General features: G+C 48.4%; 71 protein-coding genes and 1 pseudogene (2 of these 72 only partly in view). 67 read left to right on the top strand and 5 right to left on the bottom strand.

Annotation, left to right across the window (positions count from 1 at the left end):
- From OCV99_RS03880 to OCV99_RS03590, 60 genes and pseudogenes are all read left to right on the top strand, one after another.
- A protein-coding gene (locus tag OCV99_RS03880; protein ID WP_158368368.1) for a DUF6273 domain-containing protein crosses the window boundary here: on the top strand, positions 1-481 show its 3' portion. The gene continues 218 nt to the left of window position 1, outside the view; the window shows 481 of its 699 coding nt (coding positions 219-699); the start codon falls outside the window, past its left edge; its stop codon occupies positions 479-481.
- Positions 482-502: 21 nt separating this feature from the next.
- Positions 503-871, top strand: a complete 369-nt coding sequence (locus tag OCV99_RS03875) for a hypothetical protein (protein ID WP_158368366.1) — start codon at positions 503-505, stop codon at positions 869-871.
- Entirely contained in the window at positions 871-1,152 is a 282-nt protein-coding gene (locus OCV99_RS03870; RefSeq protein ID WP_158368364.1) for a hypothetical protein, read from the top strand. Before OCV99_RS03875 ends, OCV99_RS03870 begins: the two co-directional genes overlap by 1 nt.
- A complete protein-coding gene (locus OCV99_RS03865) occupies positions 1,149-2,300 on the top strand; it encodes a DNA cytosine methyltransferase (RefSeq protein ID WP_158368582.1) in 1,152 nt (383 codons plus the stop codon). The genes OCV99_RS03870 and OCV99_RS03865 overlap by 4 nt, the downstream gene beginning before the upstream one ends.
- On the top strand, positions 2,300-2,665 hold the full coding sequence (locus tag OCV99_RS03860) for a hypothetical protein (RefSeq protein WP_262574774.1): 366 nt from the start codon (positions 2,300-2,302) through the stop codon (positions 2,663-2,665). Before OCV99_RS03865 ends, OCV99_RS03860 begins: the two co-directional genes overlap by 1 nt.
- Positions 2,550-3,017, top strand: coding sequence for a DNA cytosine methyltransferase (locus tag OCV99_RS03855; protein WP_262574832.1), 468 nt, complete (start codon positions 2,550-2,552; stop codon positions 3,015-3,017). Before OCV99_RS03860 ends, OCV99_RS03855 begins: the two co-directional genes overlap by 116 nt.
- Positions 3,004-3,150, top strand: a complete 147-nt coding sequence (locus OCV99_RS03850) for a hypothetical protein (RefSeq protein WP_262574773.1) — start codon at positions 3,004-3,006, stop codon at positions 3,148-3,150. Before OCV99_RS03855 ends, OCV99_RS03850 begins: the two co-directional genes overlap by 14 nt.
- Positions 3,122-4,483, top strand: coding sequence for a DEAD/DEAH box helicase (locus OCV99_RS03845; RefSeq protein WP_158368358.1), 1,362 nt, complete (start codon positions 3,122-3,124; stop codon positions 4,481-4,483). The genes OCV99_RS03850 and OCV99_RS03845 overlap by 29 nt, the downstream gene beginning before the upstream one ends.
- Positions 4,483-5,628, top strand: a complete 1,146-nt coding sequence (locus OCV99_RS03840; RefSeq protein WP_158368356.1) for a hypothetical protein — start codon at positions 4,483-4,485, stop codon at positions 5,626-5,628. The genes OCV99_RS03845 and OCV99_RS03840 overlap by 1 nt, the downstream gene beginning before the upstream one ends.
- Before the next feature lie 5 nt (positions 5,629-5,633).
- Positions 5,634-5,855, top strand: a complete 222-nt coding sequence (locus OCV99_RS03835) for a hypothetical protein (RefSeq protein WP_158368354.1) — start codon at positions 5,634-5,636, stop codon at positions 5,853-5,855.
- A complete protein-coding gene (locus OCV99_RS03830; RefSeq protein WP_262574771.1) occupies positions 5,852-6,415 on the top strand; it encodes an MT-A70 family methyltransferase in 564 nt (187 codons plus the stop codon). The genes OCV99_RS03835 and OCV99_RS03830 overlap by 4 nt, the downstream gene beginning before the upstream one ends.
- A 19-nt stretch (positions 6,416-6,434) precedes the next feature.
- On the top strand, positions 6,435-6,905 hold the full coding sequence (locus OCV99_RS03825; protein ID WP_262574769.1) for a gp33 family protein: 471 nt from the start codon (positions 6,435-6,437) through the stop codon (positions 6,903-6,905).
- 4 nt (positions 6,906-6,909) lie between these two features.
- Positions 6,910-7,377, top strand: coding sequence for a hypothetical protein (locus OCV99_RS03820; RefSeq protein WP_158368350.1), 468 nt, complete (start codon positions 6,910-6,912; stop codon positions 7,375-7,377).
- A 3-nt stretch (positions 7,378-7,380) separates the two neighbouring features.
- Entirely contained in the window at positions 7,381-8,160 is a 780-nt protein-coding gene (locus OCV99_RS03815; protein ID WP_158368348.1) for a hypothetical protein, read from the top strand.
- A 51-nt stretch (positions 8,161-8,211) separates the two neighbouring features.
- The gene (locus OCV99_RS03810; RefSeq protein ID WP_158368347.1) at positions 8,212-8,847 is read left to right on the top strand and encodes a DUF7768 domain-containing protein; all 636 of its coding nucleotides are present in this window, start codon (positions 8,212-8,214) and stop codon (positions 8,845-8,847) included.
- Between the two features lies 1 nt (position 8,848).
- Positions 8,849-11,587 (top strand): DUF927 domain-containing protein, encoded by a 2,739-nt coding sequence (locus OCV99_RS03805; protein WP_158368345.1) that lies wholly within the window; start codon positions 8,849-8,851, stop codon positions 11,585-11,587.
- A 438-nt stretch (positions 11,588-12,025) separates the two neighbouring features.
- A complete protein-coding gene (locus OCV99_RS03800) occupies positions 12,026-12,658 on the top strand; it encodes a hypothetical protein (protein WP_158368343.1) in 633 nt (210 codons plus the stop codon).
- Positions 12,627-13,328 carry an HD domain-containing protein gene (locus OCV99_RS03795; protein WP_158368341.1) on the top strand — a complete coding sequence of 234 codons (702 nt, stop codon included), beginning with the start codon at positions 12,627-12,629 and terminating at the stop codon, positions 13,326-13,328. The genes OCV99_RS03800 and OCV99_RS03795 overlap by 32 nt, the downstream gene beginning before the upstream one ends.
- Positions 13,325-13,519, top strand: coding sequence for a hypothetical protein (locus tag OCV99_RS03790; protein ID WP_158368339.1), 195 nt, complete (start codon positions 13,325-13,327; stop codon positions 13,517-13,519). The genes OCV99_RS03795 and OCV99_RS03790 overlap by 4 nt, the downstream gene beginning before the upstream one ends.
- Positions 13,488-13,697 (top strand): hypothetical protein, encoded by a 210-nt coding sequence (locus tag OCV99_RS03785; RefSeq protein ID WP_158368337.1) that lies wholly within the window; start codon positions 13,488-13,490, stop codon positions 13,695-13,697. The genes OCV99_RS03790 and OCV99_RS03785 overlap by 32 nt, the downstream gene beginning before the upstream one ends.
- 13 nt (positions 13,698-13,710) lie before the next feature.
- Positions 13,711-14,199 (top strand): VRR-NUC domain-containing protein, encoded by a 489-nt coding sequence (locus OCV99_RS03780; protein ID WP_262574765.1) that lies wholly within the window; start codon positions 13,711-13,713, stop codon positions 14,197-14,199.
- Positions 14,196-14,633: an ASCH domain-containing protein gene (locus OCV99_RS03775; RefSeq protein ID WP_158368335.1), complete on the top strand. Its 438-nt coding sequence runs from the start codon at positions 14,196-14,198 to the stop codon at positions 14,631-14,633. Before OCV99_RS03780 ends, OCV99_RS03775 begins: the two co-directional genes overlap by 4 nt.
- Positions 14,630-15,049, top strand: coding sequence for a hypothetical protein (locus OCV99_RS03770; RefSeq protein ID WP_262574763.1), 420 nt, complete (start codon positions 14,630-14,632; stop codon positions 15,047-15,049). The genes OCV99_RS03775 and OCV99_RS03770 overlap by 4 nt, the downstream gene beginning before the upstream one ends.
- Positions 15,033-15,281: a hypothetical protein gene (locus OCV99_RS03765; protein WP_158368331.1), complete on the top strand. Its 249-nt coding sequence runs from the start codon at positions 15,033-15,035 to the stop codon at positions 15,279-15,281. The genes OCV99_RS03770 and OCV99_RS03765 overlap by 17 nt, the downstream gene beginning before the upstream one ends.
- A gap of 16 nt (positions 15,282-15,297) precedes the next feature.
- On the top strand, positions 15,298-15,801 hold the full coding sequence (locus OCV99_RS03760; RefSeq protein ID WP_158368329.1) for a hypothetical protein: 504 nt from the start codon (positions 15,298-15,300) through the stop codon (positions 15,799-15,801).
- A gap of 98 nt (positions 15,802-15,899) precedes the next feature.
- Complete coding sequence (locus OCV99_RS03755; protein WP_158368327.1) at positions 15,900-16,643, top strand: hypothetical protein; 744 nt, start codon at positions 15,900-15,902, stop codon at positions 16,641-16,643.
- A 724-nt stretch (positions 16,644-17,367) separates the two neighbouring features.
- Positions 17,368-18,732: a site-specific DNA-methyltransferase gene (locus tag OCV99_RS03750; protein ID WP_158368325.1), complete on the top strand. Its 1,365-nt coding sequence runs from the start codon at positions 17,368-17,370 to the stop codon at positions 18,730-18,732.
- Between the two features lies 1 nt (position 18,733).
- Positions 18,734-19,294, top strand: coding sequence for a hypothetical protein (locus OCV99_RS03745; RefSeq protein ID WP_158368323.1), 561 nt, complete (start codon positions 18,734-18,736; stop codon positions 19,292-19,294).
- Entirely contained in the window at positions 19,272-21,107 is a 1,836-nt protein-coding gene (locus tag OCV99_RS03740; protein ID WP_158368321.1) for a phage terminase large subunit family protein, read from the top strand. Before OCV99_RS03745 ends, OCV99_RS03740 begins: the two co-directional genes overlap by 23 nt.
- Before the next feature lie 12 nt (positions 21,108-21,119).
- Complete coding sequence (locus OCV99_RS03735) at positions 21,120-21,350, top strand: peptidylprolyl isomerase (RefSeq protein WP_158368319.1); 231 nt, start codon at positions 21,120-21,122, stop codon at positions 21,348-21,350.
- A 4-nt stretch (positions 21,351-21,354) separates the two neighbouring features.
- Complete coding sequence (locus OCV99_RS03730) at positions 21,355-22,944, top strand: phage portal protein (protein ID WP_158368317.1); 1,590 nt, start codon at positions 21,355-21,357, stop codon at positions 22,942-22,944.
- Positions 22,922-23,515 (top strand): HK97 family phage prohead protease, encoded by a 594-nt coding sequence (locus OCV99_RS03725; protein ID WP_262574759.1) that lies wholly within the window; start codon positions 22,922-22,924, stop codon positions 23,513-23,515. Before OCV99_RS03730 ends, OCV99_RS03725 begins: the two co-directional genes overlap by 23 nt.
- Positions 23,512-25,083, top strand: a complete 1,572-nt coding sequence (locus OCV99_RS03720) for a phage major capsid protein (protein WP_158368315.1) — start codon at positions 23,512-23,514, stop codon at positions 25,081-25,083. The genes OCV99_RS03725 and OCV99_RS03720 overlap by 4 nt, the downstream gene beginning before the upstream one ends.
- Before the next feature lie 19 nt (positions 25,084-25,102).
- The gene (locus OCV99_RS03715) at positions 25,103-25,426 is read left to right on the top strand and encodes a DUF2190 family protein (protein WP_158368313.1); all 324 of its coding nucleotides are present in this window, start codon (positions 25,103-25,105) and stop codon (positions 25,424-25,426) included.
- Between the two features lie 12 nt (positions 25,427-25,438).
- Complete coding sequence (locus tag OCV99_RS03710; RefSeq protein ID WP_158368312.1) at positions 25,439-25,714, top strand: hypothetical protein; 276 nt, start codon at positions 25,439-25,441, stop codon at positions 25,712-25,714.
- A complete protein-coding gene (locus tag OCV99_RS03705; RefSeq protein ID WP_158368310.1) occupies positions 25,707-26,039 on the top strand; it encodes a hypothetical protein in 333 nt (110 codons plus the stop codon). The genes OCV99_RS03710 and OCV99_RS03705 overlap by 8 nt, the downstream gene beginning before the upstream one ends.
- Positions 26,036-26,605 carry a hypothetical protein gene (locus tag OCV99_RS03700; protein ID WP_158368308.1) on the top strand — a complete coding sequence of 190 codons (570 nt, stop codon included), beginning with the start codon at positions 26,036-26,038 and terminating at the stop codon, positions 26,603-26,605. The genes OCV99_RS03705 and OCV99_RS03700 overlap by 4 nt, the downstream gene beginning before the upstream one ends.
- Positions 26,606-26,617: 12 nt before the next feature.
- The gene (locus OCV99_RS03695) at positions 26,618-27,097 is read left to right on the top strand and encodes a hypothetical protein (protein ID WP_158368306.1); all 480 of its coding nucleotides are present in this window, start codon (positions 26,618-26,620) and stop codon (positions 27,095-27,097) included.
- Positions 27,087-27,383: a hypothetical protein gene (locus tag OCV99_RS03690; protein ID WP_158368304.1), complete on the top strand. Its 297-nt coding sequence runs from the start codon at positions 27,087-27,089 to the stop codon at positions 27,381-27,383. Before OCV99_RS03695 ends, OCV99_RS03690 begins: the two co-directional genes overlap by 11 nt.
- 2 nt (positions 27,384-27,385) lie before the next feature.
- Positions 27,386-28,828 (top strand): phage tail sheath family protein, encoded by a 1,443-nt coding sequence (locus OCV99_RS03685; protein WP_158368302.1) that lies wholly within the window; start codon positions 27,386-27,388, stop codon positions 28,826-28,828.
- A 2-nt stretch (positions 28,829-28,830) separates the two neighbouring features.
- Positions 28,831-29,355, top strand: a complete 525-nt coding sequence (locus OCV99_RS03680; protein ID WP_158368300.1) for a phage major tail tube protein — start codon at positions 28,831-28,833, stop codon at positions 29,353-29,355.
- 13 nt (positions 29,356-29,368) lie between these two features.
- A complete protein-coding gene (locus OCV99_RS03675; protein WP_158368298.1) occupies positions 29,369-29,707 on the top strand; it encodes a phage tail assembly protein in 339 nt (112 codons plus the stop codon).
- Between the two features lie 156 nt (positions 29,708-29,863).
- A complete protein-coding gene (locus OCV99_RS03670; RefSeq protein ID WP_158368296.1) occupies positions 29,864-33,637 on the top strand; it encodes a phage tail tape measure protein in 3,774 nt (1,257 codons plus the stop codon).
- Between the two features lie 11 nt (positions 33,638-33,648).
- Positions 33,649-33,909: a tail protein X gene (locus OCV99_RS03665; protein WP_158368294.1), complete on the top strand. Its 261-nt coding sequence runs from the start codon at positions 33,649-33,651 to the stop codon at positions 33,907-33,909.
- On the top strand, positions 33,902-35,185 hold the full coding sequence (locus OCV99_RS03660) for a phage late control D family protein (protein WP_158368292.1): 1,284 nt from the start codon (positions 33,902-33,904) through the stop codon (positions 35,183-35,185). Before OCV99_RS03665 ends, OCV99_RS03660 begins: the two co-directional genes overlap by 8 nt.
- 12 nt (positions 35,186-35,197) lie before the next feature.
- The gene (locus OCV99_RS03655) at positions 35,198-35,617 is read left to right on the top strand and encodes a hypothetical protein (protein ID WP_158368290.1); all 420 of its coding nucleotides are present in this window, start codon (positions 35,198-35,200) and stop codon (positions 35,615-35,617) included.
- A gap of 12 nt (positions 35,618-35,629) precedes the next feature.
- Positions 35,630-36,025, top strand: coding sequence for a phage tail protein (locus OCV99_RS03650; RefSeq protein WP_158368288.1), 396 nt, complete (start codon positions 35,630-35,632; stop codon positions 36,023-36,025).
- An 11-nt stretch (positions 36,026-36,036) separates the two neighbouring features.
- The gene (locus OCV99_RS03645) at positions 36,037-36,348 is read left to right on the top strand and encodes a hypothetical protein (protein ID WP_158368286.1); all 312 of its coding nucleotides are present in this window, start codon (positions 36,037-36,039) and stop codon (positions 36,346-36,348) included.
- Positions 36,345-37,487: a baseplate assembly protein gene (locus tag OCV99_RS03640; protein ID WP_158368284.1), complete on the top strand. Its 1,143-nt coding sequence runs from the start codon at positions 36,345-36,347 to the stop codon at positions 37,485-37,487. The genes OCV99_RS03645 and OCV99_RS03640 overlap by 4 nt, the downstream gene beginning before the upstream one ends.
- Positions 37,480-38,466, top strand: a complete 987-nt coding sequence (locus OCV99_RS03635) for a phage tail protein I (RefSeq protein ID WP_158368282.1) — start codon at positions 37,480-37,482, stop codon at positions 38,464-38,466. The genes OCV99_RS03640 and OCV99_RS03635 overlap by 8 nt, the downstream gene beginning before the upstream one ends.
- Before the next feature lie 17 nt (positions 38,467-38,483).
- Positions 38,484-39,089, top strand: a complete 606-nt coding sequence (locus OCV99_RS03630) for a phage tail-collar fiber domain-containing protein (protein WP_158368279.1) — start codon at positions 38,484-38,486, stop codon at positions 39,087-39,089.
- Positions 39,089-40,051: a DUF6273 domain-containing protein gene (locus OCV99_RS03625; RefSeq protein ID WP_158368276.1), complete on the top strand. Its 963-nt coding sequence runs from the start codon at positions 39,089-39,091 to the stop codon at positions 40,049-40,051. The genes OCV99_RS03630 and OCV99_RS03625 overlap by 1 nt, the downstream gene beginning before the upstream one ends.
- A 66-nt stretch (positions 40,052-40,117) precedes the next feature.
- A complete protein-coding gene (locus tag OCV99_RS03620) occupies positions 40,118-40,531 on the top strand; it encodes a four helix bundle protein (protein WP_158368273.1) in 414 nt (137 codons plus the stop codon).
- 42 nt (positions 40,532-40,573) lie between these two features.
- Positions 40,574-40,684, top strand: a pseudogene (locus OCV99_RS18465) (hypothetical protein); the annotation flags it as partial.
- Between the two features lie 127 nt (positions 40,685-40,811).
- On the top strand, positions 40,812-41,888 hold the full coding sequence (locus OCV99_RS03615) for a reverse transcriptase domain-containing protein (RefSeq protein ID WP_158368270.1): 1,077 nt from the start codon (positions 40,812-40,814) through the stop codon (positions 41,886-41,888).
- A gap of 12 nt (positions 41,889-41,900) precedes the next feature.
- Entirely contained in the window at positions 41,901-42,086 is a 186-nt protein-coding gene (locus tag OCV99_RS03610) for a hypothetical protein (protein WP_158368267.1), read from the top strand.
- Positions 42,087-42,110: 24 nt separating this feature from the next.
- A complete protein-coding gene (locus OCV99_RS03605; RefSeq protein ID WP_158368264.1) occupies positions 42,111-42,398 on the top strand; it encodes a hypothetical protein in 288 nt (95 codons plus the stop codon).
- Between the two features lie 183 nt (positions 42,399-42,581).
- The gene (locus OCV99_RS03600) at positions 42,582-42,887 is read left to right on the top strand and encodes a hypothetical protein (protein ID WP_262574747.1); all 306 of its coding nucleotides are present in this window, start codon (positions 42,582-42,584) and stop codon (positions 42,885-42,887) included.
- Complete coding sequence (locus tag OCV99_RS03595) at positions 42,874-43,131, top strand: phage holin (RefSeq protein ID WP_158368258.1); 258 nt, start codon at positions 42,874-42,876, stop codon at positions 43,129-43,131. Before OCV99_RS03600 ends, OCV99_RS03595 begins: the two co-directional genes overlap by 14 nt.
- A 60-nt stretch (positions 43,132-43,191) precedes the next feature.
- Positions 43,192-44,622 carry a glucosaminidase domain-containing protein gene (locus OCV99_RS03590; protein WP_158368255.1) on the top strand — a complete coding sequence of 477 codons (1,431 nt, stop codon included), beginning with the start codon at positions 43,192-43,194 and terminating at the stop codon, positions 44,620-44,622.
- A 232-nt stretch (positions 44,623-44,854) separates the two neighbouring features.
- On the opposite strand, the gene OCV99_RS03585 is transcribed toward OCV99_RS03590, so the two are convergent.
- The 3 genes from OCV99_RS03585 to OCV99_RS03575 form a co-directional block, all read right to left on the bottom strand.
- Positions 44,855-45,064 carry a helix-turn-helix domain-containing protein gene (locus tag OCV99_RS03585; protein WP_158368252.1) on the bottom strand — a complete coding sequence of 70 codons (210 nt, stop codon included), beginning with the start codon at positions 45,062-45,064 and terminating at the stop codon, positions 44,855-44,857.
- On the bottom strand, positions 45,061-45,249 hold the full coding sequence (locus tag OCV99_RS03580) for a hypothetical protein (protein ID WP_158368249.1): 189 nt from the start codon (positions 45,247-45,249) through the stop codon (positions 45,061-45,063). The genes OCV99_RS03585 and OCV99_RS03580 overlap by 4 nt, the downstream gene beginning before the upstream one ends.
- A 377-nt stretch (positions 45,250-45,626) precedes the next feature.
- Positions 45,627-45,926 (bottom strand): hypothetical protein, encoded by a 300-nt coding sequence (locus tag OCV99_RS03575; RefSeq protein WP_158368246.1) that lies wholly within the window; start codon positions 45,924-45,926, stop codon positions 45,627-45,629.
- A gap of 118 nt (positions 45,927-46,044) precedes the next feature.
- Here OCV99_RS03575 and OCV99_RS03570 point away from each other — a divergent pair, with 118 nt between their 5' ends.
- The 3 genes from OCV99_RS03570 to OCV99_RS03560 all read left to right on the top strand — a co-directional run bounded on the left by OCV99_RS03570 (position 46,045) and on the right by OCV99_RS03560 (position 50,667).
- Positions 46,045-47,091, top strand: coding sequence for an IS30 family transposase (locus OCV99_RS03570; protein ID WP_158368243.1), 1,047 nt, complete (start codon positions 46,045-46,047; stop codon positions 47,089-47,091).
- A 267-nt stretch (positions 47,092-47,358) separates the two neighbouring features.
- Positions 47,359-48,822 carry a glutamate--tRNA ligase gene (gene gltX / locus OCV99_RS03565; protein ID WP_158368240.1) on the top strand — a complete coding sequence of 488 codons (1,464 nt, stop codon included), beginning with the start codon at positions 47,359-47,361 and terminating at the stop codon, positions 48,820-48,822.
- A gap of 3 nt (positions 48,823-48,825) precedes the next feature.
- Positions 48,826-50,667, top strand: a complete 1,842-nt coding sequence (locus OCV99_RS03560; RefSeq protein WP_158368237.1) for an ATP-dependent helicase — start codon at positions 48,826-48,828, stop codon at positions 50,665-50,667.
- Here OCV99_RS03560 and OCV99_RS03555 read toward each other — a convergent pair.
- The gene (locus OCV99_RS03555) at positions 50,650-50,964 is read right to left on the bottom strand and encodes a DUF1292 domain-containing protein (protein WP_158368234.1); all 315 of its coding nucleotides are present in this window, start codon (positions 50,962-50,964) and stop codon (positions 50,650-50,652) included. The two genes, OCV99_RS03560 and OCV99_RS03555, sit on opposite strands and share 18 nt — an antisense overlap.
- A gap of 147 nt (positions 50,965-51,111) precedes the next feature.
- On the opposite strand from OCV99_RS03555, the gene OCV99_RS03550 reads away from it, so the two are divergent.
- Genes OCV99_RS03550 through OCV99_RS03540 form a run of 3 tightly spaced genes read left to right on the top strand, consistent with a single transcriptional unit; the run spans position 51,112 to position 54,450 of the window.
- A complete protein-coding gene (locus tag OCV99_RS03550; RefSeq protein ID WP_158368231.1) occupies positions 51,112-52,119 on the top strand; it encodes a sugar ABC transporter substrate-binding protein in 1,008 nt (335 codons plus the stop codon).
- 42 nt (positions 52,120-52,161) lie between these two features.
- Positions 52,162-53,886 carry an alpha-amylase family glycosyl hydrolase gene (locus tag OCV99_RS03545; protein WP_158368228.1) on the top strand — a complete coding sequence of 575 codons (1,725 nt, stop codon included), beginning with the start codon at positions 52,162-52,164 and terminating at the stop codon, positions 53,884-53,886.
- Between the two features lie 21 nt (positions 53,887-53,907).
- Positions 53,908-54,450 (top strand): DUF5662 family protein, encoded by a 543-nt coding sequence (locus tag OCV99_RS03540; protein WP_158368225.1) that lies wholly within the window; start codon positions 53,908-53,910, stop codon positions 54,448-54,450.
- 35 nt (positions 54,451-54,485) lie between these two features.
- Here OCV99_RS03540 and OCV99_RS03535 read toward each other — a convergent pair whose 3' ends face one another.
- Positions 54,486-54,965 (bottom strand): S-ribosylhomocysteine lyase, encoded by a 480-nt coding sequence (locus tag OCV99_RS03535; protein WP_158368222.1) that lies wholly within the window; start codon positions 54,963-54,965, stop codon positions 54,486-54,488.
- A gap of 212 nt (positions 54,966-55,177) precedes the next feature.
- Here OCV99_RS03535 and OCV99_RS03530 point away from each other — a divergent pair, with 212 nt between their 5' ends.
- A protein-coding gene (locus OCV99_RS03530) for a histidine phosphatase family protein (RefSeq protein WP_158368219.1) crosses the window boundary here: on the top strand, positions 55,178-55,490 show its 5' end (the start). Its footprint extends 326 nt past the window's final position; 313 of the gene's 639 nt are visible here — the first part of the coding sequence; the start codon lies at positions 55,178-55,180; the stop codon falls past the right edge of the window.

Genomic DNA, 55,490 nt, shown 5'->3' with positions numbered 1-55,490 from the left:
GCTTCTTGACAGGCAACTGGCACTGATGGAGGTAGACCTCACTTCGGATGATGGGATGAAGGACTACGGAAAGACCACGGATTACATAGCACTGCTGACCGCAGATCAGTACCGAAAGTATCGGGAATTTATCCCGGACGCAGACGACTGGTGGTGGCTCGCTACACCGTGGACTTGCAACTCCGCCTACTCCTACTATGTCCGCCATGTCCACACAGGCGGTACGCTCCACAACAGCATTGCGTGCCATGGCAGCCTTGGAGTCCGCCCCGCTTTAATCTTTAAGGAATCCGTCATCGCAGATGACGATAATCCTGCGGAACGAAGTGAAGCAGACATCAAGGACTGGAAGGAAGTCGAAGAAACAGCGGCAAGGGCACTGGCAGAACTGGATGAAATGATGGAAGCCATTGGGGAGTACAAGGACACGATGACAGATCTGCTGAACCACATCCGTGATAAGAGCAAAAACAAGAAGTAGAACCGAAAGGAAGTGCCAACCATGAAGATGGCAATGAAGGACGGACAAATTCTCATAAGGGAAGCAGACAACGTCCAATTCACGATCATAAAGAGTTGGGGGAAGATGAAGTGGAACAGAGCCTCCCAGACACTCAGCGGGCCGGCAGATATCGAACTTTTGAACAAACTGGCAGGGCTGGTAAACCTGCCGCCGAGGATTGAAGCCGAGCGAAAAAAACTGAATGAGGTCATGGAGGCAGTAGACAGGGAGAGGATGAACCCGACCCCTGTCCCGCTCATTCCGCCACCAATTAAGGTGTCGCCCTTCACGCACCAAGTAAGAGGGTACAACATGGCACTAATGACATTTGGACTGGCAGAACCGCCAAAACAGGAGGTGGGGCACTGATGGGCGCAGGGAAATGGGAACTGGAAATAGATGCGGTGCTCCTTAAATTTGGAGTGACAAGGGAAAGCCTGCAGGAGAATGCAGCAGAGGAACTGGCAAGCAGCCTGCAGGATTATCACGACCTCGCACAGCAGTACAGCGACATGATGACACGTTTCTGCTATGAGGACAAGCCAGTCAGACGCAGCGGAGTGTGGTGCTGCCCGAAATGCGGAAAGCGGGTGCAGTATAACCACACGCACTGCCACTGGTGCGGAAAGAAGATGGGGTGGCGGCAATGAAGCAGGAACTGACAATGGGGTCGCTGTTTTCCGGCAGCGGCGGCTTTGAACTGGCGTCAGCAATCTTCGGGATAGAGCCAAGGTGGGCAAGCGAGATCGAGCCGCTCCCAATGCTGATCACGAAGAAACACTTCCCGGATATGCCGCACCTTGGGGATATTCACTATATGGACGGTGGCAAAGCAGAAGCGGTAACCGTGATAGCAGGCGGCTCTCCGTGCCAAGACATGAGCGTAGCAGGATTGAGAGCCGGACTGGATGGCAGTCGGAGCAACCTGTTCCATGAGCAGATTAGAATCGTAAAGGAGATGAGGAAGCATGACATCAAGAAAGGAAGAACCGGGAAATACATCAGACCAAGGTTCATGGTATGGGAGAACGTCCCCGGAGCATTCTCAAGTAACAAGGGAAAAGACTTCCAAGCAGTCCTGCAAGCAATCGTCAGCGTTACGGACGACACAGCCGCAGTACCTCTCCCTCCGAAAGAAAAATGGCAGGCAGCCGGATGCATCATGGGCGACACTTACTCCATCGCTTGGCGAACGATTGATGCCCAATACTGGGGAGTCCCCCAGAGAAGAAAGAGAATCTACCTTGTCGCAGATTTTGGAGGCGGCACCGCACCCAAAATATTATTTGAGCGAGAGGGCTTGTCTGGGGATTTTAAAGAGAGCCGAGAAGCGTGGCAAAGAACTGCCGGAAATATTAAAGAGGGCACTTATAAGGCAGGCACAGAGGATGTCCAGTGCTATGACATCAGCGACAGACGGAGAGTAGCGGATCAGAGCGATGTATCGCCAACACTGACAACGAAGATGGGTACTGGAGGGAACAACGTGCCAATCGTATTAGAAAACCATCCGCAGGACAGCCGGGTCACAATTTCAGAGGACGGAATCGTTCCTACCTTAACTGGGAAAATGGGCACTGGGGGGGGTAATGTACCGATGATAATGGATGAAGCAAGGGCGGTAGATTTAAGGAATCAGCGGCTAGGAGATGCGAAAGCGGAAACACTGCATGGCTGCGGCCACGGAAGTTCCGTGGCAACGATCATAGCACCCCGAAATAGCGTGGGGGGGGTACACCGCCACCAATCACGATGCAGATACGAAGTGGATGCGAGGGAGGAGGCAAAGGAGCACTGATGCAAATTGATAAGAGTGCGACATTGAGCACGCATAACACACAGACCTTATTCGAACCAATTCCCATCGCAGACAAAGCAACCCGGTATAAAGGCGGCGGCAGCACCCGGAATAATGACGGATCAGCCAACGGACTAGGAGTCGGAGAGCCGGGAGCACCTGCCAACACACTGACCGCAACGGACAGGCACGCAGTCGCATACGGAATCGACAGGGCAGCGTTCAACCAAGGACAGAATGCCCAGTACAATATCAGCATACAGGAAGAAGTCGCCCAGACACTGGTCGCAAAAGGTCCGGGGGGGGGTATCGCACAAGGTAGAAACCGGGAGAACCGGGGCAGCGATGACGGAGAGTATGGGTAGCACTGGGGATGAGTGGGAATATATCATCCGCAGGCTGACACCGCTTGAATGCTGCCGCCTGCAAGGCTTCCCGGATGACTGGGCAGAGGACATAGCCATCATAAACCCGAAAGCATCTACAGTCAGAGAATGGATGATTGCATGGGCAGAATGGTGGCGGCTTATCGGGAAAGACGAGGGAATCCAACTCCCGAAAGACGCAAAGCAGGTGGAACGGTGGCTTGCAGACCCCACGAGTGACTCAGGACTTTATAAGATGTGGGGGAATGGCATCGCACTTCCATGCGCCATGTTCGTGATGGAAGGCATTGCAGAGGTGCTGAAGGAGGAAAATTCAAATGAACCAGAATAACAGAGGTTTCACGACCTGCGAAAACCCACACGCAGCCAAGGATAAAAAGGCAGAGTGGGATCGCATGATGCGTGACCTTGAAACAAGAGAACAGGAGGGGCAGGATGCCAAACACAGAAAACGCAATACATAAAGGCTTCGGTCTGCTCTTTGAAATGGGATGCGGAAAGACGCTGACCGCAATCATGATCGCAGGCACAGCGTATCAGATGGGCAAGGTGGAGAAGGTACTCGTGGTAGCACCGACCTCTGTCTGCTCCGTATGGCCCAAAGACTTTGCAGAATTTGCAGATTTTAAAGCAAACATCAAGGTACTGATGGGGGATAAGAACCGCAGGCTGAAACTGTTAAACGACCTTGACAACTTCCCATTCAAGGCACTGAAGGTGGCAGTGATCAACTACGAATCCACATGGAGGGAGGGCATATTTGAAGCACTCTATGACTGGGATGCGGATATGATCATTTGCGATGAGAGCCAGAGGATAAAGACCCATGACGCAGAGCAGTCCAAAGCAATGCACAAACTGGGCGACCGGGCAAGGTACAAGCTGATACTCTCCGGGACCCCGGTGCAGAACAACGCCATAGATTTATACAGTCAGTACCGCTTTTTAGACCCGACCATCTTCGGAACAAATTTCTATCAGTTCCGAAACAGGTATGCGATCATGGGCGGTTTCAACAGACACCAGATCGTAGGGTATAAGGACTTGGATCAGCTGATCCAGAAAGAACACTCCATCGCTTACCGGGTAACCAAGGACGAAGCACTCGACCTGCCGGAGCAGACGTTCCTGCAGCGGTACATTACCATGACAGGCAAGGAAAAGAACATCTACGACCGCATCAAGCGTGAGAGTTTCGCAGAACTGGAGAATGGCGGCCAAATCACTGCGCCGACTGTGCTGACAAAACTCCTGCGGCTGCAGCAGTACACCGGGGGATTTTTGGTAGCGGATGGGCAGGAAAAGCCGGAACTGGTAAGCCGGGGCAAGCTGAACGCACTGGAGGAAATCGTGGACGATTACGTGATTGACGCAGGAAAAAAACTGGTAATCTTCGCACGGTTCAGACCAGAGATTGACCTCATCGGGAAGATGCTCGAAAAGAAGAAACTCCGCTACGGTTCGATTTACGGAGATGTGAAACTGGAAGATCGGGGCGACATCGTCAAGGACTTCCAGACGAACCCGGAAACGATGGTATTCCTCGCACAGATCGATACCGCAGGACTGGGAATCACACTGACCGCAGCCGATACCTGCGTTTATTACTCGGTCAATTTTAACTACGCAGCATACAGCCAGAGCCTTGCACGAATCCACAGAATCGGGCAGAAGAATACCTGCACATATATCCACCTCATCACCGAGGGAACGATTGACGAAGTAGTGCTGAAAGCACTGGCGAAGAAAGAGGATCTGGCAAAGACCATAGTCGATGAATGGAGGAATTATTTCTAATGGATGAGATGAAAAACAATGCAACTTGTTATGAATTGACATTAACCCCAAATTATGTATCAGACTGGACTTTTAATGATGCAATCCGGGAACTGATCCAAAATGGAACAGACCAAGAGATATTGGATAAAGAGAACAAATTCAAAGTTGAATACAACGCAAAAGAAAAAGCACTCAGGCTTATCAATCGCAAATCTGTTTTGAAAATAAATACATTGCTTTTGGGAAGAAGCAACAAAGCGAACAATGAGGATACGGTCGGTCAGTTTGGAGAGGGATATAAAATAGCAGCACTTGTATTAAACAGGCTTGGGAAGACTTTCACAATATACAATAACGAGAAGAGAGAAGTTTGGAAATCGAGGTTTAAAAATTCTGAAAAGTGGCTTGAAAAAATACTTGCATTTTATGTCAGTAAACAGGATACGGACGAAGCAGGGCTGTGCATTGAGGTTGGGAATGTAACAAAAGAAGAATTCAATGATTTATACAAAGTCTGGATCGACTTAAGCGGATACGACTACGAGAAAGTGGAAACGAACTATGGAGAAATCATAATAGATGAGGACTACGCAGGAGAGGTGTATGTTAATGGGTTATTTGTGGACTGTAACAGCGATCTGCGGTATGGATACAATTTCAAACCAAAGTACATACGTTTAGAGCGTGACCGGAAAACCTGCGACAGTTGGAATGTCGGAGAAATCACTTCCCTCATGATTGCTGAAGCGATGGTAAAAGGCGGCATACCAATAGAAACGGTTAGGAAAATGGTAGAGGAAAGAGTGGATGACGTATACCATTTTGAATTCAACACATACCAGAACGATGTGAAAAAAGTGCAGGAAATGTTGATTGAATCATTTGATAAACAGAACCCACAGCCTTATTCCATCCCGGTGGATTCGCAGGAAGATATTAAAAAGGTTAAAGCATATGGCGGAAATCCAGTAGTAGTGCCAACTGGAGTAGCAAAACTTTTGAAAAACGAAAAAGATAAGCGAATCAAGGAACTCATGGAGATTCCACCCACCCACATCATAACACTGAAAGATAAGTTTAATAGATGGTACGACATATACTCAGCAAAACTGCCGGATGAAGCAAAAGCGGAGATAAGAAACCTTATTGATGAAATGGAGTGATGTACATGGATGAAATGGACAGAATCGTAATCTGCAAAGGGTGTGGAGAGCCAGAATACTGGGGAGAAATGAGATGGTTGTCTGGCAGGTGTACCTGCAGAAATTGCTATCGAGCAAACTGGGAGCGTAAAAACGGAAAACCGTATGTACGGGATGATTTGGACGGTCAGCGTCCAACAATGGAAGAATACGAAAAACAGGAAGATAGCGAGGGGATGCCATTATGAAGATTGATATTTTCACGACAGAAGAAAAATACGACATCCTCTATACAGACCCGCCATGGCAACAGGGTAGGGGTGGCAGGAAAGCAGCCAGACCAAACTCCACCGGGATGACCGTGCCATACGACACCATGGACGTCCCCGGAATCATGGAACTGCATAATTTCGTCACAGGGAATCTGATGAACGAAAAGCACAACGTGTTCATGTGGACGATAGACAAGTACCTGCCGCAGACAGAGGAAATCATGAGCCTGCTTGGATACAGACTCCACGCAAGGCTGATATGGGATAAGGGCAACGGGCCGGCACCCGCTTACACGGTGCGGTTTGCACATGAGTACCTGCTGTGGTTTTTCAAAAAAGGAAACATCATCCTCCCGGACAGGGATAAGCGCGGGGCGTTTTCCACCATCCTCCGGGAGAACAGCAGGAGATGCCATAGCAGGAAGCCGGAATGCGCTTATCAGATGTTAGAAGCATTTTTCCCGCAGGCAAAGAAACTGGAACTCTTCGCACGGACGGAGCGTGACGGTTGGGATCAGTGGGGAAATGAATTATAAAACCAAAGGAGGAGCAACAATGGAAGCGGTAATGACACTGGACGACAAAGTCAGAGCCTACAAGGAACTGCTCGACAGAAAAGACGAACTGGAAAAGCAGACCAAGGCAAACAACGAGCAGCTGAAAAACATGGAGCAGGAGATCGCACAGCAGATGATAGATGAGGAAAAGCCGGATACCACAGTGGACGGTTTCAAGTACAGCCTGCAGGAGAAAACGAGATACTCCAAGATTTCAGAAGAAAAACTGATGGAAAAAGGATTGGTATTCTTTGATGTACTCAGAGAGCAGGGATTCGGACACCTCATCACAGAGAAAGTTGATCCACGGACGCTTGATTCTGCCATGAACAATCTGAGCGCAGAGAATGATGGGGAATTGCCGGAAGAACTGGCAGAGGTGCTGTCGGTTTATTCGGAACTCAAGGTATCCAAGAGGAAAGCCAACACCAAGGCACTGAACCGGGCGAAAGCAGCAAAGGGGGCATAAGGCTATGGCAGATTATGAACAGATGGAATTTGACGTCACTCTAGAGAGCGACCGTGACTTAAAGGAAAATATGCAGGCGGCCGCCAAGTTTGCACTGAACCAAATCAAGGAATATCAGAACCCCACTAACGTAAAGAACAGACACGAGGGATACGGAATCGCAGCGGAAGGATACTCCGCACTGCAGGGGAAAATGAAATCAACCAAAACGGATATGGATGACCTGCTGAAATTGCTTCCAAACGGAGATGGCGATGTGCTGAACGTGGTAGGCAGCCTTTACAATTCAGCGGTCGAGGTGGCAGTGGAGGCAATCAAACTGGCGGCGCAGAGCCAGAGGATCATGGACGACCTCTACTATGGGGAAAGCAGACCGACCCCACTGGAAGAATTGATGGAAGCAGAAGAACAGCAGCAGGAAGATAGCGAAGGCTTCGAGGAAGCCGGGGAAGCAGAAAGCGAGGAGGACTAAGTCATGGCAAAGAACGAAGTAGCAGTAACAGGAAAGAAGTTTGAACTGGTCACGCTGACCGGGGAACTGGCAGAAGCAATCGCCGAGGAAATGGACGGACTGGGAAATATTCCGTTTGAGAGGGCAAAAATACCGAGCGGAGGCGGCCTTGCCTTTGAACTGCCGGGAGAAACCGAGGACGAGCCTGTGATGAGCACAGACCTCACTGGCGTGATCCTGCACCACCACCCGGTAAACGTGTACTGGGCAGAACAGTATAGCGGAGGCAACGAACAGCCAGACTGCTCAAGCCACGATGGCAAGCAGGGTGTGGAGAGAGCGACCGGGGAAATCCATGACTGCAGCAGATGCCCTCATAACCAGTTCGGGAGCAACGGTACAGGAAAAGCCTGCAAAAACATCCACAGATGCTACATCCTGCAGGAGAACAACCCCGTGCCGATCATCCTTGCATTGCCTCCGACCTCGCTGAAATACATCCGGGATTACATCGGAAAGAAAATCCTGCTGAAAGGACTCCGCTGCTATGACGCAGTGACCAAGATCACACTGAAAAAAGAGAAATCCTCAGACGGAATCACATATTCAAGGGCAGCCTTTGCATTTGTCGGCAAGCTGACGGATGAGCAGAGGGTGGAAGTGAAAGCCATGGTCGAGAATGTCAAAGCAATGGCAGGAAATATCCCGGAAGTGGATGAAGCAGACTATAATGTCGCTGCACCCGTGGACTCTTCGGAATTTCAGAGCGTAGAGGGAGCGCAGGAAAACCTGCCCTTTAATTAAAAGCATGGAGGAGCGGGAAACCGCTCCTCGCAAAGATAGGAGGCACAGCACATGAAACCATTATATGGCGACTGGAATACAACGCTGCCAAAAGACTGCCTGCAGACCGGGGAGAAGATTGACCGGGAAACCATGTTTCATTTCAGAGAAAACGCAGGAAATCAGAATGACTCTATGATACAGATGAGCGAAGTGGCTGACATTGTCGGCGGTCTGCCCATTTATGATACGATCCGCAGGGAACACCCTTATGCACCATGGATCTATGCGGGGCAGTGTTACGCAGGACAAAGGACGAATAAGAACCCTGCCCTCATGCCGATGATATATATCTGCTCCAGATACCGTGCAGACACAAGGGAGCAGCTGCAGATGAACATCGAGATGGCAAAGCATACCTGCCGAATGATTGCGGCCGCAGGGGCAATTCCCATCGCACCGCACCTTTACTTCCCACGATTTATGGATGACAACCTGCCGGATGAGCGGTACTTCGGAATGGGCGCAGGAAAGCGGCTCATGGACCTCTGCGTGACTTTTCATGTGGTAACCGTGGACGGAGTGATCAGCGAGGGAATGCAGGAGGAAATCAAATACATGACGGAAACGCTGCTCCTAGAGGGAAGCGTGAAGAATTACACAAGGCAGGAAGCCGAGAAAATCGTAATGGATAGAATGGAGCGATGATATGCAGGCAGCGGAGGTCGATTTAGACCGTTTGGTAGATTATAAAACTGAATACTGCTCCGTTATCAAAAAGCACAAGATCACAGGCGACAACCTCACAGGGCTATGTCCGTTCCATGATGACAGGAATAATTCTTTCTCGGTGGATTTAAAGACCGGGCAATGGAAGTGCCACGCAGAGGACAGGGGCGGCAATTTTATTACATTTTATGCCGAGCTGAACGGACTGGACAATCATGAAGCCTATAAGCAGATTCTGGCGAAATACGGTGCACTGCAGGAGCCGCAGGAAAAACCGAAGGCAAAGAAAAGCGGTCTCGCCAGTTATACGGTAGCGCAGTACGCATTTGAAAAGCGGCTGCCGGAAGAATGGCTCAAAGACCAATGCTGCCTGCAGACCAAGAAAGACCGTGACGGAATCCAGTACATACACATACCGTACTACCGGGAAGATGGGGTCGAAGCCACATACCGAAAGAGATATGCAGACAAGCAGTTCCGATGGAAGTATGGGGCAGGAAAAGACATCTGTCTGTACGGTGCGTGGAAACTGGAATCCGTTCGAAAGATCGGATACGCCGCACTGGTAGAGGGAGAGAGCGACAGCCAGTCCATGTGGTATATGGGGATCAGCACACTCGGAGTACCGGGGGCGTCCATGATGCGCTCCTCGTGGGCGGTGCTTCTGCAGGATCTGAAAATCTATATCCATGTGGAGCCGGACAAGGGCGGGGAAACATTCCTCGCCAAAGTCACGAGGGCACTCAGGGAAGGCGGATTTATTGGAGAGGTTTACAAATGGAGCTGCCGGACACTGGGGTGCAAGGACCCGTCCGAAGTTTATATGAAGTATGGAAAAGAGGATGCCGCCGCAAAGATATTGAAAGCAATCAGCAACGCAGAGCAGATTGATATAGATGACGATGCGATCCCGGAGGCAGTCGAGGGCGCACCTGTGAACTTAAGGCAGCCGGAGGGATGGATTTATTCCGACAAGGGAATCAGCATGATAGATGAAAAGAAGTATGCCCCGGTCATGGTATGCCGGACACCGATTATCATTACCCAAAGGCTTCGGAGCATGGAAACAGGAGAAGAAAAGATAGAGGTCGCATTCAAAAGAGATGGGCAGTGGAACAGGGCAATCTATCCACGCAGCACCATCTTCACATCAAGAGGAATCACAGCACTGGCAGACTTAGGATGCACCGTGACAAGCGAGAACGCAAAGCACATCGTCAAATTCCTTTCCGCACTGGAAGCGGAGAACATAGACATCATAAAAAAGGCAGATTCCACAGGCACATTCGGGTGGCAGGCAGGAAAGCGGTTCATACCGGGGCATGATAAAGACATCGTCCTCGACATTGACCCATCACAGAGGGGCATGGCAGCGGCATACTGCCAGAACGGAACGATGAAAGACTGGATGGACACTATGAAACCGCACAGGGAACGTGACAAATTCCGCTTCATACTGGCGGCCAGTTTCACTGCCCCTCTCCTGCGGATCATCAAGCAAAGGATATTCTTTGTTTACAACTGGGGCGGCTCTAAGGGTGGCAAGACCGCAGCATTAAAGGCGGCACTCTCTGCATGGGGCGACCCGGAAAGGCTGATGGTCAATTTTAACGCCACGCAAGTAGGCTTGGAGAGAACTGCATCATTTTATTGCGACCTGCCACTCGGAATAGATGAAAGGCAGCTCGCAGGGAACAACCAGAACTCACTGGAGAAGATCGTCTACATGATTTCAAGCGGAACAGGAAAGATACGAGGGGCAAAGAGCGGAGGAATCCAAGCACTCCAGACATGGAGGACGGTGGCACTGGCGACCGGGGAAGAACCGCTCTCCACGGAAACGAGCCAGACTGGCGTCAGCACCCGTGTGCTTGAAATTTACGGAGGACCCTTTGACGATGAGAGGGATGCGTCCGTGATGCACCAACAGTCCACGATGAACTGCGGATGGGCGGGGCCGGCATATATCGGAATGCTCCTGCACACGGATGAGCGGAGCATCGTGGAGAAATACGAAGAAATGACCAAGTACGTCTACGGTTTAAGCAGGGGCAAAAGCGGGTCGCATATTGCCGGGATTGCAGCGGTGGCACTGGCTGATGCCATCATCGATACGTGGATGTTTCATAACGGAGAATGGCTGAAACGATACGAAAATGGGGAATTTGATAACGAATTCTCTAAAAATAATACGGAAACACTGCAGATTGATACGGTTTCATGGGAAAGAGCCAAGGAGATGGCAAAGAACATCCTGCAGGAGCAGATGAACGCAGATACTGGGGATGTTAATGAAAATGCGACCCAGTTTATAGTGGACTGGATACTCTCAAACAAGGACAGTTTCGGAGAGAAAGCGTTCGGAACGTGCCTTGGTATGATCCAGAACAAAAACGCCTATATCTTCCCATCCATGCTGACGCAGGCACTGACGAAAGCAGGGTACTCATCCAGAAAGACGCTGAAATACCTCGCAGACAAAGGATTGATCGGGGTGTCGGTTTTAAAGGATGGCAGCACCAAGAACTCCGTCACGAAGTGGTTCAACAACCGAAACTGCAGGTTTGTGGAGTTCCACCTCGGCGCACTGGCTGAGGAAAAAGACCCACTGATGGAGGAGGAAGAAATCGCACAGCAGATGAGCCTGCCGGGAACAGGGGCAGACGATGGCTTCATGCAGATCACGGATGACATGGCGAATGAACTGCCTTTCAAATAGTCACAGGATTTGCAAAAAAGTCACAAGATTGGAGGGAGCAGAAAAATCCTGTGGCCCGAAATCCTGTGACCAAAATTGCGAAAAACTTATAAAAAATCTTAAAAAACCGCACACCTAAAATTAGGTGTTCAGTTAGGTGTTCGGTTAGGTGTTTAGTGAAAAAGCCAGTAAAATCAAGGCTTTAAGAGGTTACTAAACACCTAAAACACCTATTTTCAATATTTTACTGTTTCACGGAAAATCTTGTGACTTGTGACTACCCCAAGTCACAGAATTTGCTAAAAAAACAAGGTGTATTTCAAAAATTAGGTGTTAGGTGTTTAGTAGACCCCTCAAACCTGCATAAAATAAGGCTTTTTGACCGAACACCTAATTTCAAAAAAGGTGTGCGGTAAGGAAATCGGGGAAATAGGTGTTCAATCGGAAAGGAGGACGCAGATGGCAGAGGAAAAGAGAAGCGAGGATAGCCTGCCGGATGAGGAAAAACTGAGGATCTGGGTGCAGCGTCTAAAGAGCAACGATGAGAAAGTGCCAAAGGAACTCTTAAAGACCAAGTACCAGAAACCATACCGGGAACTGAAAGGAAAAATCAAGGAAACTGCAGATCGGATACTTTCGGAGATTTTGACAAAGGATATCGCCATTCGGAACGATGAAGCAGGGCAGAAGCTGATCTCAGACATCCAGACGCTCATCAAGGAAAAGCAGGTCGCAGGAGTCAGCCGGGAAATGGGCAACGCACTCACGAAAGAATACAGCGTGGACAAATTCCTCCAGATAGCGGAAAGCCTGCATACACAGGTCTGGAATCTGTGGGTACCGTACTGGCAGGGATACTGCTGCTTATACGTCCTCCCAGAGAACTGGGAAGAACCGTACCAACCGCCAAGAATCTACAACGAACTGACAGATGAATTCTTGGTGGATGAGGAAAAGAACCTCTGGGAAAAGCACCCGGAGTGGAAATCAGAGCAGAGGACAATCATTACTGCCGGGGCGTGCCGCTTACTGGCAGGAGCAAAGGAAGGAGAAACAGGACATGGACAGACAGGCAAACATCAACAGATTTGAAGCAGAGATGGCAAAGGTAAAGAGGGAGGGCGCAGACAGGCTGATGGCGTTCATCAGAAAGAGCGATATGTACGCAGCACCTGCAAGTACACGCTTCCACCTTTCAGTCACGGGCGGCCTGCTGCAGCATTCGCTTAATGTACTGGATGCACTGAGGGGAAGCCTTACGAAGAATGAGGACGGAACATACAGCTACGATGTGGCGGGCGTCCCGGTTGCCAGAGTGACCGAGGAAAATATCATCATCATGGCACTCCTGCACGACATCTGCAAGACCTACTTCTACACCACGGAAACCAGAAACCGCAAGGTCAATGGGAAATGGGAGCAGTACGAAGCATTTACGGTAGACGACAAAATCCCATACGGACACGGAGAGAAGTCGGTCATGATGATTGAGGAATACATGAAACTGCAGCCGATCGAACGATACGCCATAAGGTGGCACATGGGATATACAGAAAACGACACACTCTCATTAAACAATGCCATAGACCGATACCCAATGATCTGGGCACTCCACTCTGCGGATACACAGGCAAGCCACTACATGGAAGCAGTCGAGGGAAACAAACTGGCATACGCTGACCAGAGTGCCGGGGAGTATGCGGATCAGCCGACCACGGAAGATACAGCCGAGCCGCTGTTTGAGGAGGCGACACCCGTATGAGTATGATGGACGTACTCTCGGAAATAAGGGAGAGGGCAAAGAGGAAACGGAGCGGAACGCTCCCATGGTTCTGTCTTATCCTTTCGGATAAGTGCATAGAGCCGGAAAAGACCTGCACGGAATGCAGGGTATATCAAAAATACAAGGAGGGCAACGGAGATGGTAATCAAGATGCAGGTAATAAGGGATAAAGATGGAAATCCGGACAAGAAGAAGGTATTTGCTACCAACAAGAGCGGATCGTATCAGACACTGGTCACGCTGACCCCGGAACTTCTGTCGGAACTTGCTAAAGGGCATTATTACTTCAATGCCATGCAGAAAGAGGACGGACTGCACATAACCGGGATAGCAGCCGGGAAGTTTTAAGGAGGCGGTCGGTTTGGAAAGAAAAAACGCTGAAGGATACGCAGACCCGACCGCAGGCGAAGCAATCGGGAACGTCAGCCGGGGCGGCAGATTGGATTACACAAAATTCAAGACCTACGAAGAACTGCAGGAGTACACCATAGCACATAACAGGAAGATACATACCAAGGCGCAGGCAGATGAGTTTATAAGGGAGAAGATGCCAAAGGAAAGCTACTTCCAGAAGAAAATCCTTGACTGGATCAAGGACAACGTGCCAAATGCGGTCGCATGGAAAGAAGCAGCCGGCCCGTACTCCAGACAGGGAATCCCAGATATTACCTGTGTCGTGAATGGCAGATATTACGGATTCGAGGTCAAGCGGCCATTCATCGGGGTCTTAAGCAAAATACAGGAGCAGACCATCAAGCAGTTGCGAAAAGCAGGGGCGGTGGCAGAGGTGGTCAGTTCGGAAAAAGAGGTAGCAGCGATCCTGCTGCCGGAAATGGAGGGAGGGGCATGAAAGCAATCACAGTGATACAGCCATGGGCGACATTACTGGCGACCGGGAAGAAACACATTGAAACACGGTCATGGAGAACAAAGTACCGGGGAGAAATTCTCATCCATGCAGGAAAGAAAGACCCGCTCTGGGGAATCTCGATGATGACGGACGGAGCATGGGAAAAGGCACTGCTCGTCCTCGGATTGTATGAGGAATTCAATCGGTTTGAAAGATTCCCGACAGGGGCAGTCATCGGCAAGGCAAACCTCGTGAACTGCCTGCGGATAGACGAACTGACAGCGGCACTCATCAAAGAGCAACATCCAGATGAGTATGCATTCGGAGATTTCACGCCGGGGCGGTACGCATGGGTAATGACGGACCCGGTATTATTTGAGAAGCCGATCCCGGCAAGCGGAAAGCAGGGATTATGGAACTGGGAGGTGGAATGATGGAAGCGGAACCTTTGACACTGCAGGAATTAAGAGAGATGGCAGGCAGACCAGTCTACTGCCCGGATGCAGATGGATACGGAATCGTCAAATGCGAAACCAAAGGACACTGGGCAGGCATTCCTTTCTTGGTGGGAGCGTGGCACGAGGATGGGGTCGCTGTTAATTTTGAATACAACATCAAAAAGAGAGGACTGAAATGCTACCGCATAGAGCAGGTGGCCGCACCGGAGAAGGATATCCCAAAGCAGCCAATCAACCATGAAATGGGATATGGAGATACGGTTCTGGTCTGCCCGAACTGCGGTCAGTCGGCAATTGGAAATCCATTCAGAAAAGGATATGAATTATATCCGCACTGCCCATGGTGCGGTCAGAAACTGGAGGGAGGTGCGGATCATGGCAAAGAGGAATAAGCGGAAGCCATTCGGGATGAATTCCAGTCTGGCAGATGCCACGCAGGTAATGCGGCAACTCCCAGTGTCGGCAATGCTCTCCAGTATCGAGATGCAGATAGACATCCTGCGTGAGCGGGGCGTGGAGATTCGTGACTGGGAGCACAAAGACCGGGTGCTTCGGCAGGTGCGGATGATGGGCGGCAAAGTATATTTCCTTGCGGCAGAGGACAACAAAGCCAAAGAGGATTAGAAAAGAGGAACGTAGCATGGCAGACAATAAGGAAATATTGGATGAGAGAGCACTCTTAAAGAAGTATCTCGGTCAATATTACTCGGCACGGAATAAGAAAAAGCAACTGGAATCCAGACTGCAGACGTTCAGACAGGATATGATCGGCACAAAGGGGATGCAATATTCCCCAGTGCCGCACAGCCAGACGAACAGTGTAGGAGATGGACCGGCAAGCATGGTCATCCGGGCAATGGAGATTGAAGAACAGATCGAATCACAGAAAGAACAGATGGCGGCTACCATGCTGAATGTGATGAAGTTGATGGATTTTCTCCCGGTTGACTCCACGGAGCGGCTCATACTGGAATACAGGCATATTGACTGTTTAAGTTGGAAACAGGTGTGCAAGGCGATGCATATGACGAGAACACCGTGCAATGAGCACTACAACGCAGGCATCGATAAACTATTGGAATACAAGAAAGTAAAAAAAATACTAGAGGAATTTGAAGCTGAGCAGAATCCCTCGACTACTTGAAATTGCTTGACTTCGGAGTAGGGGGGGGGGTAGAATTGTAGTTACAAATTGTATTTTTTCAAATCTACAACCCCTACACAAAAAGGAGGAACGAGCGAATGTTTGAATTCATAGCGAAAATGTTATCCGGGGAAAAGAACAATGACAGACAAGAGGAATATGCAAAGTCGTCCGAAATTCCCGTAATAAACGATATTGTCTGCGGGAGATATCGCATCAGGGGGAAATATCCGGGAACTGGAAGAATGAGAACGGTGGAAGTAATCGCATGGGAAAAAGAGACAGAACAGGATATTGCGAAAAAGGCGGGACTGGTCGAGCCATACGAAGTGGAACGGATCGGGATGCCGATTCCAACAGAAAGGCAGATGGAATATGCTAAAAATGTCGGAATTTTTATACCGAAGGATGCGACAAAGGATGACGTCAGCATCCTGTTGACACGATATGAAGAACATAAATCAATAAAGCAACCAAAGGCACCGACAGATATCCTGGAAATTTTAATTAAACGAATGGGAATCTACATACCATCATACGCAGGACTATCGGAGATGAATGCATATTTTAGAGCATCAATGAGGACAGAGGAAGAGCGATATGCGTATTTTGCAATGAAAGTATACTCCCAGACAACCGGAAAGAACTATCACTTTATCCACGAAGCGAACGAGACAGAGCAGGAACGGTTCAAAGCCTTTGCAAGGAAATACAAGGGCAACAGGTCATTCGTGGAATCTTACAATCGGTACGACCAAGAAAAGATAACGATAACAGGAAAGATAGACAAAAAGCTAAAGGCTTATGAAATAGCTAATGCGTTTTTTTATGAAAATTTATAGGAAAAATAAATGCCGAAAAATTCGCTAGAAAATTTACTGGGAAAATTCCAACAAAATAAATAGAATGATTTGAAAATTCAGCCGGGAAAATTCCGAGAAAAAAATCGGAAATTTTATCCCGGCTTTTTAGCTGCATTTTTACAAGAAACATCCGGATTATAGGTACAAAAACATGAGGGGTTATAGAGGGGTAGAATAATCGTGAAAAATAACAGGGATACAGGAGGCGGTGCTTATAAACCCATGCAGAGGACGTGCAGTATACCATGCGCCATCCGAACAAAGGACATGACAGGCACAGTACAAGGGACACGGACACCACACACAGAGTATCAGAGCACAGGCAGGACAGCACACAGCAGCACCACACAGGACAGGCATGGGACACGCAGGGCGGGCACAGTGCACGCAAAGAAGTACAAGAGAGTACACAAAAGTACATTCAACTGTGCTAAGATGATAGCGTGGAGTACAGGGGATGGATCAGACAGATCAAGTCAACACGCTCCACTCGCTCCCCTCTTAATAGGCATTTAGCGCAATGAAACGTATGTGTTGAATGCCTATTTTAGTGCATTTTTTTGATTTGTTATAAATGCACAAATCGAAAGGTACTACTTTGTGCAAAATGCACTGCGGGGCGAGGAAGGCCCGGCTTTTTCCCCGATAAAATCAAAAATAAATTTAGCATTTCGTTACGCAAAGCAGGGAAGGAGGTTTGGAAATGGATCAGAAACTGAGAACAGAACGCAGGAAACTAGCTGACTTAAAGGCAGCAGAATACAATCCAAGGAAAGCACTGACCCCGGACGATGCGGAATACCAGAAAATAAGGCGGAGCATTGAAGAATTCGGATACGTTGACCCCATCATCATAAACGAGGATGGCACGATCATCGGAGGACACCAGAGGACGACCGTACTCATGGACTTAGGGTACAAGGAAGTAGATGTCGTGGTGGTGGATCTGGACAAGCAGAGGGAGAAGGCTCTGAACATTGCGCTGAACAAAATCACGGGCGAATGGGATGAGTTAAAATTAAAAGACCTCCTGCTTGACCTCGACCTCGGAGATTATGACATATCGCTGACAGGCTTCGAGCAGGACGACCTCACGGAACTGGTGGACAAACTCGCAGTAGAGCCGGAAGCAGTGGATGATGACTTTGATGTGGAGGCGGCACTGGAACAGGTGGCAGAACCAGTCACGAAACTGGGCGACATCTGGCTGCTCGGAAGGCACAGGCTCATGTGCGGCGACAGCACATCGCAGGATGACATGGCGGTTCTGATGCAGGGAGAGATGGCAGACCTTGTCGTTACTGATCCGCCATACAATGTCAACTATGGCGACAAGGCTGAATTTTTAGAGGAATACCTCGATGGAAAAGGACACCGGATCACGAGCACGATAAAGAACGACAACATGGACAACCAGAGTTTCTATTCGTTTTTACTGGCAACATACCAGAGTGCCTACGAATTTATGAGAGCCGGGGCAGCGATCTATGTGTTTCACGCAGAAAGCACCGGACATATTTTCAGACAGGCATTCCTTGACGCAGGATTGAAACTGGCGCAGTGTCTGATCTGGGAGAAGAACTCCTTCGTCCTCGGCAGGCAGGACTACCAGTGGCGACACGAACCATGCCTGTACGGATGGAAAGAGGGGGCGGCCCACTATTTCATTAACGACAGGACGCAGGATACGGTCATTCTGGAGGATGATATAGATTTTAACGCCATGAAGAAAAATGAACTCGTGGCATATCTGGAGGACTTACGCAGGAAGTACCAGAACCAGACGTCCGTCATTTACGAGAATAAGCCGACAAGGAACGACATCCACCCGACCATGAAGCCAGTGCCACTGATCGGGAAATTCGTAACAAATTCCAGTAAGTCCGGGTGGAACGTCCTTGATCTGTTCGGAGGAGGCGGCAGCACCCTCATGGCCGCAGAGCAACTTGGGAGGACAGCATTCATCATGGAACTGGATGAGCGGTTCTGCGATGTAATCGTGAAGCGGTGGGAAGAATACACCGGGCAGCAGGCTGTAAGAATCCCGGCAGGAAAGGCAGAATTGTAGGATGGCAGAAGAACAGCAGGGCGGCAGCTTTTACCGGGTAGAAGTCATTGCTTCCTTATTCGGGGTCAGTGTGCGGAGGGTGCAGCAGCTGACGCAGGAGGGAATCATAGCGACCACCAAGACCAAGGACGGAAACCGCTATGAGTTAGCACCGACCATCCAGAAATATATAAAATACCTGTCCGACAAGGCATACGGAAAGAGCAAATCCGAAAAGGAAGCAGAACTGCGAGAGCAGAAACTGCAGGCTGAGATTGCACTGAAGGAATCGCAAGGGGAAATGCACCGCTTAAAGACAGAGATCGCATCGGGTAAGTACATCGACATTGAGGAAGTGAAGATGGACTATAGCCGATTTTTTATTTCATTCAAAAAATTTGCACTGTCCCTGCCGAGCAGGCTCTCCGGCAGGATCAGCGGGTACTGTGATCCGATGGAAGTGAGGGCAATCGAAAAGGATTTGAATGCGGAAATCATCCGGCTGATGCACAGCTTCGTGGTGGCGGGCTGCACGCCGGAAGAACTGGAGAAGAAAAAGCGTGGCAAGAAATCCGTTCCGTAGGTACGAGGTAACCGGGTATCAGAAGGAAGCCTTAAAATTCCTCAAGCCACCAGAGGACATCACGGTATCGGAATGGGCAGACAAATACCGGATACTGGATGCCAAGACCTCGGCAATGCCGGGACCGTGGAGGACGGAGCAGACACCGTACCTCAAAGGCATCATGGATGAATTCAACAACTACGAAACAGAAGAAATCATCTACGTCAAGCCAACGCAGGTAGGCGGCACAGAGTGCCTCCAGAACATGACCGGGTACATCATACAGCAGGACCCTGCGCCAACCATGATCGTCTACCCTACGGACAAACTGGCAGAGTCCATATCGGAGAACCGCCTACAGGCAATGATTAAGGCAGCACCGACACTGAAAAGCAGGTACTTGGAGAACGATTCCTCCAAACTGGAATTGCAGTTTGACGGGATGTATCTCACACTGGCGGGGTCGAACTCCCCGTCAAGCCTTGCCAGTAAGGCAATCAGATTCCTGTTTCTTGACGAGGTGGACAAATATCCGGGAGCGTCCAAAAAGGAAGCCGACCCGATCAGCCTTGCAAGGGAGCGAACCAAGACATTCCACAACAGGAAGATATTTATAACGAGCACGCCGACCCTAAAGACCGGACACATCTGGAAAGCCAAAGAGGATGCCGACATCGAAAAGCACTACTTCGTGCCATGCCCGCACTGCGGGGAGTATATCGAATTAAAGTGGAAGCAGATACACTTCCCGAAAGAGGAAGGCATGAGTTACGCCGACCGGGCAGAATTTGCAACCTATGTCTGCCAAGAGTGCGGATGTGCAATCACAGACCAAGACAAGCCAGAGATGCTCCGATACGGAGAATGGAGGACGGTCAAGCAGAATACCAAATTTGTCCGCAAGGTAGCATTCTGGATGAACACGCTCTACTCTCCATTTGTCCGTTTTTCAGAAGTGGTCAAGGAATTTCTGGAAAGCAAGGACGACCCGGAGAAACTGCAGAACTTCATCAACTCATGGCTCGCAGAGCCTTGGGAAGATACGAAGTTAAAGACCAACGCTGACCTCGTACTGGAACGCCAGACTGAATATGAGGAACTGGTCGTGCCAGAATGGGCGAAGCTGCTGACCGCAGGCGTGGATGTGCAGGAGAACTGTCTGTACTGGAGCATCCGGGCATGGGGCAACTACCTCACGAGCCAAAACATCACCCATGGGCAGGCGTATTCGTTCCAAGAGGTCGAGAGGATCATGAACCTCGAATACCAGATGCCGGACAGCACGCCGCTCGTAGTAGCATTGGCACTGGTTGACTCTGGCAACGATGCGGATACGGTGTACGATTTCTGCGCCAACAATTCGGACTGGGCACTGCCGAGCAAAGGCTCGTCCAACCCGATGCTCTCGCACTACAAACTGTCCAAGGTCAATAAGAGCGACAGCAAGGCATACGGAATGAACCTCGTACTGGTCGATACCGGGAAATATAAGGATATGATCGCTGCCAGAATGCAGAAGAAAAATGGAAGCGGGTCATGGATGGTTTACCAAGGGTGCGACCGTGAATATGCGGAGCAGGTAACCGCAGAGCATAAGGTCAACGTCAAGATGGGGAATGGGAAGGTAAGGCAGGAATGGCAGCTGAAAACCTCCCACGGAGATAACCACTATCTGGACTGCGAGGTTTACAATATGGCGGCGGCAGACATCCTTGGAGTGAGGACGCTGCATCTGACTGAGGTACAACAGGAAGAACAGCCGAAGAAACAGGAAACACAATACACCCCGGAAGAATCATGGATCAGCCAACATGAGGGCAACTGGGTATAAAGGAGGCAGAACATGGCAGCAGAGAACAATTATACAGCCGCAGAGATGCTGACAGAAGTCAACAACGCCATCTATGCAGTGCTTGTCGGCGGCCAGTCCTACAAGATAGGCACAAGGCAGCTGAGCCGGGCAGATTTGAGCCTACTCTACAACATGAAGAACGACCTCACAGCACAGATCGCAGCCGCAGGTTCAGCCAGTTTACTGGACGATACCTACGTGGCGGTGTTCGAGGGGAGGTAATGGGATGAACTGGTTAGATGGAATCATCGGGTTCTTCTCTCCGGAGCGTGGGGCACGCAGGGAAGCATGGAGGCAGAGCCTGCAGGAGATGAGGAACTATGATGCCGGAGATTACAGCCGGGGGAATGCGAACTGGAGAGTGATCAACCAGTCGGCAGAATTTACGGACCGCTACAGCCGGGATAATGTCCGGGCAAGGGCAAGGGATCTGGAACGCAACTCCGACATGATGAACTCGGTCATCGGGGCATACACCCGGAATGTCATCGGAGGCGGCTACACGCTGCAGCCAAAGACCGAGAGCGACACGCTGAACGATACTCTCCAGACAGCGTGGAAGAAATGGTGCAAAAAGCAGAACTGTGATGTGACAGGTACGCAGTCCTTCACGCAGATGATGCGAATGTGCGTCCAGAGGAAAAAGATAGACGGAGGAATCCTCATTGTAAAGAGGTACACCAAGGACGGTTTTATTCCGTTCAAACTCCAGACATTCGAGGTGGACGAACTGGACGACTCCCAGATGCTCCCGAAGAAAAAGAGCAACAAGGTCGTAGGCGGCATCGAGATGAATGAATACAACAAACCAATCGGGTACTGGATCAGGCAGTACAGCATAGACGGAATGGCACTCTCGCAGCCTGTATGGGTGGATGCGAAAGATGTCATTTTTTTATACACCAAACGCAGACCGTCACAGGTTCGGGAGATGTCCGACATGAGTCCGACCATTACCAGAATCCGTGACGCAAACGAATTCATGGTGGCAGTATCCGTCAAAGAACGGATCGCTGCCTGCCTTTCGGTATTCATCAAAAAAGTATTGCCGACCACCGGGATAGGCAGGGCCGGCGCACCGCCAGCCCCACACGAATCCTACCAAGGCAAGTCCATTACCCCCGGCATGATCAAAGAATTAAACGCCGGAGATGAGATACAGGTGGTAAATCCGACCGGGCAGGCGACCGATGCAGCCAGTTACATCAAACTGCAGCAAAGACTGGTCGGCGCAGGGCAGGGAATCAGCTACGAAGCCACAAGCAGGGATATGTCGGAAAGCAACTACTCATCCACCAGACAGGGCATCATTGAGGACGAGATGACCTACGCAGCGGAAAAGGAACTGCTGATGGAAGTCATGGACGAGGTATATGAAACCTTTGTCATTTCCATGTGGCTCGCAGGACTGATTGACGCAAAGGACTTCTGGGAAAACAAGGACAAATACTTCGAACACGCATGGGTGGCAGCACCAAAGAAGTGGATTGACCCGCAGAAGGAAGCCAATGCTAACAAGATTGCCCTTAATACCGGGCAGAAAACATTCAAGCAGATCGCAGCCGAACAGGGGCGTGACTGGAAAGAACAGATTGACGAGATGGCAGAGGTACTGGAGTACGCAAAGGAAAAAGGTATCGACTTAGGAGGTGTGATTTTTGACCAGACAGCATCAGAACTCTACGAGGACGAGGAGGATAAGAAAGCCGACCTCGCTGACGAGGGGGCAGGAGAGCAGACCGGGGAAGAAGGAGAATCCGGCACAGGGGAAGCAGAGGGCGAAAGCCAGACAGATGACGAGGGAACTGACGGTTAATTCCATCAGAGCCATGGAGGGCGAGGGGAATGAGCGGAAATTCATCATTTCTTTTTCCTCGGAAGAACCATACGAACGGTGGTGGGGAACGGAAATCCTCGACCATTCGGAAGGGGCTGTAGATCTCTCAAGGCTTAACGACATCGGGGTCGTGCTCTACAACCACAACAGGGATAAGGTCATCGGGAAAGTCAGCCGGGCATGGATTGAGGAAATGCGTGGCATGGCAGAGATTGAATTCGACACCGATGACGAATCCGAACTCATCTATCAGAAAGTAGCGTCCGGGACCCTCAAAGGCGTGTCCGTAGGCTACCAGATAGATTCATGGGAGGAAGTAATGCCAAACAAACAGTCGGCAGATGGCAGGTTCACAGGACCGGCAGACATCGCAAGAAAGTGGACACCTTACGAAGTATCAATCGTGAGCGTGCCTGCGGACCCCACGGTCGGTGTCGGAAGGGAACTGGAAGAAACCGGGCAGGGAACGCAGACCCGCACTCTCGACTGGTACGAAAGGCAGCTTCAAATAAATAAAAACATCATCAACCAAGGAGGTAACGAATCATGAACAAGAAGCAGAAAAGACAGCAGAAAATGCTTCGCCAGCAGGAAATCGTGAATGCAGCCAAGACTGCAGGTCGTGATCTGACCGCTGAAGAACAGAGTGAATTCGACTCCCTGCAGAGGGAGATCGAAACGCTGACCTCGGAAATTGAAGCCGAGGAAAGACAGGCAGGCGTTGCAGGTCAGACACCGCCCGCTCCCACACCTGCTGCGCCACAGACAGACCCGGCAGCGGAAACGCAGAGAGCGGTCACTGAGGAACGCAACAGGATCAGAAGCATCACGACCATCTGCCGGGATTTCGGACTGGAGGCTGATACCTACATCCAGAATGGTAGCACTGTGGACGCAGTGAGGGAAGCGGCACTGGAACACGTCAGACAGCATGGAGCACCCATCCCGGCGCAGGGCAGGGCGACCGTGACAGAAAGTGCCGAGGACAAATTCCGGGCGGCAGCAGCGGACGCACTCGTGATGAGAAGCGGCATGGCTTTAGCGAACCCGGCAGACGGTGCAAGGCAGATGATGGGCATGACGCTCCGTGACCTTGCCATCGAATGCCTGTCGGCTGAAGGGCACAGCGGACTGAACAGGAGATCGTCTGATGAACTGTATGGAATGTTACAGCGTCAGTTCTATAATCCGACCGCAGCGTTCCCGGCAATCCTCGACAATGCCATCAACAAGGCATACGTTGAAGGGCACAAGACCGTGGCAGTTACATTCGACCAGTGGACGAAGAAAGGCAGCCTTAAGGACTTCAAGACCCACGACAACAACTACTTAGCCGGCCCGGTCGGGGAATTCCTCGAAGTGCCGGAGGGCGGCGAACTGAAGCATGATGTGTTCGGGGATGAGAAACTCCCGACCAGAAAGCTGAAAACGTATGGCCGCCAGTTTACGCTGACCAGACAGGCATTCATCAATGACGACATCGACCTCGTGACAAGAATCCCTGCCAAGTACGCAGCGAGCGCAAGAAAGACGATCAACAAGCAGTGCTATCAGGTTCTGGTGGGCAACCCGGCAATCTATGACGGTACTCCATTGTTCAGCAGCGCACACATGAACCTGCTCGCAAAAGGAACCGGCATCACCAAGGAAGCGGTGCAGGGAATGATCCTCGCACTGCAGAACCAGAAAGACCAGTTCGGAGAGGCAATCATCATCCGTCCGGCAATTATCATCGTACCGAGCGGCTATATGTTTGATATGTACACCCTGTTCTACAGTCCAACCATCAATACTGAGGGCAACACGCAGGCAGTCAATCCGCTGTACAGATACAAGGACAGCATCACGGTGGTAGAGGACCCGACCATCAACGCACTCTGCGGCGGTTTTGGAAACGTGATGCCTTGGTGGTTACTGGGGGCAAAGGATGACACGGACTTCATGGAAGTGGATTATCTGAACGGACAGGAGATTCCGACTATCAGAAGAATGGAAACTCCGGGCACTCTTGGATTTGTATGGGATATTTACCTCGACTGGGGCGTGAGCGTCATGGATTACCGTGGTGCAATCAAGAATCCGGGCATCGAAGTGAAGAACCCCATCAACTTAGCATAAGGGAAAGGAGAGCGCAAAGATGAGCAAAGCAGCATACTGGCAGAGGGGAGAATCCCTCGACTTTACCAACGCAGGAACAACGGTTATTGAAGCCAACACTGTAGTGGAGCTGACAGGCAGAATCGGAATTGCAGGCACGGACATCGCACCCGGTGCAAAAGGCGACCTGCATGTGACCGGGGTGTTTGAGTTTGATAAGACCGGGACTGCCGCCATTACCATGGGGCAGACCGTCTACTATGACGGAGCAGGCATCACGGATACGGAGGGAGGCACTCCGGCAGGCTTTGCAGCAGCGGACGCAGCGGCGGCAGACACAAAGGTACTCGTAAAGATTGGATAGGAGGTGGCGGCCATGAAACTGGTAGCAATCTATCCCATCCTGTACCGCTCCCGGCAGTACGAAGTCGGGGAAAACCTCCCGGCAGACGATGCGGCGATGGTGCAGGCATGGCTTGATGCCAAGACCGCAGTATGGCAGGAGGAAGAAAAACCCAAGGGCAAGGCGAAGTCAGTCACAGCGCAGGCAGGACTGGCAGGACAGTCCCCGAATGGGGAAACCGCTGACAGCGTAGTTGGCAGAGTGCCAAAGACCCCTGCGAGAAGCAAGGGGGCGAAAAAGAATGGTTAAACGGTCATTCAAGGAACTCGTGCAGGCAGATGTCAGCGGCGTATTTCTCCGACCGGATGAATTCGCAGACCTGCACACCATCAACGGAAAAGAGATGGCTGTGCAGGTGGACTCAAATGAGCAGATAGAGCGTGAAAAACGCTACAACCAAAACATGGATGGCATCTACAAGAACCAGAAGCTGATTTATATATCTGCTGCCGACTTCGGACCATTACCGAAACAGGGTAGCCTGCTAATTATGGACAAGAGGTCATACCGTGTGGCAGATGCCATAGATGAAGATGGAATCTATTCCATCACACTGGAGGCGAACAGAGCATGAGTGATTTTTACATTAAAGTGGATGAGCGGGACATGAAGCGAGTTCAAAGAGTTCTGGAAGATGCTCCGAAAAAAGTGCCAAGAGTTCTTCGGAATGCCATTAACCAGACAGCCACAATTGCGCTTCGAAAAATCAAGCAGGGAAGAACTGCGGGATATACAATCAAAGCCGGAACATTCAACAGCGAAATACAAACGCAGAGAGCGAGTGCGGGACATCTTGATGCGACCATCAAGTCGCAAGGGCGACCAAGAACCATCCAACAGTTCAAAATAAGCAAACCTAAATCCGGGGTAAAAGCAGACATTACAAAAAGCGGATTAAAAGGACTTGTAAATTCAGCGAGCGCAAGTGCCTTCATTGTTCCGGGTGGAAGTGCAAGTGGGTTGATAGCACAAAGAGAAACAAAGAGCCGATTCCCGATAAAGGTGCTCCACTCTAATTCAGTGCCAATGATGGTGCGAAAAATCTATGAAGGAGAGCGTGGCGGTCAAGGAGAAATGCAAGATTATATTGCAAAAACACTGCACGACAAAGTATGGGAACAAGTAAGAAAGGTTATATAACAGGAGGCAGACATGACACCACTAATGTTGCAAAGCGACCTCGTGACGGAAATCGAGGACATTCTGAAAGATGTAATCACGAAGAACACCGCAGGAGAAACCGTGACAGGCATCAAGGGATACGAATATCGGCTTCCCATCATCGAATCAGATGAAGAGGATGAATCGCAGTTTTTTCCATATTTTATCGTCAGGACGTCCGAGGGGCGAACTGAGGATGACGACAGTCCGTGGCTCGTAACCGTAGATATCATACTTGGCATTTGCGAGAACGATAAGGATGCACCCGGACACAAGAACATCCTCGTGATGATTCAGCGGATCACTGACAGATTCGCATCAGAACCTTTGCTGAACGGAAAGTACCGTGCAGAGCAAAACATGGAATGGGCAGTACAGGACGAAGATACATATCCCTTTTACTTCGGAGGGGTAGAAATCAAGTTCAGGGTTCCAAAGATAGGAAGGAGGATACCAAACTATGACTGCTAGAGCGAAAAGCGAAACAGTTGTGCCGAAGAAAGCCACCGCACGAAAAGCGAAAGCATCAGAACCTCTGATGTATGTAGGACCGACAGTAAACGGAATCGGAATACAGAACAGGGTTTATACGGAGATACCAAGCAGAACGCAGGAGTTATTGGATAAAGTACCGGAACTGAAAAATCTTTTCATTCCGATACTTGAGTACCCTGCAGCCTGCAAAATGCTCAGGGAGAGAAAAGGTTATATTTACAGTGCGTTCACAAAAGCACTGACACTTAAAGGAGGATTATAAAGATGAAACATGGAGTTTATATCTACGAACAGGGCACTGCACTCACAGTGCCAGTTGTAGGAAATTCATCTGTGCAGGTCGTAATTGGTACAGCACCAGTCCACATGGTTGAAAACCCGGAACAGGTAGTCAATGTGCCAGTGCTTGCAAATTCCGCAGCAGAAGCAATGGCTGCATTAGGATATGTGGATGATTTCAATAATTTTACATTGTGCCAGACGATGTATATCACAAACAATATTTTTCAAGTGTCGCCAGTCGTTTATATTAACGTACTTGATCCGCAGAAACATAACAAGGCAATAGCAACTGAAACGGTAGCTGTGGAGTCCATGCAGGCAAAGATTGCAGAGCAGGGAGTTGTTCCATCAACGCTCGTGTTGAAAAACGGAGACACAACACTGGCTGCAGGAACGGACTACACAACTGAGTTTGATACAGATGGAACGCTTATTATTAATCTGATCAAGGGTGGCAAGGGAGCGTCAGCAGCATCTCTCGCAGTTACAGGAAAGGTCGTAGACCCAACCGCAGTAACCAAGACGGACATTATCGGCTCATACAATGCGGCGACAGGGAAAGAGACAGGGATGGAACTCATCCGGCAGGTGTATCCAAAACTGAAGACTGTACCGGGTCTGCTTCTTGCACCGGGATGGTCACAGGAAGCAGAGGTCGGAATTGCACTGGCGGCAAAGGCAGCGAACATCAATGGTGTATTTAAGGCAATGGCTCTTGTGGACATTGACACAAATACGGCTACCAAGTACACGGACTGCGGAGAGACAAAAGAAAACAGTGGTTTTACATCAGAATTCTGCTACCCGTCATGGCTCTGCTATAAGGTGGGAGATTACATCTTTGCAGGATCTGCAGTAAATGCAGCATTGATTGCATACACCGATGCGGAGAATGAAGATGTCCCAAGTGTTTCCCCGTCCAACAAACTGCTAGGAATTACGGGAACTTGCCTTGCAGACGGAACGGAGGTCAACCTCGACTTAGACCAAGCGAATGTTGTCAACAGCTTTGGTGTCGCTACCGCATTTAACATGAACGGATGGAAACTCTGGGGAAATTATACCGGGGCATATCCAAGCAGCAAGGATGCAAAGGATATCTGGCTCGCAGTCCGCAGGATGTTCAACTGGCAGGGAAATACATTCATCCAGTCGTACTTTGACAAGGTGGATGACCCGATGAACAGCGTTCTGATTGAAAGCGTTGTTGATTCCGAGAATATTCGGTGTGCAGCCTATGCACCAGACAAATGGGCAGGGGCAAACATCCAGTACTTAAAGAGCGACAACCCGGACACAGATATCCTGGCAGGTAAGATGACATTCCGTCAGAGCATCGCACCATATACTCCGGCACAGGAAATCAACAACATCCTGTCCTATGACACGTCAATGCTCTCTAACGCATTAACAGGAGGTGAATAAAGATGGGCATGGTAATTCCTGAGGTGTTAAACCACTACAATGTCTACAACGACAGAGCGAAGAAATTAATCGGAATCTCCGGCGAAATCGAACTGCCGGAACTGGAGGCACTCACGGATACAATCGAGGGTGCAGGGGTACTCGGAGAGATTGAGGACCCTGTAACGGGACAGTTCTCATCCATGAAAATCAAGATTCCGTTCTCCGTGCTTTATGAGGACTTATTCAGTCTCATGAACACAACCAAACCGCCACAGCTTACACTCCGTGCATCCATGCAGTGCATGGACCCTACTACTGGAGTGACAGGGTACTACCCGGTAAAAATCGTAGTCAGGGGAAAAGCATCCACAACTTCTCTCGGAAAAGTGGTAAAGGGGAAAAAAGGAGAACCGGAAATCGAACTGGAAGTGTTGTACATCAAAATCATGATCAACAACAAGACCACGCTCGAATTGGACAAGCTGAACTTCAAATTTGTATTAAACGGAACGGATATGCTTGCAAAAATCCGTTCACAGGTCTAAGGAGGATTAAACCATGACAGAGGTAAAGGAAATCAAGAAAAACGAAACAGAGAGCGGTAGCGAAGATAAAATCGTGAAACTCACAAAGGAGTACAACTTCGAAGGGGAGAAGATTTCCAAATTGGACTTCTCCGGCTTAGAGAACATCACTGCAGATGATATGATTCGGGCAAACAAGGTGCTTACATCATCCGGCACAGTATCAATCATGCCGGAAAATGACCTGCACTACACGCTCATCATCGCGGCAAGCGCAACAGGCTATCCGATTGAGTTCTTCAAGGGACTCAGTCCGAGAGATGCCATTAAAGTAAAGAATACCGTGACGAGTTTTTTCTACGGAGAGGAATAAAGCTGACTGACACTTCCGAACTTCGGAAAGTGTGCATTTTGCTCGCACAAAATCTGATGACAGGCTTGGATTACATTCTGAGCCTGTCATTATTTGACATTATAGACCTGTGTGAAGATTTAAGGGATATCCAGAAGGAGGCAAACAAGAAGAACCATGAGCGATTATAAAGTAGCAATAAAAATAGCAGGAAAACTGGAAAGCTCCTTCTCGTCATCCATCAAGCAGGCACAGCGGACTTTAACCTCCATGGGCGACTCTTTCACGAAGGCAGGAAAGATGTTGACCGCAAGCGTGACAGCACCAATTGTGGCATTGGGCGTGAGTTCCGTACAGGAATTTGGAAATGTGGATAAATCATTGAAACTCGTGCAGGCTACTATGGGTTCGTCAGCAGAGGAGGCGTCGAACCTTGAAGCGGCGGTAAAATCAGCGGCGGCCAATTCCGTGTTTGGAATGCAGGAAGCAGCGGATGCAACACTGAACTTTGCAAGGCAGGGGTTTAGCGCATCACAGGCGGCAGATATGATCACGCCCGCCTTGAACCTCGCAGCCGGGACAGCCACGGATCTGTCCGAAGTAACCGGGGGACTCGGAAACGCCCTGAAAATGTTTGGAAAAGAAGCCGACTATGCAACAACAGCGGCAGACATCCTGTCAAAAGCACAGGCGCAGGCAAACACGACAGTTACAGATTTATTTGAAGCCATGGCGACTGCCGGCCCGATCTGTAATTCTGTCGGATGGTCAATGACAGACCTTGCGGCCATTACGGACATCTTCGGAGATGCAGGCATCTCCGGCTCAGAGGGAGCGACAGCATTAAAAACAGGACTGGCACGACTGGCAAGTCCTGCAGCGGACGGAGCGGCTTGGATGGAGAAACTCGGTCTTGAAATTTTTAACACAGACGGAACGATGAAGAGCATGGTTGACGTCCAGAAGCAGCTGCATGATTCGTTTGCAGGGTTAAGCAGCGAAGAGAGACTGGCGGCGGCTTCGGCAATTTTTGGAAAGAACCAGATGGCTAAGTGGCTGACATTAATAGATGCTGCTCCGGAGCAGGTGCAGGAGTACGCATCCGCACTGGAAGAATGTAGCGGAACTTCGCAAAAGATGGCAGACGCCCTCCTGTCGGGTATGGGAGGGTCACTTGAAAAACTCGGTTCCTCATTTGATGTATTAAAGTATAACATCGGGCAGATAGCCAGTGAATATCTAAAACCGATCGTAGATAACATCACGAAAGCAATTGATGCCTTTAATGCCATGGATCCATCCATGCAGAAAAACATTGTAAAATGGCTAGGCATCGCAGCGGCAGCGGGACCGGTGCTTCTGATTATAGGGAAATTGTTCAAGATAGCAGGAACTGCAGTCGGCGTCTTTGGAAAACTCGGAAAAGCCGTAGCGTCCATTGGAAGCGGAGCGAAAAAGGCGACTGACCCAATGAGCAAGAGTTCTTCCGTGATGTCAGCGGCGGCAAAGAACGCACTTGGATTTGGTGTCGGGTTTGCAGCGGCGGCCGCAGGGGTATGGCTTCTCATACAGGCGGCAAAGGAACTCACGCAGTCGGGACCAGAGGTAACCGTAGCACTCGTGCTGATGTCTGCCGGGATTATTGCAATGATGGCAGTGGCGGCGCAGATGGGGGCAAAACTGCAAGCAAGCCAGCAAGGACTGATTGCATTCGGAGCAGCAATTCTTATGGCAGCCGCAGGAATGGCACTCATGTCATTCGCAGCGGTTCAACTGGCGCAGGCGGGACCAGAAGCAACGGTCGCACTGGCACTCATGGAAGGCGGCATCATCGCACTTCTTGCAGTCGCAGGGGCAATGGGAACAACACTTGCGACAGCAACACCAGGACTGCTTGCATTTGGCGGTGCAATCCTTATGGCAGCCGCAGGGATGGCAATACTGACAGCATCGGCAATCATGCTGTCAAACGCAGGAACTGGGGCTATCGTTGCATTGGCAGGAATGGGCGCAGGCTTACTGGTATTTATGGCAGTTGCAGCATTGCTCGGACCGATGCTGACAGCGGCGGCAGTCGGACTGGTGGCATTCGGCGCAGGAATCATTCTCGCAGCAACTGGGATGCTCATCATGGTACAGGCAGCAATGCAACTGGCGGCGGCAGGACCTGGAGCGCAGATAGCAATGGCACTGCTCGCAGTGGGAATACTGGCATTTGCAGCAGTGGCAGGATTGCTCGCACCACTACTGCTCGCAGGGGCAGCGGCACTGGCGGCATTTGGAGCGGCACTGGTAGTCGTAGGAGCAGGTCTGCTTGTTGTGAACGCAGCGGCTCTTGTAGGAGCGGCGGCACTGACGGTCATCGCAGGAGTCCTTCCGCAACTGGCAGCATACGGATTGAGCGGATCAGCGGCAATCATGGCACTGGGCGTATCCATGACCATGTTTGCAGTCGGGGCGGCAATAGCAGGTGTCGGAGCAGCTGCGGCTGCATTGGGATTCGCAGCACTGGCATTAGCCGCAGTCGCAGCAGACGTGGCATTTGCGCCGTTGGCGGTTGAAATGGTTGCAATTGGAGCGGCTATCGCAATTATGGCGACCATGGGAAAAACTGCGGCAGAGAGCATGAAATCCCTAAAAAGTTCATCCAAGGGAATGGTTACTAGCATGGCGAAACTGGCTGCATCCCTGGCGGCACCGACCGCAGCGCTCGTTCCGTTTGCGGCGGCAGCAGTGGCAGCAAGCGTGCCATCCGCAGCGTTGGCAGCGGCTCTGGTATTAATCGTGGCATCACTGACAGCGATGGCGGCAATGATTACCATGGCAACAGCAACAATGACTATGCTAAATACAGCGATGCTCGTGTTTAAGGCGAATGCAACAACAATGAATGTAACTGCCACTTTGATGGCAACATTATTTACGAGACTAGCTACGGGAATAACGCCTGCGGCAACAGCAATGACAGCGTTGGCAGCACCTACCATGCAGGCAGCAACCGGAATGATGGTTTTGCAAGCAGCACTCATAGGTACTAACCAAGCACTTACAGGAATGTCTGCACGCATCACAGCAACGCAGATGGCATTCACGTCACTGGTAACTGCATTCGCAGGGGCAAGTGCAATATCAGCCGGAGTAGCCCAAATGGAAGCGGCAGTAAGCACAGGAATGGCGTCCGTCACAGCGAGCATGACAGCAGGAATGCTGATGGTAACCACGAGCGTCCGAACAGGCATGACGCAGACGCAGGCGGCAACAACAGCAGGAATGGTTCAGATTGTGACGATTACAACAACAAGCACCAGTCGAATGGTGGCTGTGTTTATATCAAGCGGCGCAAGAATCGTGGCAAGTTCACGCTCCACAGCAAGCGGAATCCAGTCGGCGTTCGCAGGCGTAAATCTTTACTCCGCAGGATACAACATGATGGCAGGACTGGAATCTGGCATCAGAGCTAAAGGAGCCGCAGCGGTGGCAGCGGCAAGAAGCATCGCACAGCAAGCAGCGGCGGCTGTAAACTCCGCATTACAGATACACTCGCCATCTAGAGTCATGATGAAATCCGGGCAGTATGTGGACGAAGGACTCGCAGCCGGAATGGAAAAGAACAGCGGACTGGTTAAAAGTGCAGCGGTCTCTTCACTGGCACAACCAGTAACAGAAACAAACCTACAGACCAAGAGCATCGAAACGCCGGAAACAACAGTAACAAGAAGTGCCGTACTCGGAGAAACAATTGGAACGTTGTCCGGGGAAGGCATAAGAACAAGGAACCAGACTGGAGATACAGATAAGAATCCAACCTTTGTATTCAGTCCAACATATCACTTCGAAGGCGAAGCACCGAGCAAGGAAGATATTGTAGAAGCCAACAGCATGAGCCAGAAAGAATTTGAAAAAATGATGAAAGAATACCTGCGCAAGAATAAGCGGGTATCATTCGCATAGGAGGCAGGAGCATGGGAACATACACGACCATCCAAGGGGACACTTGGGATTTAATAGCATACAGACTGTATGGACACGAAAGATATATGAAACTGCTTGCGGATGCAAACAAGCCATTGGTCGACTATCTGATTCTCCCATCCGGCACAGTAATCAACGTGCCGGAAATACCAGATGGATACGATGACAGCGACACGGTGTTCTGGCGACAGGATACCGATGAAAACGAGGAAACCTATTCATCCGTAGAGGAGGGCGAGGACGATGAGTAACGCAAGAAAAGCCGTTCCAAGCCTTTCCTTTAATGGGAAGAATGTCAGCACGAAACTGGCTGAATACTTAAAGAGCGTCAGCTACGAGGATGTCGCATCCGGGAGTAGCGATACTATCAGCCTGAAACTCCAGAACATAGACATGAAGTGGCTGAACAAATGGTACCCAACCAAGGGCGATAAAATCAAAGGCAGTATCACATTTAAAGACTGGAACAAAGACGGAACAAACCTGTCGCTGAATTGCGGCACTTTCGTGTGCGATGAGGTAAAGTTCTCTGGCGGACCATTGGAAACCACCATCGGAGGGGTATCGACTCCTGCGAAAGATTCCTTTAAGACAAGGGAACGAACAAAGACATGGAAGAACGTAACTATCAAGAAAATAGCGCAGGAGATTGCAAAAAGGTACAGCCTGTCACTATCATACAGCGGACCAAGTATCAAGATTGCAAGTATTGAGCAATCCGATAAAACAGACAGCGCATTCCTTTACAGTATCTGCCAGAAATACGGACTTTCTATGAAAGTCTTTAATAATAAAATTGTGATATATGACCAGACAGCGCAGGAAAAGAAAAAAGCAACAGCAACCCTTACCAGAGCATCATTCATTGATGACGAATGGGACTATATAGACGCACTCGAAGGAACGTATACCGGGGCGAGAATATCCTATAAATCGGGAAAAAACAATGACGAAGTCAGTGTTTATCTCGGACTAAAGAAAGAGAACGCATCCGGAAGCCGTGTCCTCAAAATCACAGAGACTGCGGATGATTACGACACCGCATATTATATGGCGGCAGCAAAGGTCAATCAGTCAAACGAGGGTGCGACTACGATGACTGGAAAGATATGGGCCAACCCAAAGATATGTGCAGGAATCTGCGTCACGATATCAGGCATGGGCAAAGCCAACGGAAAATATTTCGTAGACAAAGTAACAACAGAGGTCACAGATTCCGGTACGACACAGAACATCGAACTGCATAAATGCCAGAAAAGGCTTACATACACACCAAAGTCAAAACCGAAGGCACAAGCAACAGCGAAGAAAACGTACAAGGTTGGAGATATCGTAAACTTTCACGGTGGTACGCACTATGTATCATCATGGCCCGGTTCGAGAGGTTACCCGGCGAGAGCAGGGCAGGCTAAAATCACTCTTGGGCCAAACTGTGCAGGAAATGGAAAAGCACACCCATGGCACCTCGTTCATACAAATAGTAGTTCAAATGTTTACGGATGGGTTGATGAAGGAACATTCGACTAAGGAGGCATCGAAATGGCAGAGAAACTGATAAGACTCGGAAAAGTCTCATCCATAGATTACGAAAACGGAATGATTAGTGTTACATACCCGGACATGGATGATTCCACAACGGACAAATTCCCCGTGTTTTCCATGGCAGACGAATACAAGATGCCGGAGATTGGGAAAGAGGTTCTGGTGCTCCATTTATCCAACGGACAAAGCGCAGGTGTGGTAATGGGGAAATACTGGAACGAAGGAAACAAGCCGCCAATCAGCGGAAAGAACGTATTCCGAAAAGAATTGGGGAGTGCTTTCGGAGAAGCATACATTCAGTACAGCGGCGGAAACATCATGTTCCATGACCAAAAAGCAACCTCGACACTGGGAAGCATTATCAGCAGGATTGCGGACTTGGAAAAAAGAATGGGTTCTGTTGAAGCAAAAGTGTAAGGAGACAGGCAGATGGCAATAGGGAACTGGGGAAAGACAATAAAATTTGAAGTGACATCCAACAAAGTTCTGACTTTTTCAGACTTCAAAAGAACAGTATCCGGCAGATGGAAAAGCCATCCGATTGTCGGTAAAAAGCCAAAGGGAGAATTCGCCGGCCCCGATGCGTCTAGTGTAACGTTCGATATCGTCCTAGCAGCGGAGCAGGGAGTAAAACCAAGGGCAACCATAACAACACTTGAAAAGGCTGCAGAAACCGGGGTGGTGGATTATTTATATATCGGCGGCAGGAAAGTTGGGAGTGGAAAGATGGCATTGGAGAATATCAGCGAGACGTGGGATGAAATCTGGAAGGGCGGCGAACTGGTTAAGGCGAAATGCTCCCTTACATTTTCGGAATATAACTAAGGAGGCGGCGAATGAAAGAAGTCAATACAATCAGTATCGCAAACGCAGGGAATGACGTAGATATTGGAAGGATTGATACAGAGTTAAAATCCCTCATCCTTACAACGGAAGGAACAATACCGGGAAGTCGTGGATTCGGACTGGCAGGAGAGTTCCTGTCAATGATTCCGAACGAAGCGGCAAACGTGCTCGCCATTGAACTGGAAGAAAAAGTAGAAACATACATCCCAGAAATTACCATTGCAAACGTGGAAAACTGCTCCACTGACCCAATGGAGAAAATGGATGTAAAAATTCATGTAGAGAGGAGGGATATGTCATGATAGCAGAATTGGATAACTTGCCAGAAATCAGTTTCATAGATGACATCACATTGGATGACATACAATCACAGATGCAGCTCGACTACGAGGAACGGTATGAAGCGTTAACAGGAAAGCCGTGCAAATTAAGAAGAGCAGATCCTGCGGCACTTTTACTCTATGCGTGCTCCATTCAAATATTTCAGGCTTTACTATATGTCGACAGGGCGGGAAAGCAGGATTTACTAAAATACAGCTACGGTGGTTATATGGATAACCTCGCAGCCATTCGTGGAATTACAAGACTGGACGCACAGCCATCGGTTACAACGGTAAGATTTACTCTATCCGCAGCAATGGAAGAAACGAAAACCATTCCTGCAGGAACAAGAGTGACCAATGGAGAAATGTACTTCGAGACAGACGAGTACGGAGAGGTAAAAGCCGGGGATACTTATGTGGATATCCCATGCACCTGTCAGACGGATGGAAATAGCGGAAACGGAATCGCAATCGGAGAGATAAACATTCTAGTAGATTCACTTCCTTACATTGACAGCGTGGAGAATTTAGAAGTCACGACAGGAGGTGCGGACATTGAGGATGATGAAGCACTTGCGGAAAGAATCTACATCGCACCGAGCAGTTACTCTGTAGCCGGTCCGGATGATGCATACGAATATTACACAAAGGCTTTCAACCAAAGCATCACAAGCGTAAGGGTTTTAAGTCCCGCACCGACAGAAGTGGAAATTCGATTCCTTGTTGCAGACGGAGATATTCCAACGCAGACCATGATCGATAATTTGAAAGATTTTCTGAAGGATGAAAACATTCGACCTCTTACAGACAAAGTCGATGTCCTCGCACCAGAGCAACAGTCATTTGACATTGAACTGGCATATTACATCAATAAGAGCGACATGGCAAAGTCGGAAAGCATTCAGAATGCGGTTGATACAGCGATAACGGAATATATCCAGTGGCAGACTTATACTATCGGCAGAGATATCAACCCATCGGAATTAATAAAAAGGATCATAGCCGCAGGGGCAAAGAGGTGCGATGTCACATCTCCTGTCTTTACTCCGGTAGCAGGGAACACGGTGGCAAGGATGAAAACCAAGACGGTCGCATATGGAGGGTTAGAGGATGATTAAATTCAAAGACGGACAGTTAACCGATATCCTCCCCATTGCGATGAAACAGGACATCGAAACACATTGCATCAGTTACGCTCTGCAGCAACAAGTGAAAAAGATTGTGCAACTCGCAGATAGAACAAGAACCGTGGCTGTCATTGAAGAACTGCCGGAGAAGATACTGGATGTACTGGCGGTGGAACTGCGAACACCGTACTACCAAGAAAGCATGGACATAGAAACCAAGCGCAGCATCATCAAGCGGACGCTGTTATGGCACACCAAAGCAGGAACGCCGAGTGCAGTATCTGAACTGATAGAGATCGTATTCGGAGAGGGCAATATTGTGGAGTGGTTCGATTATGATGAGCCGCCATACACGCCCGGAACATTCGACATCATAACGAACGCTCAGATGACCGAGGAAATCACGGAATACTTCCTGTCGATCATCCAGAGGGTAAAAAATACACGCTCCCACATCCGAAGGATACTGATACACCGGGAGATGAACGCACTCTGGTATGTAGGGGCGGCAAGCAAGAGCGAACCGAAGAACCCTGTATTAAACCATACCAACATGGAGCAGGCGGTATCGGAATCACGTTACGGAGCCGCAGGCTTCGTGATTTCCCAGAGAACAGTGATACCAAACCACCTGCAGTTTGAAGATGTCAGAACAGAGGGCATCCGCAGCGTGGCCGCAGGGGTAGCAGGTCACACAATCATAACCATTGAGAATAATGTCAAGCCGAGGGCAGTGAAAGCGCAGGGCGGCACCTATGGCGCAGCTGGGCACAACGCAAGGCAGAGGACGGTCATTATAAATGACGGAAAGAGCGTGAGGGCATCCATATCCGGCACGCACGCAGTTGCAGCGGCCGGGCATTCGAGTCCGAAAGCATCTATCACAAACGGACTGTCGGAAAGCACGTCTGCCGGGCAGACGCAGAACGCAGCCATCGGGGTGGCATCAAATTCTAAAACAATCATTTAAAAGGAGGCAAGGCTAACATGGCAAATTTCAACTCGGCTGTCCTTACAGCCAAAGGAATCAATCTGCTTGCAAAAGCGCAGGCAGGAAAGACCACCATCGAATTCACGAAAGCCGCCACAGGTAACGGTTCGTATGCGACCGGGGAATCACTGGTCGGCAGGACTGCACTGAAGGCACAGAAGCAGACGTTTCCGATCAGCACCATCAACGTAGTGAATGAATCCACAGTCTATCTGAAATTCATCGTGAGCAATCAGCAGACGAGTGGAAACCTTAAGGCAGGATACTATGTGAAAGAGGTCGGCATTTTTGCAAGGGACCCGGATGAGGGAGAAATCCTCTATGCTATCGCAACAGCGGTAGCGGATCAGTGGGATTACTTACCTGCGTACAACGATCTGATTCCATCTACCATCACGATGGAATTTTATACCGAGGTGGACAATGCAAGCACCGTCTACCTCACAGCAGGTGGAGGGGCATATGTGACACAGGAGGACTTTGAAGCGTTCGCAGAGAAACACCCGGATGACAAAGTATATCTGTACGACCAGTCCACGGGGCAGAAATACGCATTCGGAGTAGACAACGGAGCAGCTTATATCGAGGAGGTAAATGAATAATGGCAAAAACATTTTTAGCAGACAGACAAAGACAGTGGATTGCTGACCTTGCGGCACACGGAGAGCAGAGCGTGGCGTACAAGGACAGTACGATCATGAATGAACTGCTGACTGTTTCAGAAGCACTGAAACACCCGGTAGCAGCATACTTCCTTGCAAAATTTGCAAGGAAGAACAACAAGACGCTTTCCCAGTATTTCAATGTCGGGGATGAAATCGTAGTACCTCATGCAGAATATGGCGACATCCCACATATCGTCATTGGCAAGGACATGGATGGAGCAGGTACAATCACGCTCCTCGCAAAAGAGTGCGTGTGCCAGAAGTGCTTTGATGCAAGGGAAACAACCAACGAAGATGCCAACCGCAAGACTTACGGAAACAACCGATGGAGCCAGTCCAACCTCATGCAGTATTTAAACAGTGGAAACACTGCAGGACACTGGTACAGCGCACAGCATGACGCAGATGCCGCCCCGGACACAGCCAATATCTGGAGCGGATGCGACACCCATTATACGGACGAGCCGGGCTACCTTGACGGATTTGATATTGACTTTTTATATATGCTGAAAACCGTGACCAAAAGGACTGCACTCAACACCGTAACTGACGGAGGCGGTTATGAGGATGTGGAGTGTAAGGTATTCCTGCTCTCGGAAACAGAGGTAGGTCTGGGGAATGAGAATAACGTGGCAGAGGGTACGCTGTATCCGTATTTTACAAACAACGCCACCAGAAAAGCCTATCCGTCAGATTATCTGAAAGCGAAAGCCAACGCCATCGGATACACGACCGATCATATTAAAAATAATAACGGTTGGAACGGGTGGTGGTGGTGGCTGAGAACACCGAACTCCGCCAACTCCTACTATGTCCGCCTTGTCTCCACAGGCGGTACGCTCAGCCACATCCCTGCGTACTCTGGCCGCCTTGGAGTCCGCCCCGCTATCGTGATTTAGGACTGCCCTCGGCAGTCCTCATCGCCCCGTAAGGGGCATAATCCGTAACTGAAACAGGAGGAAACCATGGCAGTGCCAAGAGGAAAACGCAGCACTGGGGTATTTGAAACAGGAACGAAAGCCAAGGAACTGCTGATCCACACGCTGAGGGTAACGAAGAACCGGGATAACTTCCCGGCCCGTTACCAACACACCGTGACTGACAGGATCATAAACAATGCACTGGAGGTCTACGGGAAAGTACGGAGGGCAAATTCCATATATCCCAGTACTGCTGCAGAATACCAAATGAGGAGGAAATGGCAGGCAGAAGCCGGAGCCGCACTTGCTGACCTTATGGGATTGATTGAGGTAGCACACGAGATGTTCTCAATCGACACGGACAAGATAGCCTACTGGACAAAGCTTGCGAGCAATACCAAATTCGCTATGAAGCGATGGGTAGAGGGCGACATCAAGAGGTATTCCTCCCTGCCATAGCAGGGATAAAAATACAGGTCATGCTCTGTAACACCGAACTCCGCCAACTCCTACAATGTCCGCAATGTCAACACAGGCGGTACGCTCAACAACAACAATGCGTACAATGGCAACAATGGAGTCCGCCCCGATTTGGTGAATGAGGGAGAGTAGTAAGCGAAAGCCGAACCCAGTCCAAAATCACTAAAGGAGAGCATAGTCCTTCCGAAAGGAAAACAAGGAAGCGGACGCAGTCAAGCCTTTATGGTTTGGTACTGCTATCAGCCGCCAACACTGAAAAATGAATATAGAAACACAGGACTTTGACGATTTCGACAAGGTAATCGCATACGAGAGCCTATACAAGAGCGGCATGAAATGTCGGCTCGGTGTCGGATGGAAAGACAGTACCGCAAGGTACATAGAAAACATCTTGGAAGAAACGCTCATCCTGCAGGAGCAGCTCGAAAGCGGCAGATACCACACAGAGCCTCCGATACGGTTCAAGATATATGAGCCAAAGGAAAGGGAGATACAGTCCCTGCGTTTCAGAAACAAGGTGTTCCAAAGGTCGCTATGCGACAACGCACTCGTCCCCGGTCTGATGGCGACATTCATCTATGACAACGGTGCGAGCCTGCCCGGCAGGGGCGTGGACTTCGCTATGCGGAGATTGAAAGCGCACCTGCAGAAGTACTACCGGGAATACGGACTGGACGGATACGTCTATCAGTTTGATATCCGGCACTACTTCGACAGCATCAACCACGAAGCGGCCATGCGGCAGGTACGGAAGCGTTTCAAGGATGAGCGGATCGTCAAATACACCGAGGAAGCAATCGCAATCTTCGGAGATGTGGGTCTCGGACTCGGCAGCCAAGTATCACAGATACTAGCACTGGCAACGCTGAACGAATTAGACCATTTCATCAAAGAGGAACTGCACATCAAGTATTATGGCAGATACATGGACGACTTCTACCTCATACATCACGACAAAGAATATTTGAAATACTGCCGGGAGCGCATCGAGGAAAAACTGACAGAAATCGGGTTGGAACTGAACCCAAAGAAAACTCAGTTATACCCGATTCGCAACGGTATCAAATTCTTAGGATTCCATTTCAGAATGACCGAAACAGGCAAGGTCTACATGAAAATCAGCAGGAAGTCGGTAACAAGGCAGCGGAGGAAACTCCGTAAGATGAAAACACTGCTAGAGGAGGGCAGGGTTACATTTGAGGACGTCCAAATGCAATACCAGTCATGGAGGGCGCACGCACTCCGGGGAAATTCAAAACAACTGGTAAAGAAGATGGATCAGTACTTTAATGAGTTATTCATAGAGGACTGGCTCAGGCAACCATTAGAACCATAGGAGGTGCAATCAATGAGAAATGAGAAAATGCTCCATGCAGCCTACATAAGACTGCAGGAGGAAAACAAGGCACTGCGGAAGGAGAACGCAGAACTCCGGGAATCGCAGGAAATCCTCGAAGCGGCGATCATTGAAAACTACGAGGAAACGGTAACCAATTCAGATGCCATCATGGAACTTTACGAAGCCATGGCATAAATAAATTTAAGGAGGACAACCACCATGAAAATCACAGCAATCGCAAAAATCTACTGGAAGCAGATCAAGGCGGGCAGCAAGACCTATACGCAGGTACTCGGTGCGGACAAGCAGGAACAGGTCAAGGAACTGGCGGGACAGGACGTATACGCTGCGGTCATCACGCCAGAGGAATACGAGGGGTACATCGGAGAACCGTACACTGGGGAACTCCCTCCTGCGTCCGGGGATAACTCAGCAGAGGAGGTAATCCCGGATGAAACAGAAGAAAACACGGAAGAGCCGGAGCAGGGAGAAACCCCGGCAGAATAACTTCAAATGCAGTCATTCACATGGGAGCAGGTACTGCCATAAGCACATGAAGGAATGTGACCTCCAGTGTGCGGAAAGCGGCACCTGCTCCCACTGCGTAAATTACCACATTCCAATGACCCAGAAGCCATGCAAAGGGTGCATCGGATTAGAAAGGAACAAAGACCAATGGAGCAATTCTTGATGCAGACATACACCATTGCCCTGCCGATTTTACTGGGTTACATTGTATGGCTGTTAAAAAGACAGAAGAAAGACCGGGATGCCAACAGCAAGGGCACAATGCTCCTGCTGCGGGTGCAGTTGATCGAGTACCACGACAAGTACATGAAAGCAGGAAGCATCCCGTCCTACGCTTACGAAAACTTTATGGAGATGTACGCAGCATACCACGCACTGGGCGGTAACGGAATGATCACTAAGATGTACGAAGAAATCCATGAATTACATTTAAACAAGAAAGAGGGCAAAAACCATGAAAACAATTAACTGGACCGTAAGACTGAAAAACAAGGCATTCTGGGTGGCAATCATCCCGGCAGCACTCCTGCTCGTGCAGGTGGTGGCTGCGGTGTTCGGATTTACCATCGACCTCGGAGATCTGGGAAATAAACTCCTTGAGGTGGTCAACGCAGCGTTCGCAGTGCTTGCAATCCTCGGAGTTGTGACAGACCCGACCACAAAGGGAATCACGGACAGCGACCGGGCACTGACCTATACAGAGCCTAAATAACAATTAAAGACCGGGGCGGCCGCAGAGCCGCCCTGTTTTATTTCAGAAGGAGGCAGCAGTATGGCACTCACGGAGAAACAGAAGAAATTTATACAGGACATTGCAGGATTCGTACAGAAGTACGCAGGAGCATACGGAATCAAAGTCCACAGTCCCATCATAGCGCAGGCAATTCTTGAAAGCGGGTGGGGCGAAAGCAGACTGGCGGCAGAATACCACAATTACTTCGGACTCAAGTGCGGAAGCAAGTGGACCGGCAGGAGCGTGAATATGACCACCAAGGAAGAATATCAGCCGGGAACGCTGACGACCATCAAGGACAACTTCCGGGCATATGACAGCATGGAGGAAGGGGTGCGTGGCTACTTTGAATTCATCCAACTGGCAAGATACCAGAACCTCAGAGGAATCACGGACCCGAAGCAGTACCTGCAGACCATCAAGGACGATGGGTACGCAACATCAAGCACCTATGTGGAAAATACATACCGACTGGTTACCCAGTACGGATTAACAGAATATGACAAGGAGGCAGTAGCCATGAAAACAAGAAGCGCAGTAGTAGCATTGGCTCAGTCATGGATCGGGAAGAATGAAGCGGACGGAAGCCATAAGACAATCATCGACATTTACAATACATACCTGCCGCATCCGAGAGGGTATGCGCTGAAATACACGGATGCATGGTGTGCCGGAACGGTATCGGCACTGGCAATTAAACTGGGATACACCGACATCATCCCCGTGGAATGCTCCTGCAACAAGATGATAGAACTGGCTGTGAGCATGGGGATCTGGCAGGAGAACGATGCCTACGTTCCATCCCCGGCAGATTTTGTCATTTATGACTGGGATGACAGCGGCAAGGGCGACAACACAGGATACCCGGATCACATCGGAACGGTAGAATCTGTAAATGGTAATACCATTATTGTGATAGAGGGCAACTACTCAAATTCGGTAAAACGCCGGAGTCTGAAGGTCAACGGAAGATACATCCGTGGATACATTACCCCTAAATATGACGCAGACGGAACACAGAAGAATCCTGCCGGAAGCAAGACCGTGAGCGAACTGGCAAAGGAAGTCCTCGCAGGCAAGTGGGGAAATGGCGATGACAGAAAGACCGCCCTGCAGAACGCCGGATACGATTATGCAGCAGTGCAGGCAGAAGTCAACCGACTGGTAAGCGGAAACACAGCAACGCCGACCAAGAGCGTGGCAGAGGTGGCAAAAGAAGTGATCGCAGGAAAGTGGGGCAACGGAGATACCCGGAAATCCAAACTGCAGGCAGCAGGCTATGACTACGATGCAGTGCAGAAAGAGGTCAACAAGCAGCTTAGTGGATCAGCGGGGAAATCCGTGACTGAAATCGCCAAGGAAGTCATTGCAGGAAAGTGGGGCAACGGTGCTGACAGAAAGAAGAAACTGACAGCTGCCGGATACGACTATACAGCGGTGCAGAAAAAGGTCAACGAACTTCTGAAATAGGCGATTGACTGATTCCAAGAACGGAGGTATGATGTGCCCCAGAGGGGGTTCTAAAGGGGGTATGTAACTGACAGAAAAGTCGGGAGCAAAGCACCAACAGAACACCGCCCGTGACAGCACAGGAGAGCCACAGACAGGCAGAAAGCAACCCGGTGGGAGAAATACCCACCGGGCATTTTTTGTCGGCAAATTGGGGCAAATCCGAAAGCCACAAAGAAAGCAGGGGCAATGGTTACCCCTGCGGAAAGATAAAGATTTTATAGACCTGCTCCGGAGTAAGAGAGTACCGCCGAGCAATCAGACGGATATACTTCAGACCGAACTCGCCCCGACCATTCCATATGGTAGAGAAATTCGGTACAGACATACCGATGGCAGCGGCCAAGTCCTTATTGCGGTCGCCATGGGCACGCATGATCGGCTCAAGCAATTCTTTATTCATTCGGACACCTCCAGATCATCAATGGCTTCTTTTGCGGCTTTGGTCGCATTATAATCATAAAAATACGCTTCCGAACTTTCATAAACAAGGGAATTTTCAGCATTGTAAATTCTGAACCTAAATCCAAAGTCGCTGTCACGCCAATAAACATTTATAGTATAATTTTTATATTTTTCTCCAATCATTTTAACAAACCCTTTCTGAAATTAAAAGGAACAAGAGCCATGTCGCCCATCAATTACGGAGATGGAGAGGACGTCCGCTGATACGGTTCAGAGGAAAAACCTCGTGCTCGGCTACACATCACCCAAGCCTTTCTCTGCCGGAGCAGGAAACAAAGTCAACGAGTTGCACCGGGCAATCGGCAGAGCCAATAACTCCTCCACGGTTTCAAGGCTTTCACATTAAAAACCAGTCAAACTTGTCAGACATCACTCAGACATGGCATTGTCCTTTTGCTCCCCTCACACTTCCTCCTCCCGGACTTGGGACCGGGCATCGGTGGGTTAGAGCCGGGGCAGGCCGCCCCGGAGAGATGGCTATCAGCCATGAGAATACCTCCTTAATGACTAGCCATCCATTGGATCGCAAATGGACTGCGATTCCGCAGGTTTTGAATATACTGCTTATTTTTTGATAAACCAAGAAGTCGCTCATATTCAGCATTGGAAATCGCAACCATCGTGGAGCATACATTCACATATTCAATATCATATTTTTCAAGCAGATTCCAAACATCAATAATCGCTTTCATAACTACCACAACAAGCACCTCCGTACATTTGTTCTTTTCTTTTGATGTTGGTATATTAACTCTGGTTCGGGTACTATTCAAGTCATTTATAACCCGTAAATTCACCAAATTTATAACCTCTTTTTTGTTGCATTCTTACCCTATTTTATAAGGAAAAAGTTATTGAAAAATATAACCGTTTTTATGATAATGGTAAGGAACAATGCGGATAAAGGAGACTGATAACATGGCTCGAAGATTTAAGCAGCTGACAAAAGCGGATCGATTGAAGATAGAAGCATTACTGAAAGCGAAACATACGCCGCAGGAGATAGCGGATCAACTGGGAGTGCATAATTCAACAATCTACCGGGAACTGAAGCGTGGCAGGTATATCCACACAAACTCAGACTTAACAGAGGAAGAAAGATACTCCCCAGACATCGCACAGGCAAAGTACGAAGAAAACCTGCGGGCAAAGGGACCAGAACTAAAGATAGGCAATGATCAAAAACTGGCAGATTTTATAGAAGATAAAATGGTAAACGAGGACTTCTCTGTCGGAGCGGTACTCGGATACATAGATCAGCAGGGACTGGAATTCTCGGTAACCATATCCAGACCAACATTATACCGATACATAGACCTCGGATTGTTTCTGAACCTCACAAACAAAGACCTGCCGATTAAAGGCAACAGGAAGAAGAAAAAGAAAACCGTGAGAAAAACGCAGGCAAGAGCAGCGGCTGGAACATCCATAGAGAAGCGACCGGATGAAATAGATAACAGAGAGGAATTCGGGCACTGGGAGATGGATACCGTTATCGGAAAGAGAGGAGAATCAAAGCACAGCCTTTTAGTGCTCACAGAGAGAAAGACCAGAGAAGAATTAATGTTCCTGCTGACAGAGCACACAACGGAGCAGGTGGTCTCCTGCATAGACCGACTGGAAGAAAAGTGGGGAGAGAGGTTCAGCCGAATATTTAAGACTATCACTGTGGACAACGGTACGGAATTCAGCGACTGCGAGGGATTGGAAAAGAGCATCCGGCAGGACGGAGATAGCAGAACCAAGGTGTATTACTGCCACCCGTATTCCAGTTACGAACGTGGAAGCAATGAGAATCAGAACAAACTGGTACGCAGGAAAGTACCAAAGGGAACAAATTTTGATGACAAGACCGAGGAGGACATCCAAGAGGTAGCAGACTGGATCAACAACTACCCAAGGCTGCTGTTCGGATGGGAAACAGCGCAGATGCAGTTTGATAAAGAACTGGCACTGATAGCATAATAAAAAGGATCAGAGGGCAGGAAAGAGGGGGATACTTTGCCCTTAATTAGTAAAAACCACCAACAAAACAGGGAAAGTATTGTGCAAAGTGATGAAATGATATTTTGCAATAAAAGTTTTGCATTTATTGCTTGACATTTCATGGAAGCAAAGACGGTTTAAAAAAGGTTGATTGTCATAACGCAATTTGTTAAAATAGAATTTGTGTCAATATAAAATTTTTGAATATCAAATTAGATAAAATGAAAGAGGAAGTGGAGAAGAGCCATGAGTAAAGTAAGAACGAGATTTGCTCCAAGCCCTACCGGGCGGATGCATGTGGGAAATTTGAGAACTGCGTTGTATGCTTATTTAATTGCAAAGCATGAGGGCGGCGATTTTATGCTTAGGATTGAAGATACCGACCAGGAACGATTCGTGGAAGGGGCTTTGGAAATTATCTATAGGACATTGGAAAAGACAGGACTGATTCACGATGAAGGACCGGATAAGGACGGAGGTGTTGGCCCTTATGTCCAGAGCGAGAGGAATGCATCAGGTCTTTATCTGAAATATGCGAAGCAGTTGATTGAGCAGGGAGATGCTTATTACTGTTTCTGTGATAAAGAAAGGCTTGATTCTCTGAAGAGCAAAGTGTCTGAAGAGGGCGGTACAGAAATCGTGGTATATGATAAGCACTGTCTGCACCTTAGCAAAGAGGAAGTGGAAGCGAATCTCGCGGCAGGGAAGCCCTATGTTATCCGTATTAATATGCCTACTGAGGGAACCACTACATTTCACGATGATATTTATGGTGATATTACTGTTCCCAATGCGGAATTAGATGATATGATTTTGATTAAATCTGACGGTTATCCTACCTATAATTTTGCAAATGTAATTGACGATCATCTGATGGGAATTACCCATGTAGTAAGAGGAAATGAATATCTTTCATCAGCGCCAAAGTATAACCGGCTTTATGAGGCGTTTGGCTGGGAAGTGCCCGTATATGTACATTGTCCGCTGATTACGGATGAGAACCACAAGAAGCTGAGTAAACGCTGCGGCCATTCTTCTTATGAAGATCTGCTGGAACAAGGATTTGTATCAGAGGCAATCGTGAATTATGTGGCGCTTCTGGGATGGTGCCCGCCCGATAACAGAGAAATATTTTCTTTAGAGGAACTGGTGGAAGCCTTTGATTACCGTCATATGAGCAAGTCTCCGGCAGTATTTGATATTGTGAAGCTGAAATGGATGAATGGGGAATATCTGAAGGCGATGGGTTTTGATAAGTTCTATGCCATGGCAGAGAAGTATATCAAAGAAGTTGTCTCAAAGGATTATGATCTGAAAAAGATTGCGTCGCTTGTAAAGACGAGAATTGAGATATTCCCGGATATCAGAGAGCAGATAGATTTCTTTGAAGAACTGCCGGAATATGATACGGCGATGTATTGCCATAAGAAAATGAAGACCAATGAAGAAACATCGCTGGAAGTTTTAAAAGACGTACTGCCGCTTTTAGAATCACAGGAAGATTACAGTAATGATGCATTGTATGCAGTTCTGAAAAAGTATGTAGATGAGAAAGGATGCAAGATTGGCTATGTTATGTGGCCGGTCAGAACGGCAGTTTCAGGCAAGCAGAATACCCCCGGCGGCGCTACGGAGATTATGGAAGTGCTGGGAAGAGAGGAATCTGTCCGCCGCATCCGCAGAGGAATCGAATTATTAGAAGCGAGGTAATTTATGCGTCTGAATATGGCACAGCAAAAGGCGGCCAGACATTTTAAGGGTCCATGTATGGTTCTTGCCGGACCGGGTTCGGGGAAAACGCTTACAATTGCAAGTAGAATAAAGTGTTTGATTAAAGAGTATAAAGTAAGGCCAGAAGAAATTCTGGTCATTACTTTTACCAGGGCTGCATCTTATGAAATGCAGCAAAGAACCAAAAGCATTATGGAGGGCGCCGGTTATCCGGTGACTTTTGGCACATTCCATGGTGTGTATTATGGAATCCTGAAATGGGCGTACGGACTGACTTCTGCCAATATCCTGACGGAAGAGGAGAAATACCAGATGATACGGCAGATACTGGATTCCCCTGACCTGGAGATGGACATGGATATTCAGGATGAGCAGGACTATATCAGGGATATACTGTCAGAAATCAGCAGAGTGAAGAATAATGGCATAGATATTCATGCCTGGAAGTCAGAGACCTGTGGGGAGAGTTTCGGCGGTGTGTTTAAAATGTATGAAGCCGTCAGAAAAAAACGAAGAAAGATTGATTTTGATGATATGCTGGTCTTATGCCTGGATCTGTTTCGGCGAAGACCAGATATTTTGGAGAAATGGCAGAAGAGGTTTCGGTTTATTTTGGTAGATGAATTCCAGGATGTAAACAGAGTCCAATATGAGGTGTTAAAGCTTCTGGCGTTTCCGGAGAATAATCTTTTTGTAGTAGGTGATGATGACCAGTCCATTTATGAATTCCGCGGGGCAAGCCCGGAAATCATGCTTCGCTTCAAGGAACAGTATCCGGACGCAGAACAGATTTTACTGGATATAAATTATCGTTCCAGTTCGAATATATTGAATGGAGCGCTGCGTGTAATTGAACATAATCATAGCCGGTACCGTAAGAAAATTGTGACAGAAAAAGAAAGCGGCGATTGCGTGCATGTACAGGAGTTGAAAAATGCAGGCGAAGAGGGAAGATATGTTATTGATGAAATCAGAAAACTGATAAAGGGAGGCATAGCGTTTTCTCAGATTGCCGTATTATACCGGACGAATATTGATGCGAGGGTTCTTGCGGGAATGATGATGGAAGAGAAGATTCCTTTCCGGATGAAAGAATATATCAGCAATATATATGATCATTTCATTGCACGGAATATAAAAAGTTATTTTTATCTGATACTAGGCAGGAGAGACCGCAGATATTTCTTTGATATTATGAATTGCCCGAAAAGGTATATCAGTAGAGAGAGTCTGGAGAAAACAGAGGGGTCTTTTGAAGAAATGCGGAGATTTTACTGTGATAAAGACTGGATGCAGGATAGAATCGATCAGTTTGAATGGGATATACAGATGATGGAGCAAAAAACTCCTTTTGCAGCTATCCGGTACATACGTAAGAGGATAGGGTATGATGAATATTTAAAAGAGTATGCAAAATCTCATCGTATGAATGAAGAAGATTTATTTGAAATTCTTTCTGAAATTGAAGAAAAGGCAAAAGAATTCCGGACCATAGAAGAATGGTTCGATTACGTGGAACAATATACAATGGCGTTAAAGATGCAGAAAGAAAAGGAAAAAAAGGTGCAAGATGCCGTGTCCCTGATGACGATGCATGGGGCGAAAGGGCTGGAATTCGATGCGGTTTTCATGATACAGAGCAATGAAGGCATTATTCCATACAAAAAAGCAAAGATGGATGAAGAGATTGAAGAGGAGAGAAGGATGTTCTATGTCGGCATGACCAGAGCAAGGCAGAAGCTGGTAATCAGTTATATAAAAGAAAAAAACGGGAAGGCTGTGGAACCCTCCCGCTTTGTCAGCGAATTACTCGTCAGAAGCTAATTCTTCAAACTCCTGTTCATCCATCCATTCATCGAAAGCATCTGCGGCGATCTCGTATTCATCGTCATCCAGAATGTTCTCCAGTTCGGGTTCATTCGGATTGGTGTCAATAAAACGGTAAAGATACACATCTCCATCTTCGGATTCGCCTTCTTCGTTTAACGGAAGAAGAGCAATGTATTTGTGCCCGTCCACCTCGTAGATGGTAAGGATGGCGCATTCAACAGTTTCATCGTTATCTAGTGTAAGAGTAACGGTTGCAATGTCCTGTTCAGAATAATTGTCGTGTTCGCTCATAGAATAATCTCCTTTGCTGATTTTGATAGTTTAACTGTATCAGAGGAAACAGAGAAAAGCAAGAGATGTACTGGTAAAAGTGAGAGAAATATAGTAAAATAATTGTAAATATGTGTATGAAAAAATTGTACACAGGGAGGCAAGAGTATGAGAAAGAGAATGGTGAGAGCATTTACCTTAATACTCATTGGCATTTTCTTATTAAGCGGCTGTAAGAAGACAGTCGGAACTCCGGAAGACAATCCGATTACAGAAGAGGATGAGGAGGAAGAGACAAAAGAGGATGAAAGTGAGATGCTTAAATTTGGATTTAGTGCCATAGATATGGAGAATCCGTATTTTATCACTTTGGCGAGTGCGATTGAAGAAGTGATGGATGAAAATGGCTGTGAGATGATTGTGAAAGATCCCGGCAGTGATGCCGACAGCCAGGCAGACCAGATTGAGGAGATGATTAAAGAAGGAATTCAGGCTATTTTCATCAGCCCGGTAGATTGGGAGAAGATAACGCCGTCACTGCAGAAGCTTAAAGACGCTGGCGTTAAGGTTATCAATATAGATACGCAAGTAAAGGAAATGGATTATGTGGATGCGTATATTGGCTCTGATAATAAAAAGGCAGGATATATTTGTGGGCAGGATTTGGTGGAGAAGCAGCCGGAAGGCGGTAAAGTGCTGATTCTGGAATGCCCGACACAAAACTCTATCAATGACAGAATTACAGGATTTGAGGAGGCAATTGCGGCTGCGGAGAATGGATTTGAAGTAGTGGAGAGAGCAGATACAAATGGGGAATTTGAGGTTGCGATGGAAGTGACAACGAAGATTCTGGAAGAACATCCGGAAATAGATGTTATCATGTGCGGCAATGATCAGATTGCTGTCGGCGCGAAAACGGCAGTAAATGTGCTTGATATGAAGGATGTACTTATTTATGGAGTAGATGGTTCTCCTGACATAAAAAAAGAATTGAAAAAATCGGATAACCAGATTGCGGGAACGGCAGCGCAGTCGCCGATCAATATGGGTAAGAGGGCTGCGGAAGTGGGGATTCATATGCTGCGGGGAGAAGATTATGAAAAAGAAATATATGAAGATGTGTTTATGATTAATGAAGAAAATGTAGATATGTATGGAGTTGACGGTTGGCAATAGGCAGAGTGGCTTAATGAATGGATTAGGCGGGAAGGATTAGGCATGAAGAAGATACAGGGACAACCATTACCGTTAGGTGTGACAATCAGAGAGAGAAATATTAATTTTTCAATGACAGTTCCAAAAGGAAAGGAATGTCAGCTTTTACTCTATAAGAAAGGGAAAAGTGTTCCATATGTCTCCTATGAGATGAAAGAAGAGGATGCTGTAGGCGAGGTGCGTTTTCTGACAATAACAGATATTGAACCGGGAAAATACGAGTATAATTATCTGATTGATGGTGAAGTTGTTTTGGATCCCTATGTGAAAGCACTTGCAGGAAGAAGGCAATGGAATCATCCCCGGGATATACAGAAGCATGAAGTAAGAGGAATCCTCCGTCATGAGGAATTTGACTGGGAAGGCGATTCTCAGCTTCATATACCATATCATAAGGTAATTGCTTATAGTCTGCATGTAAGAGGTTTTACGAAACATCCATCGTCCAGAGTGAAGTATAAAGGGACATTTGCCGGAGTTATAGAGAAAATCCCTTATCTGCAGGAACTTGGGATTAATCAGATACATTGTATGCCAGTGTATGAATTTGAAGAATGTCAGAAATATACGAATTACTGGGGGTATGGTCCGGCCTGCTTTTTTGCTCCGAAGAGCGCTTATGCGGCAGGACTAGACGCGATCGGAGAGCTGAAGGATATGGTGAAGGCATGTCATCGGGCAGGCATAGAAGTGATACTGGAGATGCCTTTTACTGCGGAAACATCCCGCCAGATAATCAGTGATTGTCTTCGGTATTATATGATGGAATACCATATTGATGGATTCATTATAAATCCGTTTGTTGTATCAATGGAAGAAATCCATGCAGATCCTATTCTGAAATCTACGAAAATATTGAAGCATCAGGAATTTTTCCAGAATGCTATGCGGCGATTCCTGAAGGGCGATGAAGGTATGGTCGGCGAGGTGATTTATTGGTTGAGGCATCATTCGGCGGAAGAAGGTATTTACAATTATATTGCGAACCATACAGGGTTTACATTAAATGATTTGGTGTCTTATGACAGCAAACATAATGAAGCCAATGGTGAGAACAACTATGACGGCCCGGATTATAATTACAGCTGGAACTGTGGGGCAGAAGGTCCCAGCCGGAAGAGGGCGGTTACTGCTCTCCGCAGGAGACAGATCAGGAATGCGTTTTTCCTTGTGCTGCTTGCACAGGGAATCCCTTGTATTCTTGCCGGAGATGAATTTGGGAATACCCAGAAGGGGAATAATAATGTATATTGCCAGGACAATCCGGTGGGGTGGCTGGATTGGAATCAGAAGGAAAAGGAACGAGAATTATTCGCTTTTGTAAAAGAATTAATAGCGTTTCGTAAGGAGCATCCTGTCTTAAGCCAGGAATCAGAGTTGCAGGGGATGGACAGGCTCAGATGCGGGATACCGGATGTGTCTTATCATGGAATGTATGCCTGGCGGGAGCCTATAGAAGTAGCAAGCAGACAGCTTGGCGTGTTTTATTGTGGGGCGGTTGCAGATGACTGCGACTGTTTTGTGGCGTATAATATGCATTGGCTGGAGCATTCTTTTGCGCTTCCGGCTCCGGCAAAGGGGAAAAGATGGTACAAGATAGCCAGTACGGATGAGGGGATTATGAACGAGCCGGTACGCTTTGAAGAACAGAGAGAGACCGTTCTTTCAGAAAGGACGATTGCAGTTTTTATAAGCGCCTCTGAGAAGACAGAAGCGGTTTCCGGATAACAGGGGAATGGAGTTTGAAAAATGAAAGCATGGCAACACTTTTGTACAATTAATCATCACAAAATGCTGGTTATGAAATCCTGTTTCCGCGTGGGGTTATACAGACAGGGATTACTTCATGATATGTCAAAATATTCTCCTTCAGAGTTCTTGGTAGGGTGTCGGTATTACCAGGGGGACCGAAGCCCTAACAATGCAGAACGGGAGATTAAGGGATATTCTGCGGCATGGCTTCATCATAAGGGCAGAAATAAACATCACTACGAATATTGGATTGATTACGGACTGGGGAAAGATGAAGGAATTGTCGGCATGAAAATGCCGGTAAAATATGTAGTAGAAATGTTTATGGATCGTATTGCAGCATCAAAGACTTATCAGAAGGAAAATTATACAGATGCACATCCACTTATGTACTATGAACAGGGGGCGGCAAAGCTGGGTTCCATGATACATAAGGATACAGCGGCGCTTCTTCATAAATTGCTGAAAATGCTTGCTGAAGAAGGGGAAGATAAAACATTTGCATATATACGCAAGAACGTATTAAAAAAAGGATTCTGATGCCGGAATCCCTTTTTTAATATGTTTTGCTTCGCTTAGTGAGGATAAATCAGGCGGTCTTCCGTTATGTTTTCCAGGACATCTGTCAGGAATTTACGGGCAAGATATTTCGCCATGGGAAGGTTCATATCCAGATAGTTTCCACAATCTTTTGCACAGGCTCCGGGGATATCGCCCTCAAAATCTGCCATGAAGGAAAACATTTCCCGGCAAAGCCCTACAATATCCTTTGATTCATACTTGCCGGCAAGGAGCAGATAGAAGCCGGTCCGGCAGCCCATCGGTCCAAAGTAGATGATTTTCTCGCCGTAAATCTTGTGGTTTCTGAGGAAGGTCGCTCCAAGGTGTTCGAGGGTATGAACTTCGGCAGTGTTCATAACAGGCTCCTCATTGGGGCAGGTCATACGGATGTCGAAAGTGGTAATAGTTTCATTCCCGACAAAATCCTGTCTCGAGACGTAGACACCCGGCTGTAATTTCAAATGGTCTATAGTAAAACTGGTTATTTTTTGCATTTTTATGCTCCTTTCATAGTGCTCCACAGACCGGATTTGAAATCCAATATATCTTCTTGCGTGCAAGCACGACGAATCCATATTGGAATTCAAATCGGCTGTGAATGGTAACTTCTTTTTTGATATTGTATCATTTTTTTCTGCAATTTGCTATGAAAAGTATAGAAAGATATGCTACAATGGGTGATATGAAAATAGAAGGAGGCTTTGGCATGAAGTTATATTTTGTCAGGCACGGAGAGACTGACTGGAATAAAGCGAGAAAAATCCAGGGACAGGTAGACATTCCTTTGAATGAATTTGGGAGAATGCTTGCGAAAAAAACGGCAAAAGGGCTTGCAGATATTCCTTTTACTGTCTGCTATACCAGCCCCATGGGACGTGCGAAGGAGACCGCAGAGCTGATTCTTGCGGGCAGAGATGTGCCGATTGTGATAGATGAAAGAATTGTAGAGATGGGATTTGGAGAGTATGAGGGAAAGTGCTGTTCCAAAAAAGGATGGGAACTTCCGGATAATTTCCATT

Origin of the sequence: Dorea acetigenes (genome assembly GCF_025567385.1) — a bacterium.
GTDB lineage: Bacteria > Bacillota > Clostridia > Lachnospirales > Lachnospiraceae > Claveliimonas > Claveliimonas acetigenes.
Note: the sequence above shows the minus strand (reverse complement) of the source record. Positions and strands in the feature narration are given on the sequence as shown.

Excerpts from the sequence above, each read along its gene's own strand:
- OCV99_RS03825 (WP_262574769.1), top strand. The coding sequence starts at position 6,435 with ATGGAAGCGGTAATGACACTGGACGACAAAGTCAGAGCCTACAAGGAA.
- OCV99_RS03700 (WP_158368308.1), top strand. The coding sequence starts at position 26,036 with ATGAGTGATTTTTACATTAAAGTGGATGAGCGGGACATGAAGCGAGTT.
- OCV99_RS03670 (WP_158368296.1), top strand. The coding sequence starts at position 29,864 with ATGAGCGATTATAAAGTAGCAATAAAAATAGCAGGAAAACTGGAAAGC.
- OCV99_RS03660 (WP_158368292.1), top strand. The coding sequence starts at position 33,902 with ATGAGTAACGCAAGAAAAGCCGTTCCAAGCCTTTCCTTTAATGGGAAG.
- OCV99_RS03620 (WP_158368273.1), top strand. The coding sequence starts at position 40,118 with ATGGCAGTGCCAAGAGGAAAACGCAGCACTGGGGTATTTGAAACAGGA.
- OCV99_RS03840 (WP_158368356.1), top strand. The coding sequence starts at position 4,483 with ATGGATGAGATGAAAAACAATGCAACTTGTTATGAATTGACATTAACC.
- OCV99_RS03775 (WP_158368335.1), top strand. The coding sequence starts at position 14,196 with ATGAAAGCAATCACAGTGATACAGCCATGGGCGACATTACTGGCGACC.
- OCV99_RS03815 (WP_158368348.1), top strand. The coding sequence starts at position 7,381 with ATGGCAAAGAACGAAGTAGCAGTAACAGGAAAGAAGTTTGAACTGGTC.
- OCV99_RS03625 (WP_158368276.1), top strand. The coding sequence starts at position 39,089 with ATGGCAAAAACATTTTTAGCAGACAGACAAAGACAGTGGATTGCTGAC.
- OCV99_RS03570 (WP_158368243.1), top strand. The coding sequence starts at position 46,045 with ATGGCTCGAAGATTTAAGCAGCTGACAAAAGCGGATCGATTGAAGATA.
- OCV99_RS03675 (WP_158368298.1), top strand. The coding sequence starts at position 29,369 with ATGACAGAGGTAAAGGAAATCAAGAAAAACGAAACAGAGAGCGGTAGC.
- OCV99_RS03800 (WP_158368343.1), top strand. The coding sequence starts at position 12,026 with ATGGCAGAGGAAAAGAGAAGCGAGGATAGCCTGCCGGATGAGGAAAAA.
- OCV99_RS03610 (WP_158368267.1), top strand. The coding sequence starts at position 41,901 with ATGAGAAATGAGAAAATGCTCCATGCAGCCTACATAAGACTGCAGGAG.
- OCV99_RS03615 (WP_158368270.1), top strand. The coding sequence starts at position 40,812 with ATGAATATAGAAACACAGGACTTTGACGATTTCGACAAGGTAATCGCA.
- OCV99_RS03695 (WP_158368306.1), top strand. The coding sequence starts at position 26,618 with ATGACACCACTAATGTTGCAAAGCGACCTCGTGACGGAAATCGAGGAC.
- OCV99_RS03645 (WP_158368286.1), top strand. The coding sequence starts at position 36,037 with ATGAAAGAAGTCAATACAATCAGTATCGCAAACGCAGGGAATGACGTA.
- OCV99_RS03690 (WP_158368304.1), top strand. The coding sequence starts at position 27,087 with ATGACTGCTAGAGCGAAAAGCGAAACAGTTGTGCCGAAGAAAGCCACC.
- OCV99_RS03705 (WP_158368310.1), top strand. The coding sequence starts at position 25,707 with ATGGTTAAACGGTCATTCAAGGAACTCGTGCAGGCAGATGTCAGCGGC.
- OCV99_RS03810 (WP_158368347.1), top strand. The coding sequence starts at position 8,212 with ATGAAACCATTATATGGCGACTGGAATACAACGCTGCCAAAAGACTGC.
- OCV99_RS03680 (WP_158368300.1), top strand. The coding sequence starts at position 28,831 with ATGGGCATGGTAATTCCTGAGGTGTTAAACCACTACAATGTCTACAAC.
- OCV99_RS03770 (WP_262574763.1), top strand. The coding sequence starts at position 14,630 with ATGATGGAAGCGGAACCTTTGACACTGCAGGAATTAAGAGAGATGGCA.
- OCV99_RS03845 (WP_158368358.1), top strand. The coding sequence starts at position 3,122 with ATGCCAAACACAGAAAACGCAATACATAAAGGCTTCGGTCTGCTCTTT.
- OCV99_RS03765 (WP_158368331.1), top strand. The coding sequence starts at position 15,033 with ATGGCAAAGAGGAATAAGCGGAAGCCATTCGGGATGAATTCCAGTCTG.
- OCV99_RS03860 (WP_262574774.1), top strand. The coding sequence starts at position 2,300 with ATGCAAATTGATAAGAGTGCGACATTGAGCACGCATAACACACAGACC.
- OCV99_RS03555 (WP_158368234.1), bottom strand. The coding sequence starts at position 50,964 with ATGAGCGAACACGACAATTATTCTGAACAGGACATTGCAACCGTTACT.
- OCV99_RS03830 (WP_262574771.1), top strand. The coding sequence starts at position 5,852 with ATGAAGATTGATATTTTCACGACAGAAGAAAAATACGACATCCTCTAT.
- OCV99_RS03785 (WP_158368337.1), top strand. The coding sequence starts at position 13,488 with ATGGTAATCAAGATGCAGGTAATAAGGGATAAAGATGGAAATCCGGAC.
- OCV99_RS03590 (WP_158368255.1), top strand. The coding sequence starts at position 43,192 with ATGGCACTCACGGAGAAACAGAAGAAATTTATACAGGACATTGCAGGA.
- OCV99_RS03655 (WP_158368290.1), top strand. The coding sequence starts at position 35,198 with ATGGCAGAGAAACTGATAAGACTCGGAAAAGTCTCATCCATAGATTAC.
- OCV99_RS03595 (WP_158368258.1), top strand. The coding sequence starts at position 42,874 with ATGAAAACAATTAACTGGACCGTAAGACTGAAAAACAAGGCATTCTGG.
- OCV99_RS03635 (WP_158368282.1), top strand. The coding sequence starts at position 37,480 with ATGATTAAATTCAAAGACGGACAGTTAACCGATATCCTCCCCATTGCG.
- OCV99_RS03865 (WP_158368582.1), top strand. The coding sequence starts at position 1,149 with ATGAAGCAGGAACTGACAATGGGGTCGCTGTTTTCCGGCAGCGGCGGC.
- OCV99_RS03545 (WP_158368228.1), top strand. The coding sequence starts at position 52,162 with ATGAAGAAGATACAGGGACAACCATTACCGTTAGGTGTGACAATCAGA.
- OCV99_RS03725 (WP_262574759.1), top strand. The coding sequence starts at position 22,922 with ATGACGAGGGAACTGACGGTTAATTCCATCAGAGCCATGGAGGGCGAG.
- OCV99_RS03650 (WP_158368288.1), top strand. The coding sequence starts at position 35,630 with ATGGCAATAGGGAACTGGGGAAAGACAATAAAATTTGAAGTGACATCC.
- OCV99_RS03795 (WP_158368341.1), top strand. The coding sequence starts at position 12,627 with ATGGACAGACAGGCAAACATCAACAGATTTGAAGCAGAGATGGCAAAG.
- OCV99_RS03630 (WP_158368279.1), top strand. The coding sequence starts at position 38,484 with ATGGCAAATTTCAACTCGGCTGTCCTTACAGCCAAAGGAATCAATCTG.
- OCV99_RS03850 (WP_262574773.1), top strand. The coding sequence starts at position 3,004 with ATGAACCAGAATAACAGAGGTTTCACGACCTGCGAAAACCCACACGCA.
- OCV99_RS03760 (WP_158368329.1), top strand. The coding sequence starts at position 15,298 with ATGGCAGACAATAAGGAAATATTGGATGAGAGAGCACTCTTAAAGAAG.
- OCV99_RS03540 (WP_158368225.1), top strand. The coding sequence starts at position 53,908 with ATGAAAGCATGGCAACACTTTTGTACAATTAATCATCACAAAATGCTG.
- OCV99_RS03535 (WP_158368222.1), bottom strand. The coding sequence starts at position 54,965 with ATGCAAAAAATAACCAGTTTTACTATAGACCATTTGAAATTACAGCCG.
- OCV99_RS03580 (WP_158368249.1), bottom strand. The coding sequence starts at position 45,249 with ATGATTGGAGAAAAATATAAAAATTATACTATAAATGTTTATTGGCGT.
- OCV99_RS03685 (WP_158368302.1), top strand. The coding sequence starts at position 27,386 with ATGAAACATGGAGTTTATATCTACGAACAGGGCACTGCACTCACAGTG.
- OCV99_RS03560 (WP_158368237.1), top strand. The coding sequence starts at position 48,826 with ATGCGTCTGAATATGGCACAGCAAAAGGCGGCCAGACATTTTAAGGGT.
- OCV99_RS03870 (WP_158368364.1), top strand. The coding sequence starts at position 871 with ATGGGCGCAGGGAAATGGGAACTGGAAATAGATGCGGTGCTCCTTAAA.
- OCV99_RS03820 (WP_158368350.1), top strand. The coding sequence starts at position 6,910 with ATGGCAGATTATGAACAGATGGAATTTGACGTCACTCTAGAGAGCGAC.
- OCV99_RS03710 (WP_158368312.1), top strand. The coding sequence starts at position 25,439 with ATGAAACTGGTAGCAATCTATCCCATCCTGTACCGCTCCCGGCAGTAC.
- OCV99_RS03745 (WP_158368323.1), top strand. The coding sequence starts at position 18,734 with ATGGCAGAAGAACAGCAGGGCGGCAGCTTTTACCGGGTAGAAGTCATT.
- OCV99_RS03875 (WP_158368366.1), top strand. The coding sequence starts at position 503 with ATGAAGATGGCAATGAAGGACGGACAAATTCTCATAAGGGAAGCAGAC.
- OCV99_RS03755 (WP_158368327.1), top strand. The coding sequence starts at position 15,900 with ATGTTTGAATTCATAGCGAAAATGTTATCCGGGGAAAAGAACAATGAC.
- OCV99_RS03640 (WP_158368284.1), top strand. The coding sequence starts at position 36,345 with ATGATAGCAGAATTGGATAACTTGCCAGAAATCAGTTTCATAGATGAC.
- OCV99_RS03550 (WP_158368231.1), top strand. The coding sequence starts at position 51,112 with ATGAGAAAGAGAATGGTGAGAGCATTTACCTTAATACTCATTGGCATT.
- OCV99_RS03720 (WP_158368315.1), top strand. The coding sequence starts at position 23,512 with ATGAACAAGAAGCAGAAAAGACAGCAGAAAATGCTTCGCCAGCAGGAA.
- OCV99_RS03605 (WP_158368264.1), top strand. The coding sequence starts at position 42,111 with ATGAAAATCACAGCAATCGCAAAAATCTACTGGAAGCAGATCAAGGCG.
- gltX (WP_158368240.1), top strand. The coding sequence starts at position 47,359 with ATGAGTAAAGTAAGAACGAGATTTGCTCCAAGCCCTACCGGGCGGATG.
- OCV99_RS03735 (WP_158368319.1), top strand. The coding sequence starts at position 21,120 with ATGGCAGCAGAGAACAATTATACAGCCGCAGAGATGCTGACAGAAGTC.
- OCV99_RS03750 (WP_158368325.1), top strand. The coding sequence starts at position 17,368 with ATGGATCAGAAACTGAGAACAGAACGCAGGAAACTAGCTGACTTAAAG.
- OCV99_RS03665 (WP_158368294.1), top strand. The coding sequence starts at position 33,649 with ATGGGAACATACACGACCATCCAAGGGGACACTTGGGATTTAATAGCA.
- OCV99_RS03585 (WP_158368252.1), bottom strand. The coding sequence starts at position 45,064 with ATGAATAAAGAATTGCTTGAGCCGATCATGCGTGCCCATGGCGACCGC.
- OCV99_RS03715 (WP_158368313.1), top strand. The coding sequence starts at position 25,103 with ATGAGCAAAGCAGCATACTGGCAGAGGGGAGAATCCCTCGACTTTACC.
- OCV99_RS03730 (WP_158368317.1), top strand. The coding sequence starts at position 21,355 with ATGAACTGGTTAGATGGAATCATCGGGTTCTTCTCTCCGGAGCGTGGG.
- OCV99_RS03600 (WP_262574747.1), top strand. The coding sequence starts at position 42,582 with ATGCAGACATACACCATTGCCCTGCCGATTTTACTGGGTTACATTGTA.
- OCV99_RS03805 (WP_158368345.1), top strand. The coding sequence starts at position 8,849 with ATGCAGGCAGCGGAGGTCGATTTAGACCGTTTGGTAGATTATAAAACT.
- OCV99_RS03835 (WP_158368354.1), top strand. The coding sequence starts at position 5,634 with ATGGATGAAATGGACAGAATCGTAATCTGCAAAGGGTGTGGAGAGCCA.
- OCV99_RS03790 (WP_158368339.1), top strand. The coding sequence starts at position 13,325 with ATGAGTATGATGGACGTACTCTCGGAAATAAGGGAGAGGGCAAAGAGG.